We start from the raw sequence: 50,281 nt of genomic DNA on the forward strand, positions 1-50,281 counted from the left end.
TTTTAAATATTTTGGCGAAAATACTAAAAATCCCGATTTATTCATTCTGTTTGCAGACCTTTTTTATTCCGTCGAAATCATTTTTATCCGTTTCAACTTTTTTCCTTACTTTTGGAACGGCTATGACGGAGATAAAAGACATATTGAAACAGTATTGGGGGTACGACGGCTTCCGAAGTTTGCAGGAAGAGATTATACGCTCCGTACTGGAAGGACACGATACACTGGCACTGATGCCGACAGGAGGGGGAAAGTCGCTGACTTACCAGATAGCCACTCTTGCACGGGAAGGGTTGGGACTGGTTATCACTCCGCTGATAGCTTTGATGAAAGACCAGGTAGAAGACCTGAAAAAACGGAATATTTCGGCAGAAGCCATATACACAGGCATATCGCCTGAACAGACCGAATCCATTTTAAACAAATGTATCTACAATGGGGTAAAATTCCTTTATATCTCACCGGAGCGCTTGGTGTCGGAAAAATTCAGAATACGGTTGAAACAGATGCCCGTCGGATTGATAGCGGTGGATGAAGCCCACTGTATATCACAATGGGGGTACGATTTCCGGCCTTCTTATCTTCGGATAGCCGAAGTGAGGACATTTTTCCCGTTTGTGCCCATATTGGCTTTAACGGCGACTGCTACACCGCCTGTCGTGAAAGATATTCAACGCTGTTTGCATTTTCGGGAAGAAAGGGTATTATCCAAAAGCTTTCGGCGGGAAAACTTGGCTTATGTAGTACGGAAGGTAAATGATAAATTGAGCGAGTTGTTGCATATCTTGTCCCGGATAGAGGGCAGTGGCATTGTATATGTCCGGAAACGGGCGGGTGCGGAGGAATTGGCTCGCTTTCTGAATGAAAACGGTATTCGGGCGGATTTTTACCATGCAGGACTTTCTCCGTTACTGCGGGAAAAGAAACAGGAGGCATGGAAAAGCAATCATTTCCCGGTAATGGTTGCTACGAATGCTTTCGGTATGGGAATTGATAAATCCGATGTGCGGTCGGTTGTACACTTCGATATTCCGGATAGCCCCGAAGCCTATTTCCAGGAAGCGGGACGGGCAGGCAGGGACGGACAGAAAGCCTTTGCCGTACTGCTTTGCAACGAAGCCACCGTGGCTGCATTGAAGGAACGGGTAACCAAAGGCTATCCCGACAAAGAGTTTATACGGCAGGTGTACGACTGCTTGGGAAACTATTTTCAGATAGCGGAAGGAGCGGGCGACGGTTATGCGTTTGAATTCGACATGGCGGATTTCATCCGTAAGTTCAAATTGGAACAGATTCGGACATTGTCGGCATTGAGCATCTTACAGGTGGGGGGGTATCTCGAATGTACAACAGAGATAAACTCCAAATCCAGAATCTGTTTCATGGTTTCAAGAGAACAATTGGATGAATATAATTTCAGAAACCATTTGGCTGAAAAATTGCTTGTACTGCTGATGAGAAAATACGGGGGAATATTCGTGCAATACATGTACATAGGGGAACAGTACCTCGCGGATGAATTGGGATGCAAGCGGCAGGAAGTGTACGATACACTGCTCGAATTGTCACGGCAACGGATAATCAGCTACATTCCGGGTAACGACCGCCCCTATATAGTTTATCATCGTCCACGATTACCGTTGAGTTACCTGACAATCGGTAAAGAAGCCTATGAGGAACGTAAAAAATCCTATCAGGAGAAAGTAACCGAAATGGTCAGATACATCGAGGAACCGGACAAATGCCGGCAACTTTCCCTCATGCGTTATTTCGGGCAAAAAGAGACCGTACCCTGCGGTATCTGCGATGTCTGTCTTGCCAAGAGAAAAGCGTCCCGCTCGGACAGGCAGGCGATACGGGAAAGCATTCTGGCACAATTACGTCTTCATGAAATGGAAATAAAAGAACTGGTACGCATTCCGGAGGCATCCGAAGAGGAAGTTATCGTCCAAATACGGAGATTACTTGATGAAGCGTTGATTTATTATAAGACCCCAACCACCTTATCAATCAACGAGAAATAATCAAACACCGGATTTGTTACCAAACAGGGAAATGTGCAATCGGTCGCAATAACGCCAGCCGTTTTGAATACAATACTTTAGAACTTGTTGCGTATGTTTTTGCAATTCAGTTGAATTACATCCCAAAGGCATAAGAAGAACATCTTCATTTTTCCAGCCCTGTAAACGGGAAAGCAATTCTTTAATCTCCGCCACATCTTGGTCTCCGGAGCAAACGAATTTCAATTGAAAATCCTTCTTATACAACAAACTATGGTCGATGAACTGTTGTATTACTTCCGGTTGCATCCGGCGTTTCTCATGTAAATCAGCATAAGGAGTAGCAGGGACGGATGTAGAGAGTTTGGGCGACAGACTGAAAAAATCAATGTGCCGGGCCAGTTTTTCATCAAACAGTGTGGCATTTGTTTCAATGGTAATATGGAAGTGACGCTCTTGTTTTATTCTTATAAATAGCAAGTTAAGCGATTTTGCCTGTAGTAATGGTTCGCCACCCGTAATCACGAGGTGCTGCAGATGTTCCGTATTGTGTAGAATTGTTTGGCAGACCCTTTCAACAGACATGGAGACAGAATGCCGGACAGCATAAGAGGCGTATGCCGTATCGCAACCGGACAAATTTCCGTCCGGCGATTGCCAAGTACAATGCAGGTTACAACCAGCCAAGCGGACAAACAAGGACGGAATACCGTTTAATTTTCCTTCTCCCTGAATCGTACCCGAGAAATCCAGTCCGGAAGCAGGTAACTGTGGCAACAGATTGCCGTCAGCATCCCGCACGATGGGGAAAATACCGTCTTCTGCCAATATCAGCGCCTTTTCGTCCATTTAATCCACCATTACATCCCACCATGCCACAGAATCCCATTGTTCCGTAATTCCGGCGGTAAAGTGAATATCCTTGAAAGTAAAATCAATCCATCTCAAATCATTGCGCGAAGCCTCTGCATATCCGGTTGTCGTTTCATGCACACGGACGGCGTGCAATTGTACTCGTCCCTCGCCGTTTTGGAAATCCGTGTGTTTCAGAATCCGGTCGATGACATAAAAGAAAAGCAATGCATAGCCCTCGGCAGAGGGAGATACCGGAATTTCCGCCACCCTCCGGTTATATCGGTAAACAAATTGCTTAAAATCGGAGTCTTCACCTTGCCACAGGGAATAACTGTGGTCGAAACTCCCGATAAAGGTTTTCACCTTATCCAGCAAACCGAAATCCATTACCATAAATCCGTCGTCCAATCGGTCGGATGTAATGAAAACTTCCACAACGTAAGAGTGTCCGTGGATATTCTCACGACACGGAACAGAAGAACAATTCCGGACGATATGGGCTCCTTCAAATTTATATAATTTCCTGATAATCATTTGAGAGCTAGTATTTATTTTTCCAACAGAGGATCATGTACCTGGGCTTCCCGGAAAGCCTTTGCCCGGAGCAGGCAACTGTCGCACGTACCGCAGGGTTTTTCTGTACCCCGGTAACAACTCCACGTCAGACCGAAATCGACCCCCAATTCCATACCCAGCCTGATTTCTTCCGCTTTCGTTTTATGCAGGAAAGGAGCGTGCAGCGTTATTTTTTTCTTCTGTTCGGCACCCAGTACCGTACCCAGATTAATAGTCTGTTCCATCGAGCGGATAAACTCCTCCCGGCAATCCACATAGCCGGAATAATCGACTTCGCTGACACCGATAAAAATATCCGTAATACCCAACGCATCGGCATAAGAAGCTGCTACTGACAGAAATACCATATTGCGTGCGGGGACATACGTATCGGGAATAGTATTCCGGTTTACGTCTCCGTCGTGTATCGTCATCTCCGGGTCAGTTAAGGAACAACCTTTCCATTGGTTCAGTAAAAGCTCCACGATTTTATGTTCCTTCACGCCAATTTTTCGGGCAATAGCGGTAGCGCATTCAATCTCCTTATCGTGTTTCTGTCCGTATTTGAATGTGAGGGCATACAACTCATCAAATCCTTCACTTTTGGCGACATAAAGGGCTGTAGAAGAGTCCAGACCGCCGGACAACAAAACAATTGCTTTTTTCATAATTACATTTAATTAATCCTTGCCGGCGCTCGTTTTGCGTCAGCTGTCGGCGCAAGCGGTGCAAAGATATATAAATTTTCCCGAAACGGATATTCCCTTAAAATTCGTCAGGAATTCCCTGCCAATCTTCTAGGTATGGAAGTTTTTTCTTTATATTTGTGGCGTGTGGCAGAGTGAGCTATCGCCGTTACATATTACTTTTAAGGTGTTTAGCTTTATCTTTGTTCAGAAAATTGCCAATTTTCAGCAAGGTTGAAAATAGATTATGCCATATTGTTCAGTTGTAAAATAAAATGATGTCCATATGAAAAATTTGTATTTACTTGCATTATTGTTATGCACCAGCGTATTTGCACAAACTCAACAGCTTGTAGTAGGATTTTCCGGCAATGGCTATGTAACCCGGCAGCAGGACGGTGCGCAGATTACAGAAAATGGAATTGTACACTGGACGGATCCGAATTCGATCATTAGTATTTATTTTTATCTGCATCAACCGACGACGGCCGATCTGTCATTGGTTGCCAAAGGACATTCCGAAATCAAAGTCAGTTACGGAGAGAAGAGTTTCAAAGTCAAGCTGCAATCAGATGACTACACGCAAGTTCCTGTAGGAAGTATCGATGTACGACAGGCAGGGTATGTCCGTATCGACTTGCAAGGCATCTCCAGGCGTGGCGATAATTTCGGAGAAATCAAGCAATTGATTGCAGACCATGTTACGGGAAAAAGCAATTACGTGAAGGATTTCTCGGACTACTGGGGACGCCGCGGTCCTTCCGTTCATCTGGCATATACGCTGCCGGAAGGCGATACCGAATGGTTCTACAACGAAATCACGGTCCCCGAAGAAGGCGAAACGATGCATAGCTACTACATGGCAGCCGGCTTCGGAGAAGGCTATTTCGGAATGCAGTACAACTCCCCGACAGAACGCCGTATTCTTTTCTCTGTATGGAGTCCTTTTGATACGCAAGATCCCAAGGAGATTCCCGACGACCAGAAGATTAAATTGCTGCGGCGAGGCAAAAATGTACATATCGGAGAGTTCGGCAACGAAGGGGCAGGCGGACAAAGTTATTTGAAATATCCCTGGAAAGCCGGTCATACCTACAAATTTCTGATGCAGGTCAGACCGGACGGGAAGGGCAACACGGCCTACACGGCCTATTTCTATGCAACGGATGAGAAAGAATGGAAGTTAATTGCCAGCTTCTTGCGTCCCCAAACTAGCACATGGTATAGACGTCCTCACAGCTTCCTGGAGAATTTCAATCCGAAACAAGGGTATTTGTCACGTGAAGTTTTTTTCGGCAATCAATGGGCACGCAGCAAAGAAGGTCAATGGACCCGGCTCACTGACGCTACCTTCACGCACGATGCAACGGCGAAAGCCCAGGTCCGTCTCGATTATCAGGGAGGCAATACCGCAGATAACCGGTTTTATCTGAAAATGGGAGGCTTCTTTAACGAATCCGTACCCATGGGGACAAAGTTTCGTTGCAAGCCGACAGGCCAAGAACCGGGAATTGACTGGAAAGCATTGCAGCAATTGTAGCAGGCAATTTCACTCTTTCATCCTATAACCTACGACGGTTTTGGCGGCCAAAGATGCTTTTACGTCTATTATTCGTTGGTTGGAACTTCCGCGGAACAAAAGCTTGTCATCGTGTAGTTTTTGTTCAAAGCGGCCGTCTACGAGTACGTCTATGTGGGGAAGAAGCATAAACAATCGCGGAGATTGTACGACGGTTTCGTACCGATAGCCCGTGTAACACCAGATCGTTTTCCGGCTTTGTTTTTTGATTTGGCGCGCCAGGGCGGTGAATGCCTCGACCTGCAGCAGCGGATCTCCTCCGCTGAATGTGACATCGGCGAACGGATCATCCAACACCTGGCGGACGAGGGTGTCCACTTCCACAGGATGCCCGTTGCCCATATTCCAGGATTGCGGATTATGGCATCCCGGACAGGCATGTCTGCACCCTGCGGCATATATTACCGTCCGGAATCCCGGGCCGTCGACAACAGTGTCTTCCAACACATCCATTAATAGTATGGTGTTTTCTTTCATGCTTTTTCTCTAATCAGTTGTGGCACACCCGGTCATTCAACTCTGCCAGTTTTGCCCGATTCCATCGGTCAGTAGTCCCTACCAGATAACCGGTGATCCGTTGCAAGCGGTCGATGTGCGTACTGCCGCATTCCGGACAGACCTCTACATTCTCTTTGGCATCTTCATGTCCGCAATCCATACAGCGGTTACGGTTGTGATTAACAGAGCAATAGCCCATATTGTAATAATCCATCATATCTACTACCCGCATGATAGCTTCGGGATTGTGGGTGGCATCCCCGTCGATTTCCACATAGAAAATGTGTCCTCCTCGCGTGAGATCGTGATAGGGGGCTTCCACTTCCGCTTTGTGGCGGGCGCTACACTTATAGTACACGGGTACGTGATTCGAGTTGGTATAATATTCCCGGTCCGTAATGCCCGGAAGAATGCCGAACGTTTTTTTGTCTTTTTGAGTGAATTTACCGGACAATCCTTCGGCAGGAGTCGCTAGGATGCTGTAATTATGCTGATAGTGTTCGGAAAACTCGTTCGCTTTATCCCGCATGTGGGAAACAATCCGCACACCTAGTTCCTGTGCATGGGGGCTTTCGCCGTGGTGTTTCCCGGTTAGGGCGACCAGACATTCCGCCAGGCCGATAAAACCGATTCCCAGGGTTCCCTGATTTATGACGCTCTCTATTGTGTCATCTGGTTTTAGTTTATCCGCCCCGATCCACAGCGAGTTCATCAGTAACGGGAATTGCTTGGCATGTGCCGTCTTCTGGAATTCAAAACGGTTATGAAGTTGCAAAGCTGTCAGGTCGAGCAATTCATCCAGTTTCCGGAAAAACGTTTCTATCCGTTCGTCTTCTGTCGCCAGTCCCATGGTTTCAATGGCCAATCGTACGATGTTTATAGTGGAGAAGGAGAGGTTTCCCCGCCCGATCGACGTTTTTTCCCCGAACCGGTTTTCAAATACCCTCGTACGGCATCCCATCGTTGCTGTCTCGTACCGATAGCGGAAAGGGTCGTCCGGTTTCCATAGTTCGTGACGGTTGAACGTGGCATCCAGGTTGATGAAATTTGGGAAAAATCGTCTCGCCGACACTTTGCAGGCAAGAACATACAAATCGTAGTTCGGATCCTCAGGCAGATAATTCACCCCCTTTTTCTTTTTCCATATCTGAATCGGAAAGATCGCCGTTACGCCATTTCCCACACCCCGGTAAGTCGAACTCAGCATTTCCCGGATAATGCAGCGGCCTTCCGCTGAGATGTCCGTTCCGTAGTTTACAGAGCTGAATACGACCTGGTTTCCGCCCCGGCTGTGAATGGTGTTCATGTTATGGATAAAGGCTTCCATGGCTTGGTGAACCCGGCTAACCGTACGATTGACGGCATGCTGCACGACACGTTCGTCGTCCGACAGGCCGTTCAGTTCTTTTTTCAGATAATCTTTCAGCGGATAGTTGTACAAACGACTGAAGTTCTGTGCGTAGATTTCTTCCAATACCTTTATCTCTTCGATATAACTGGAGCGGACGTATGGAGCCAGGTAAAAATCGAACGCGGGAATCGCCTGTCCGCCGTGCATTTCATTCTGCGCAGTCTCCAGAGAGATACAACCTAAGATGCTGGCGGTCTCAATGCGTTTCGCAGGGCGAGATTCGCCGTGTCCGGCAAAGAATCCGTGCTGCAATATCTTGTCCAACGGGTGCTGGACGCACGTAAGGCTTTTGGTCGGATAATAGTCTTTGTCGTGGATATGCAAATACCCTTGTTTTACTGCTTCTTTGACCTCTTCTGTCAATAAATAATCGTCCACGAAAGGTTTGGTCGATTCACTGGAAAATTTCATCATCATTCCCGCAGGCGTATCGGCATTCATGTTTGCGTTCTCACGGGTAATGTCGTTTGATTTCGTCTCGATGATTTCCAAAAATATATCGCGGGTTTTCGCTTTCCGGGCTACGCTCCGTTGATTCCGATAGGCTATGTACAGCTGCGCCACGTCTTTCCGCCGGCTTTTCATCAATTCCATTTCGACATTGTCCTGAATGTCTTCGACACCCATTTGTGCTTCCCCCTTGCAGGCAATGCGGTCGGCGATGCTCAGCGCCAATTCCATGTCTTCCCCTTTTTCCGTGTGCAGCATCGCCTTGCGGATGGCTGCTACTATTTTTTCGCCGTTAAAGCCGACAATCCGGCCGTCTCTCTTTAATACCGTCTGAATCATAATTTTTCTATCGTTTTTGTGTATGACAAACTCTTAACGGGTATCGGGAAAGGCTCAGAATATCCTGATGACAGGAAAAAGAAAAGGAATACAGGCGTGGAACGCCGTTCCGGTCTTTTCCTCGAAAGTCCTCGAAACCCGAATACGGCAGGTCTTCTGACTTACTCCTCGTTTAAACAGCCTTCCCACCCCGAAAGGGCAGTGGCATCGTTCGTTTAAACGCGTTACGGAGATTACAGCAGCGGGACTGTCCGGGATTTTCACCCGATTCCCTTTTCATCTTGTTCGTTTTTGGAAACAAGAACCGTATTCGCAGCAAAAATATAAATTAAATAGAAAACCTGTATGTTTTTAGAAAAATATTTTTGAGTATTTTTTTATATTCTGATTTTAGAAAAATTATTGAAAAATATGCTGATTTCAATTTCAATACTTTGAATTGTAATAAATTAATGTATATAATCCTATGGGATTTTCAAATATAATTTCCTAAAATAAAAATTCTGTTTGTATGATTGTGAAATTATTTTTTCAAATATGTGATATTTTTGTTTGTAAGAATAATTCTTAGGTGATTTTATTTTGTATTCTGTAAATTTTGTCGGAAAGCTGTTGGATGTAAAAGTAAGCGTGCTTTCCTTGTTTTTATAAAAGTTTTATTACCTTGTGGCGCGTTTGCGTATGATACGAAATAATGGACATAGAAACCCCGTGATTTACTTTTCCCAGTGGAGCCGGAAAGGATATGCCGTTTTTGCGGCCTTGGGAAAGGAAGTGGCCGTTGCTGCCGTGCCGATCAATGTCTGCGAACAGGCATTGTTGAAATCGGCGAAAAAGGGTGTGGTGGTACAGGAGACGGATTACACGAAAGAATGTGTTTTGCGGGAGGAGGCGATGTGTCAGACGGTAAAGGCGGGATTCCGGATACAGGCAGGCGAGGTGTGTGCTGACGCAAACGGCGGGAATAAGAAAAATAAATGTATAACGATAAAGAGGTATGCCATAAGTCGGTGTACCTCTTTTTTATGCTGAAAAGTATGATAAAACAGTTGCAGGAAAAGGTTTTGGCAGGAGGAAAAATAGAGCGGGAGGAAGCAGTCGCTTTGAGTAAGGTATCTGACAAAGAGGCTTTGTACCAGGCTGCGGGAGAAATCAGGGATCGGAAATGTGGCAGGCATTTCGATACGTGTTCCATCGTAAACGCCCGCTCGGGAAGATGTTCGGAAAATTGCCACTGGTGTGCCCAGTCGGCGGTGTTTAAAACCCGCGTGGAGGAATACGAGCTCATCGACGAGCGGACGTGTGTGGAGCTGGCATTGAAGAATGCGGAATACGGCGTGAGCAAGTTTTCTTTCGTCACGAGCGGCAAGGCATTGTCCGACCGGAATATCGACAGGATTTGCGAATATGCCCGGAAAATTCATGCCCATGCTCCGATAAAGCTCTGTGCCTCTATGGGATTGTTGAAAAAAGAACAGTTGCAGCGATTGAAAGAAGCCGGTATACCTCGCTATCATTGTAATCTGGAGACGTCTCCGAAGTATTTTTCCCGTTTGTGTACCACACATTCGCCGGCGGATAAAATAGAGACAATCCGGGCGGCACAGTCTATCGGCATGGAGGTTTGTTCCGGCGGTATTATCGGTATGGGCGAAACGATGGAGGACAGAATCGATCTGGCTTTGACGCTGCGGGATTTGGGGATAAAATCCATTCCTATGAATATATTGAATCCCATTCCCGGTACGCCGCTGGAAGGAGCAAAAGCATTGGCGGACGACGAGATACTGACATCGGTGGCGATTTTCCGCTTTATCAATCCGGATGCCTATCTGCGTTTTGCCGGCGGTCGTCTGCTGATACAACATCTTGAATGCCGGGCAATCGAGGCGGGCATCAACGCCGCCATCGTCGGAGACATGCTGACGACGTTGGGTTCGAAAGTGCTGGAGGATATGCAGAAAATCAAGGATTTGGGATTTTATAACTGATGAAAGACTTTATGGATACGACGGAATTATTGAAATTCGACCGGGAGCATATATGGCATCCCTATACTTCGACGACGAACCCGTTGCCCGTGTACCCTGTAAAAAGGGCGGAGGGCGTGTATATCGAACTGGAAGACGGCCGGCGGCTGATAGACGGGATGTCTTCCTGGTGGTGCGAGATACACGGGTATAATCACCCCGTGCTGAATGCGGCGATAGAGAAACAATTGCGGGAAATGGCGCATGTCATGTTCGGCGGATTGACACACCGGCCTGCGGTGGAATTGGCGGAAAAGGTGCTTTCCCTGGCACCGCGGAGCATGGAGAAGATTTTTTTCAGCGATTCCGGTTCGGTAGCGGTGGAAGTAGCCATGAAAATGGCGCTGCAATATTGGTACGCGACCGGCAAGGAAGAGAAAAAGCATTTCATGACCCTGACGAAAGGGTATCACGGAGACACGTGGAACGCCATGTCTGTCTGCGACCCAGTGACGGGCATGCACGGCATCTTTCACGGCTGTCTGCCAGTACAGTATTTTGTAGAGCATCCCGCGTGCCGTTTCGGCACTCCCTGTACGGAGGAGGATATACGGCCTTTCCGGGAGTGTCTGGAGGCGCATCACGACACCATCGCGGCGGTGATTCTCGAACCAATCGTCCAAGGGGCGGGAGGTATGTGGTTTTATTCGGCGGATTATTTGAAGCGGGTGCGATTGCTGTGTGATAAATTTGACGTACTTTTGATTTGTGATGAGATTGCCACCGGTTTCGGAAGAACGGGGAAAATGTGGGCGGTAGAGCACGCCGGCATCGAGCCCGATATTATGTGTATCGGCAAGGCGCTGACAGGCGGATATATGAGTTTCGCCGCCACGATGACAAGCACCCGGGTGGCGGCCGGCATCTGTTCGAAAGACCCGTACGTATTTATGCACGGTCCGACGTTTATGGGCAACCCGCTTGCCTGTGCCGTAGCGAATGCTTCCATCGGCCTGATAAAGAGTTACGATATGGAGGGGAAAATCGGGGCGATAGAAAAGCAGTTGCGGGAGGAATTGGCGGAAGCGGCTACATGGCCGCAAGTGGCGGATGTACGGGTACTGGGAGCGATAGGGGTCATCGAGATGAAACAGCCGGTTAATATGGCTGAAATCCAGGCGATGTTCGTACGGGAAGGCGTGTGGGTGAGACCGTTCGGCCGACTGGTGTACATCATGCCTCCGTTTGTTATCACTCCGGAACAGTTGCACAAGCTAACGTCCGCGCTGAAAAAGGTAGTAAGTGAAATATAATATAATTCGTTATTCGCTATGTTGGAGCGGTATAAAAACAAATTGGAAACAATAAGGGAGGCGGGAAATTACAGGCGTCTCCGGGATATTCAGCACAACGGTTTCCTGATTCATGACGAGGGCCGGGAAATGCTGAATCTTTCCTCAAACGATTACCTGGGATTGTCCACGTATCCGAAACTTCTGGATGAATTTCACAAGCAGACGGATGTAAATGCGCTGCCGTACAGTGCGGCATCTTCGCGGCTGCTGTCCGGCAATCACGAGTATTACAGGCTGCTGGAGGAGGATCTGGCGGATTTGTACAACAAGGAGGCGGCGCTGGTGTTTACGTCCGGGTATCATGCCAATATAGGGATATTGCCCGCACTGACCACCAAACGGGACCTGATTGTGGCGGACAAGCTGGTGCATGCCAGCATTATCGACGGCTTGCGTCTGAGCGAGGCGGAAATGCTGCGTTACCGGCATCTGGATACGGAGCACCTGCGGAATATCCTTGTACAGAATCGGGAGAAATACGAAAATGTCTTTATCGTCACGGAATCCGTTTTCAGTATGGACGGCGATGTCGTCAATCTGCAGGAGCTTTGCGAGATGAAGAAGGAGTTCGATGCATTTCTGTACGTGGACGAGGCTCATGCGGTGGGCGTGAGGGGTACGAACGGGCTGGGATGCTGCGAGGAGCAGGCTTGTACGGAGGACATTGATTTCATTGTCGGAACGTTCGGCAAGGCGTTTGCCTCGATGGGAGCATTTGTCGTGTGCAGCGATCTGTTCCGCGAGTTCCTGATCAATACGCAGCGTAGTCTGATATTCACGACGGCATTGCCGCCGGTCAATGTGGCCTGGACACGCTTCGTCCTGAACCGTATGCCCGATTTTTACGAATTGAGACTGAAATTGAGCCGTGTCGCCGAGCGGCTGCGGGAAGTTCTGCGGCAGAAAGGTTGGGAGACGCGGGGAGAGTCGCACATCGTGCCTTTCCTGTGCGGTTCCAATGAAAGCAGCATCGAGATTGCCGATTTGTTGCGGGACAATGGCTTCTTCGCTTTGCCCGTGAGGTATCCGACCGTTCCCAAGAATGAAGCCCGTATCCGCTTTTCGTTGAATGCGGCGATTCCCGATGAAGACTACGAATGTCTGTTCGATTTCCTGTTGAACGGTATGGAATAACGGAGGGAACCTATGCGAACGGACTGGATTCAACGGAAAGGCGAGGGGGTGGTGCTGATTTTCTTCAACGGCTGGGGAATGGACTGCCGGGCGGTGGCTCATCTGCAAACGGATGCCGATTTGCTGATTTGTTCCGATTACCGTTCTCTGGAAGCGGAGGGTGGCATACCGGATTTTTCTTCTTATCATACGGTATATGTCGTGGCCTGGTCCATGGGTGTCTGGGCGGCTGCCAATGTCCTGCCGGAGTGGGGTGTGAAGCCGGACAGGCTTGTCGCTTTGAATGGAACGGAGCGGCCGGTGGATGATTTGTACGGTATTCCGGTACGCGTTTATGAGCTGACAGAAAAGGGCATGACGGAACAGGGACGGGAAAAATTCTTTGCCCGCATGTTGGCGGAGAGGGACGAAGCGGCGTTATTTTCTGTCAATAAACCCCGACGAATCTTAACGGAACAGATCGAAGAGCTGTACCTTATTCATAAGCTTAGCTCTGAGCATAAAAAGTGTATAAAATGGGATAAAATATACATCTCCGAAAAGGACCTTATCTTCCCGCCGGAAAACCAGCGGCGCTGGTGGGAAGGTAAAGCGCTGGTCACTTCCCTGAGCGGAGGGCATTATCCGTTTTATCGCTTTACGGAGTGGAAAGAGATACTGTAAAATCGTATGATAGACAAGGCGGAAATAAAGCACCGTTTCAGACGGAGTATCGAGAGTTATGAGGAGAACGCCTCTGTACAGCGGAAGATTGCGGACTATCTGTTCGGGCTGTTGGTGCGTTTTCTGGATTATCCGCCGCAACGGGTGCTTGAAATCGGCTGCGGAACGGGATTGTTTACCAGCTGCCTGCGGGAACGGATACAGCCCTCCGTCCTATATGTGAACGACTTGGTGGAGGAGATGTGCCTGAAGACCGCCGGACGATGCGGAATACCGCTTACGCATTGCCTGGCGGGGGATATTGAAGAACGGGAGATACCGGGAAGTTTCGATTTAATGGTTTCTTCGTCTACTTTCCAATGGTTTTCACGTCCGGACGAGACTTTAAAAAAATTGGCTGCTCATTTGTCTCCGGGCGGACTGCTGGCATTCAGTACGTTCGGTCCCCGGAATATGGCGGAATTGCGCCCGTTTGCCTTTAATGGCTTGCAATACCATTCCGGTCGGGAACTGACAGCCTGTCTGGCTTCCCGGTTTGAGATTCTCTGTTTTGAAGAACAATGCGAGCAGCTCTATTTTGCGGAGGCGGTGGATGTCCTGCGTCATTTAAAGAAGACAGGAGTAAATGCTACCGGTTCGTCTGTTTTCTGGACAAAGGCTACATTGCAACAGTTTGCCTGCCGCTATGAGAAAGACGGGTCGGGCGACCGCTTTCCGCTTACGTACCATCCTATGTATTTCGTTTGCAGAAAACCGGTCTGAGCTTGCGTACGGCTTCTCCGCACCACAGGACAAGGGAGGTCGAGCCGATGATATACGCCCAGTCGCACCCGCTTAGCGGTACGGTACGGAATACCTCGCCTCCGAATTTCACTATCAGGAATTGTCCCACCGGAATAACAACCATGATTATCAGAAAACCTGTACTGCGGCGTATGTTCCGGAAAGCGGAACCGGACAGGAATGCCTTGGCGTTGAACATATTCCAGAATTGCAGAAAAACGAAAGTCGTGAAGAATACGGACAGGTTGTATGGAGAGATGCTTCCCGTTGCATCCGTAAAGTAGTATTTCAGTCCCAGCAGGAACAGGGCAAAGGTGAGCCCGATACCGATAATCCGGGTGCGCATGCCTGCGGAAATGATGAAATCGCCTGCTTTGCGGGGCCGTTCGTTCATTACCCCCGGATCGGGAGGGAGAGAAGCGAGCGCGGCAGCGGCGAATGTGTCGATAATCATGTTCACCCACAGCATTTGCGTGACCGTCAGCGGCATTTCGTGCCCGAAAACGGATCCTAACAGCACAATCAGCAAGGCCGAAAGGTTTATCGTAAGCTGAAAGAGGATAAAACGCTGGATATTGCGGTACAGGGAACGCCCCCACATAACGGCAGTGGCGATGCTGTGGAAGGAATCGTCCAGCAGGGTGATGTCGCTGGCTTCCTTTGCCACGGAAGTACCGGAACCCATCGACAGTCCCACATCGGCATAATTGAGGGCGGGGGCATCGTTGGTTCCGTCTCCGGTTACCGCCACAACGGCTCCGTTTTGCTTGAGGAGCTGAACCAGCCGCTGCTTGTCCGTCGGTCGGGCACGGCACATGATTTTCAATTTCCCGATTCGCTTCCGGGCTTCGTCGTCCGACAGGCGTTCAAAGTCGCTTCCCGTAATGAGTTGCCCGTCGCCGTCCTGTTCCTGCCATATTCCGATTTGCCGTGCTATTTCACGGGCAGTGGCAGGAGTGTCACCTGTCACTATTTTGACATCGATTCCGGCGTGCAGGCATTGGGCAATGGCGGCAGGCACTTCCGGTCGGATAGGGTCGGAAATGGCAACTACCCCCAGAAATACCATGTTGTCCGTGTCCGCTTCCCCATAAGCGAATCCCAGGGTGCGCATTGCTTGGTTTTGGTATTGCAACAAACGGTTTTCTATGGCCGGGCGATAGTCTTCCAATGCTTTGATGCCTGCTTGCGTCAATATCCGCCTGCATCGGCCGAGAACGATTTCCGGCGCACCTTTCATATAGAGCCGTTTCGCACCCGATGTAGTGCGTATGAGGGTCGTCATGTATTTGCGTTCCGTGGAAAAAGGAAGCTGCTCGATGATTTCCGCGTTCTCCCGCAGCTCCATGTAGTTTACACCCTGTTTCTGCAACCATAGCAGCAAGGCCGCTTCGGTGGGATTGCCCAATGGTTTGACGTTGTGCGGGTCGGAAAAGTCGAGGTAAGCGGTGGAGTTTACACAGATACCCTCTTTTACCAGTAGGGATGCCTCGTCCGTTCCCAGCTTTCCGTCGGGCAATGTATCGAAATCGGCACGGCAGACCTGCATCCGGTTTTGGGTCAGCGTGCCCGTTTTGTCCGTACAGATGACGGTCGTAGCACCCATCGTTTCGCAGGCGTGCATCTTGCGTACCAGGTTGTTCGTCTTGAGCATTTTGCGCATGCTTAGCGCCAGACTTAGCGTCACACTCATGGGCAGTCCTTCGGGAACGGCAACGACAATCACGGTGACGGCTACCATGAAGTAGCGCAGGATACGTCCCGCCGTGTCCAGCGTAAAGAGATTATCGCTCTGAATAACTCCCGAAAGGATGTCTTTGCACAGTAAGATTGCGAATGTAGCAATAGCAACAATAAAGCCGGCAATGCTGATAAGCCGGGCCAGTTTCTCCAGTTGCTGACTAAGAGGGGTTTTGTCGTCGGTGATTTCCGTGGATTTGCGCGCCACTTTCCCGAATTCCGTGCGGTCGCCTACGCTTTGTATTTTATAGATGCAATGTCCGTTTACAAGAGTCGTGCCCCGGTATATCCGGTTGGAGGGATATGTTGCATCATGGTCGAAAGCCGCCGGATCCGTTGTCTTGTCCGTCACCGGTTCGCCGGTCAGCGTCGATTCATTGACCTGCAACGACACAGCTTCCAGCAGTTCCCCGTCGGCGGGTATCTCTTCTCCCGTTTCGAGAATCACGATATCGCCTACCACCAGGTCTTTTTTTAAAGCTTCCTGCACCTGACCGTTGCGGATGACTTTGTAAAGTACGTCTTCATTAATTTGGTTGAGCAATTCAAATTTCCGGTTGGCATCCAGCTCAAACCAGAAACCGACACCTGTCGCCAGAAAAATAGCGCTGAAAATACCGATGGTCTCCGCATATTCATGGTGAACGATGGAAATCACCAGCGAAAGCGTCGCCGCCACCAACAGAATCCGGATAATGGGGTCCCGGAACTTTTCCAGAAACAATTTCCAAAGGGGCGTTCGGGCAGGAGGGGTAAGTACATTGGCACCTTCCTTTTCCCGGCTTTGCCGTACTTCCGAATCATTTAAACCGGAGTAGTGTTTCGTTTCCATATCTTGGTTTAACTTGAAGCGTAGATAAGAGTTGTTTATTATCGCTTAAAGAGTCATACTATATACTATAATACCTCTTGCAAAGATACGAAAAACCGAAAAATTCATAGATTATTTAGTGTCAATTATTTCCCAATGCCCTTGTTTGCGGCCTCCGATGCGTTTCAGAATACCAAGTTTTTGCAACCGGGCAAGATTATACTTTACACCGTTTTCTGTGATTTGGGGGATAGAATCACTTATTTCTTTTCTTGTTACAGATGGATTTTGTTTGACATACGCTAAAATAGCTTGTTGCTGATCTGTCAGACGTTTAGTAGTCTTTTGGGTAGTCTTTTGAGTAGTCTTTTGGGTAGTCTTTTGGGTAGTCTTTTGGGTAGTCTTTTGAGTAGTCTTTTGGATAGTTTTTTGGATAGTTTTTTGGATAGTTTTTTGGGTGGTTGTGGTAACCAGAAATAATTAGCCCGGTTTTGCCCAAAAAAAGGCTGTTTTTTTATAGTAAAAAACCTGATGGAAGAAATTGGGAATCAATACGATACATGACCAAAAAAAGGGTACGTTTTTTTAAGCTGACTTTCGCCTGAAGACCAAAAAATGTAACGTATTGATTTACTTTAAGAAATATTTTTTACTTTTGCCGCCAAATCACGAAAATCGTGGCCATTTTAAACGTACGTTTTTTTATGGTAAGATTCAGGTAACATCCGCTTAACCACCGGATATAAACAACTATAAATCATGGCAGAAAATACCATTTTATCAGTGGATTTGTATGACAATATTTTGACATCCGATCCAAACGACTACAGCGGTCGAGTAAACATTACAGGTACGGTGCGCAATGCGGATATTGCCGCGCGGATTGTGGCGGAACGTACGGAGTACCGAAAAGAGACGATTGAACATATTCTGAATCTGGCTGACCAGAAAAAGATTGAGGCGATAGCCCAAGGCAAGAGCCTTGTAGACGGGGTGGGACAATATCTGTTGAATGTCAGCGGTTCTTTCATCGGCACCCAGCCGGTGTTTGACCCCAAAGTACACAAGTTTGGTGTTACCTATACACCGGGTAAGTTATTGCAGGAGGCCATGAAGAAATTGAGCGCGCGCCTGCAGATTGCCCAGGTGGGACCGGCTATCAATGATATTACCGATTCCACGACCGGCAAAGTGAGTGAAATGCTGACACCCGGCGGACCTGCAATTATCACGGGCAGCGGCATCCTGCTCAAAGGGGACGACCCTGCCGTAGGCGTTTATTTCAAACCGGACGGAGAGGGTGAAGCCAAGAAAGTAGACCTCGTTATAGCCAACACGAAATCACAGATTATTATTTCCATACCCACATTGGCTCCGGGACAATACCGTTTGAGCGTCACTACACAGGCAGGTGCCAACTATCAGATATTGAAAACGCCCCGCACGTATGAATTTCCCATTTTACTGACTGTAGGTGCTTAATCTTATAGGTAAATGTATGTGTGACGATTTATAAAAACAAATTCTTATGAACAATTCAGATGAAGTAATTACTTGTCCGTATTGCAGTGAGGAGATTTTCGCTACGGCAAAAAAGTGCAAACATTGCGGGGAATGGTTAACGGAGGATGCACAAAGGTCTCCTAAAAGTGCAAATGTTTCAACAGAAACTGTCGGAATAAAAAGAGAAGGACTATTGCGCATTCCCCGAGGCAGTAAGTTTTGGGGATGGTTTGCCGGAATTACAGTATTGTCAACAGTTAGGGTAATTTTACAAGGGAAAGAAGTAGATAGTGCTTTATTTACATGGGATTTGCTGTTGTTTTGGGGATTTCTGTTGTTCGTGCAATATATGAAGAACTTCAAACAGGAGATTCCGTTGTTGAAGTTTTTGCCGTGGTGTTTTTTAGCGAATGCTATTATGGATATTGTTCTGAAGGCTAAAATGAGTGATGAAGACTACTGGCTTTTAAGTACTGTATTGTTCTTGGGGCTGCTTGTTTTCATATTATGTATTGCCAGGCAGTTGATGAAATTTTCTGAGGAGCCGACAGGGGGAGTGAAAAATTTAGGCAGTTTTATGTTTGTCGCTTATTTGACTATTATTATTACTTGGCCGTTTTTTGTGTTTTATTATGAGGTTTATGAGGTGTCGGAAGAAAAGTCAATGATTGATTGGATTAACGAAGGGTGGGACATAGTAGCAGTGTCGATTGTTATTTATATTTTGTTGGCACGAGTGTTTTATAAGGCTCGGCGATATAATGAGTTGCATCTGAGAGAAAAAACTGTCGAAGTGGAGAAAAGGGTGGAAGACAGAAGGGAAGAGGTACTGTCTGTTCAGTCTCCAGTGGTATTAGAGCAAGAGAATGCAGAAAAAGTCAAAGTACAGAAGGGGGGAAAAAAGAGACTATCTAAGCATAAAATTGGCATATTCGTTGTGATGTTGCTACTGGTTGCAGCTGGGATTGGGGCGTGGCGTATTTTTGAAAGTAAGACTCCACACTATTATTTACGTGCAGGAGTAGATTGGATACCCAATAATAACCACACTTGTCATATTGGAATTGTTTCCAATGCAGAGTCGGATGCTTACTTTATGGAAACGGAGTGGCAAGGAGATTTGATGCTTGCCATTTCAGATGGACCAGGTAGCAAAATAATACCAGTTTTATCTTCCTACGAACTTTCTCATTCACGGGAGTTTCGTGCTATCACGAATAAATCCTCGGTGGAAGCATATGGTTTTATTCGTTCTGTTTATCCCAGTTCCCGATTGGCGGATGTCGTCTATTTTGATTTCCATCAGGATGTTGCCAGTGAAGATTTCAGCGTGTATGGAAAAGTAGATATCCGCACGAAAGAATTCACCTTGTACATAGGGACTTTGTGGGGAATTATCACTAAAGGAAACTATGCGGATTGTTATTTGTGTGAGCGGGAGGGTTTGATGCATATTTTTCGACAATCCGGTATAGGGGAGTCTGCGAATCCTGTTGTAAAGTTTAAACTTTCGGATTATATCAAGCATGATAAGAGGGATTGGTATGATTCGAAATTCAGGGAAAGGATTATAAAATGGTTGGAGAATCAATAATATTTTTATTCGATTAAAGCTATTACGGTGCATTGGAAACGATGCACCGTTTTTATTTATAATCGCAGTATATTGCCACCGCCTCATTTCGGTGGTATGGTAGAGCCGGCTTTCGGCAGGTAGATAGCCGAGGGTGAGTGTGGGGTAATCGCCCCTCGTTTCGGTAGATTGTACCAACCGGCAGGAAGTATTTACTGAAGTTTTACTTCAAAATCACAAAACAGGTTCCTAAAATGTGGGATTTTGCACAAAACAGGTTCCTAAAATGTGAGAAATATAGAAAACCCCTCGTTTCATATACCGAAACGAGGGGTTTTATTATGAAGAAAGGATTAAATCTTGCTGTTTACGATTTGGAGTATCTCGGCTTCCAGGCGGTTGGCTTTTTCAACGATTTCTTCGCCCTGACGGATGATGTCGGCGGCAAAGGCTTTGTCGTCGAGACCGGCGGCGTTGATTTTGACGTTGAGGAAAGCACCCATCACACCGGCACGGGCTGCGAGTGCACCGACTCCGGCATCGGTGACGGAATTCGGATTACCGGTTTCCGCCATGGCTTTGGCTACGGACATGCATTCGTAGCAGAGACGTAACGTCTTAAAAGGTACTTCGGTAGCATAGCGCGTGGCTTCCTGTACGGCCTGCTGGCGGGCTGCTTTTTCCGCTTCCGTCTTCTTCGGCAGGCCGAAAGCATCCATGATGCGGTTGAAAGCGTTTGTATCCTCGTCAACCAATTTGATGAGCTCCGTCTGATAGGCTTTGCCTTTTTCCGCCCAGTCGCTGAATTCTTCCCAGCGTTCATCCCAGCCGCGTTTGTGGGAAGAGAGGTTGGCCACCATGCTGCCGAGGGCTGCACCGAGGGCTCCCATGTAAGCAGAAATGGAGCCGCCGCCGGGAGCGGGGGATTCGGAGGCCGTTTCGTCGGCAAAGTCGGTGAGCGCCATGTCCACCAGCTTCTTTTTATCTTTGGCGCCTTCGTCCTCCAAAATGTATTCGATGATTTTCTTGTGCGGGTCGAAAGGATAGAGCTCGTCGAGACCGAGGGATTTAACGGCGATTTTTATCAGTTCTTTGTCCGAGACGCCGGTGGAGCGCTGTTGCTTGCGCAGGAAATAGCGTCCTGCATCCAGCATCGCCTGCAAGGGGAGAACACCTACCAGTTCCGAGCCTGTCACACGGATACCGCGGTTGGCGGCCTTGCGGCACACTTCGTCGAATGCTTCGTGCATGGATGTTACGGAAATATCAGTGAGGTTCATGGAGATTTGGGCGATGCCGTATTCTTCGATAAACCAGCCGATGGCTTTCACCGACTTCAGCGTGCCGGGAATCATCACCGGCTGTCCGTTTTCGTCCAATACTTTTTTGCCCGTAACGGGATTGCCTTCCCGTTTCACCCGCCCGCGTTCGCGTACGTCGAAGGCAATGGCATTCGCACGACGGGTAGAAGTGGTGTTCAGATTCACATTGTAGGCCACCAGGAAATTGCGGGCACCGACGGCCGTGGCTCCGGTTTTTGCCGTCCATTCGTTCAGTTCGCGGGGGCCGAAATCGGGATGCCATTGTTCGCTGCCGAGACGCTCGCCCAAGGCTTCGTATTCTCCGGCACGACAATTTGCCAGATTCTTGCGTTCGGGTGCGAATGCCGCACTTTCATAGCAATATACGGGGATGTGCAGCTCTTCTCCGATGCGTTGCGCCAGTTTCCGGGCATATACCACCGTTTCTTCCATCGTGATACCGGACACCGGTACCAGCGGGCAGACGTCCGTAGCGCCGAAACGGGGATGGGCTCCTTTGTGCTTTGTCATATCAATCAGTTCGGCGGCTTTCTTCACCGCCCGGAATGCTGCTTCACAAACGGGCTCCGGTTCGCCGACCATCGTGACGACCGTACGGTTGGTAGCTTTTCCCGGATCGACGTCAATTACGCTGACGCCTTCTACCGTTTTCATGGCATCCGTTATCTGATTGATGATGTGCATATCGTTTCCTTCACTGAAATTAGGAACGCATTCGATGAGTTGTTTTTTCATATCGTATTTTTTATTGAATAATCCGTTACAATCGCTTTCCCCGCAAGAAAACCTGCTCTACGAGGTTGCTGCCGTAAGCGTAGGGCAGGAATTCTATGCCCGGAATCGGTTTGGTGATATAGAAGTTGGCAAGTTTACCGACTGCAATGCTTCCGGCTTCTTCCTCCACGCCCATGGCATAGGCGGAATTGAGAGTGGTGGCATTGATTACCTCTTCGGGTAGCATCTTGTAATTGACACAACCCAGCGACATCACCAGTTTCATGTTTCCGGCAGGAGAGGAGCCCGGATTGTAGTCGGAAGCCAGTGCCACCGGCAGTCCGGCACGAATCATTTCGCGGACGGGCGAGTAGGGCATATTCAAAAAGAAGGCTGCTCCAGGCAGGACGGTGGGCATGGTGTCGCTTCCCAGCAGACACTGTATTTCTTCTTCTTTGACATACTCCAGGTGATCCACCGAAATAGCGTTGTATTTTACTCCGACCTGCACGCCGCCAGAGAAATCCAGTTCATTGGCATGTATCTTGGGACGTAGGCCGTATTTCATTCCGGCATTCAGCATACGGTCGGTGTCCTCTACGGTAAAGAATCCTTTATCACAGAATACATCGATATAATCTGCCAGTTCCTCTGCCGCTACGGCGGGAATCATTTCGTTGATAATCAGATTGACGTATTCGGTTTGTCTCCCTTTGTATTCTTCCGGTACGGCGTGTGCGCCCAGGAAGGTCGCTTTTATCAGCAGGGGCGTGGTTTCCTTGAGCCGTCGGATAACCCGTAGCATTTTTAGCTCGCTCGCCGTATCCAACCCGTAACCGCTTTTTATCTCTACGGCTCCGGTACCGAAAGAGGCGATTTCCTCTATCCGGGCATAAGCATCTTCATATAGTTCTTCCTCGGAAGCTTGGCGCATCCGCAGGGCGGAATTCAGTATGCCGCCGCCTCTCCGGGCAATCTCTTCATAAGAAAGACCGCGGATTTTATCGATGTACTCTATTTCGCGGCTTCCGGCATAAACCAAGTGGGTATGCGAATCGCAAAACGAGGGAAGAACGAGGCGTCCGCTGGCGTCTATCTCCTGTAAAAAATCCGTTTCTTCCAGTTTGCTCCGGTCCAATCGGCTCATTTCCCCGAATCCGGCTATCCGGTCGTCTTCTATCAACAGATAGGCATCCGAGAGATAGGGCAGAAGCGCCATTTCTTTTCCGGCCACCCACCTGCGGGGGGATGTTTCGACTTGTACCAGTTGTTTTATATTCTTTATCAGTGTTTTCATGTCAGTTCCTTTGATGTTATTAACTGAATACCTGTAACCGGTTTGCATCCAGACGGAGGAAAATGAATATCAAAATGGTGAATGCCCATAGGGAAGAACCGCCGTAACTGAAAAAGGGGAGCGGTATACCGATAACGGGAGCAAGACCGATGGTCATGCCGATATTGATAATGACATGAAAGAAAAGGATGCAGGCTACACTGTATCCGTATATCCTTGAAAAATCGGAGCGTTGGCGTTCTGCCAGCGTGATAAGCCTCAGAATAAAAGCCAGGAACAGCAGGATAACCACCGTACTTCCCACGAATCCCCATTCTTCGCCGACGGTACAGAATATAAAATCCGTACTCTGCTCCGGCACGAAGTTGAATTTGGTTTGCGTGCCCTGTAAAAAGCCTTTGCCGGAAAAGCCTCCGGAGCCGATGGCGATTTTAGATTGGTTTACGTTGTAGCCAGCACCGGTAGGGTCGTTTTTAATACCCAACAGGTTATTGATACGGTCTTTTTGGTGGGGTTGCAGTTTATCGAAAGCGTAATCCACGGTGATGGAGGCTCCGATACACAACCAAGAGGCTAAGATGACGAGCAGGATGTGTTGCATCTTGCGTTTGTAGATGTAATATATCCCGACCAGATTTGTTGCCAGATAGGAGTAGAGCACTATACGTTCGTTGAGAATATTCCAGACAAAGAGCCAACGAATAAATAAAAGGAAGAGGATACAGCATCCCAAAAAGCCGACGACTTGGTAGAGTTCCTGTTTGTTTTGCCTATAATATAAAAAGGCTATCAAGGTACTGAAAATGATAATAATCAGTACGGTGAGCGAACTGTACAGCAGTGTGAAAATAAACAGGGCTACAATAATGAAAACAAGTAATAGGATAGAGCCGTGCAGCCCTTCGCGATACATTACCAACAAAAAGGAACTGTATACCAGAGCGGAGCCGGTGTCATTCTGCAATATAATCAAAGACATGGGGATAAGCAGGATAATCCCAACCTGGAACAGACTGGTGAAACGCATCATTTTGAATCCGTGCCTGCTCATAATGTTGGCGATAGCCAATGCCGTGGCAAATTTTGCGAACTCGGCAGGTTGTATCCGTATTCCACCCAATTCAAACCACGACCGGGCTCCATGTACTTCTTTTCCGAATACAAGGACGGAGACTAATAATCCAATGGTCAAGCCGTAAAGGATAAAGGAGAAAGCTGTAAAGAATTTACTGTCCGTAAGTAGAATAAAAAAGCACAGTATCCCTGAAGCCCCTATCCATATCAATTGTTTTCCGTATTTTTGGGTGATGTCCAAAATGCTGCTGTGATTGTCATTGTATACGGCAGCGTATATATTCAACCATCCCATAAATACCAGAACTAAATACAGGAATATGGAAAGCCAGTCTATATTTTTTATCAGTTCGTTTTGTCTGCGCATAGCTGTTGTATTAAATTTCAGACTCTTGGGGTTGTTGCTTTTCGGGTGGCTGCGGAGTAATCAAATTAGACTCCAGCATCCTTTTCTCCAATCCTTTCTTGCGAGGAGAAATTTTCCCTTTCAAATATTTTTCAATTAACAATCCCGCAATAGGAGCCCCGTAACTTGCTCCCCATTTCCCGTTTTCAACATATACCAGAATGGCAATCCGGGGATTTTCTTTAGGAGCAAAGGCAAAGAAGGCTGAATGGTCTAATCCGGAAGGATTTTGTATTGTACCGGTTTTTCCGCATACGGAGATGGAATCACAGGCAGCAATCCGGGCTGTTCCTTTTTTTACAGCTTCTTCCATAGCGTCGGCTATTATATCAAAATGTGCCTTGGAAATGCTCAGATTATGACGTTGTATTTGTTCTTTATGTTTTTCATCTGTCGGACGGACGATGTGAGGGGTAATGTAATAGCCTCGGTTGGCGATGCACGTGACGATATTGGCCATTTGCAGGGGAGTAATCAATAATTCGCCTTGTCCAATAGAAAGAGACATAATATAGGTATAAAACCAATTTTGCGTCCGGAGGACTTTGTCGTAATATTCTTGTGTTGGAATAGAACCGGAAGATTCATTCATAAAATCAGGACAAATACATTGTCCCAAACCAAACTCCAGGACGTAATCACGCCATTTTCCATACGCCTCCCTGACATTTGAGTATTTATTATTTTCCAATACCTTGCGGAAAACATTGACGAAATAAGGATTACAGGAATTTTGGATTCCACCTTTCAAGTCCAAAGGGGAGTCATGCCCGTGGCATTTCATAAATTGCCCGTTAAATGAATTACCGTAATGGCATTCATACATAGTTGCCGGGGTTATTACCTTTTCTTGTAAACCTATTAGTCCTTGTATGGTTTTGAAAATGGAACCTGGAGGATAAGTTGCCGTGACGGTTCTGTCAAAAAGCGGTAAATGAGGATTTTGTTGCAGTGTCCGATAGTTTTCACCTCTTTCCAAGCCTACAAGTAGTTGAGGGTCGTAACCGGGACTGGAAACCTTCAGTAAGATTTCTCCCGTAGCCGGTTCAATGGCAATGATACCCCCTTTCTTGTTTTGCATCAACTGGTAGGCGTATTCTTGCAATTCAATATCCAATGTTGTCGTTAAATTTCCTCCAACTACTGCCGGAATATCATGCTCACCGTTCTTATATGAACCCATGACACGATTGTGATTGTCTACCAGTAGAATTTTCTCACCTTTTTTACCTCGTAATATGTTTTCATAGCTTTTTTCCAGTCCGTTGATGCCGATGTAATCGCCAGCCGTATAAGTGCTATCCTTATCTATTTGGCTTTGGCTGACTTCCCCTACATATCCGAACACATCGGCGGAATGGGCTACATTGTATTTTCGTAAAGTTCTCGTCTGAATAAAGAATCCAGAGTACTTATATAGTTTCTCCTGCAACCGAGCATATTTGGAGTCTGTAATTTGGGAAACCAATACGGAAGCTTTATAACGGGAATACTTTTTGCATTTGTCTAAATTTCTCTTTAGGAATTCTGGAGTAATACCTAAAATAGAAGTCAGTTCCGTTGTATCAAAAGCTTTTATTTGGCGGGGGATGACCATCAAATCATAAGCCGCTTGATTGTATACCAATAGTTTATTGTGACGATCGTATATTAAACCCCGAGCAGGAAATTGAGTTTCTATGCGTTGTGAATTGTTGATTGCTAAAAGCTTGTATGATCCATCCAATACCTGCAAATTGAATAATTGCAAAATATAAATGACGAATACGAATATCATTAAACCGGAAACAACAGCTTTCCTGTGGGTAAATTTATTCATTTTACTACGTGCTAATAATAAATCAATCCTGTTTCTTCTTCAGTGCGATAAAATAATATAGCACCATGAAAAAACAAGAGGCCACTGTACTGCAAACAATGCGTAACAAAGTGATAGCTATATTATCAAAGGTAAAAGCCTCTGCCATAATCAGTACAATATTAAAGGCAAAAGTTAGAAACAATATGTATTTAAAGAACCAATTGAAACTATTGACTTTTTTAGCACCTTGAATATTGTCTATCTGGTCGCGATTGTAAATCATAAGCAGCAGACGGGGGCGGAGATAAGCGATGAAGGTGGTTGCTGCCGCATGTATTCCCATCGTGTTATTGGCAAGATCTATGATTAGTCCAAATAAGAACCCTAATAATAGTATAGGAGTTTTTTTATAATGATAAGGGAGTAGCAGAATAGCTAAAATATAGATGTTAATACATATATAAGAATGGAATTGCATATTATCCAAAATCATTAATTGGATAATATACAAAACAAACAAATGCATCCAATATTTTATATTATTCATAGCATCCTCTTTTATTCGTCCTCACTTTCACGTTCTAATACTCTTTTCTCTTCTCTTTTTAAGGACTCTATTACATATACATCGGATTGTTTTTTAAAATCAGTTGCCAATCTTACTTTTATCGATAAAAAGTTCGCTGTCTGCCTGTCAACTGATTCTACAAATCCAATTAATTCTCCTTCTGGAAAGACGTCGGAATAGCTAGTCGTAACAATAGAATCCCCTTGCACCACATCGACATGAAAAGGAATATCGTTGAGGTAAGTGTAACGATAATCGTTTCCATCCCATTGCAAAGAACCGTAATAACTGTTTTTTTTGATTTTTGCAGAGACTTTGAGATTGACGTTTATTAAAGGAATAATACTGGCGAAGTGATTGCTTGTATTTTTCACAATACCGATGACGCCTTCTTTTGAACACACACCCATTTCATTGACAATACCGTCATGCCGCCCTTTATTTATGGTCAAATAATTTTTGGTCTTATTAAATGAACTGTTAACGGTTTTTGCCTTATGATATATGTAGTCTGTCTGTACTCCAATAGAATCTGGATGAAAATGTTCCTGTAGAGCACTGAATTGTATTAGTTTGTTCTTGAGATTTATATTCTCTTCAACTAATTTCTCGTTTTCAGATTTCAACGAAAAATATCCTCTAATATCAGAAGTATAAGAGGAGATGGTGTTAAAAACTGAAGCCGTATGCCTGAAAAATACTGTTCTCTGATAGTTATTATGCTCCACAATCAGAAAAAAGGAGGCAGCCTCCAATAATATAAAAATTATAGTAAAATGATACTTTAGTATAAGTTTTATAATATCCTTCACGATTTCAATAATTGCAACACCACAAACAACACAAAAATTATCTAATCAGGAATGAGAATTTATCTACATTCTTCAATGCAATTCCCGTACCTCTTGCAACAGCACGCAACGGATCTTCTGCAATATGGAACGGAATGTTCAGTTTATCGGATAAGCGTTTGTCCAAACCTCTTAATAAAGCACCACCACCGGCTAAATATATACCTTTATTGACTATATCAGCATATAATTCCGGAGGAGTTTGTTCCAATGCACCTAAAATAGCTATTTCTATCTTAGAAATGGATTTTTCCAGACAATGTGCAATTTCTTGATAGGAGACAGGCACCTCAACAGGAAGTGAGGTCATTTGGTTCGGCCCCTGTACAATGAAATCAGCAGGCGGTTCATCCAATTCGGATAAGGCAGAGCCTACATGAATTTTTATCTCTTCTGCTGTTCTTTCTCCAATTTTTATATTGTGTTGATGACGCATATATTCTTGTATGTCATCAGTCAAATCATCACCTGCAATTCGGATAGATTTATTTGTCACAATACCACCTAAAGAGATAACGGCAATTTCAGTCGTACCACCACCAATATCTACAATCATATTTCCTTCGGGAGCTTCTACATCCAAGCCGATACCCAATGCTGCCGCCATCGGTTCATAAATCATATAAACATCACGTCCTCCGGCATGTTCAGATGAATCACGAACGGCTCGAATTTCAACTTCAGTACTACCGGATGGAATGCAAACGACAATACGTAAAGAAGGAGAGAAGAATTTATTATTGATATTCGCCATTTTAATCATTCCGCGAATCATTTGCTCGGCAGCGTTAAAATCCGCAATAACACCATCTCTTAAAGGGCGAATGGTCTTTATGTTATCGTGGGTTTTCCCTTGCATTTGCCGAGCTTTTTCTCCGATAGCAATTACTTTTTCTGTTCTCCGATCAATGGCAACAATGGAAGGTTCATTCACAACCATCTTGTCATTATTTATGATAATGGTGTTGGCCGTACCTAAATCGACCGCAATATCTTGTGATAAAAATGAAAATAATCCCATATATTTTTAATGTTTAAAATGTCTCATACCTGTAAATATCATAGCAATACCATAGCGGTCTGCAGCATCTATAGATTCTTGATCTCTGACAGAACCTCCCGGTTGAATAATAGCAGTAATACCAGCTTTATGGGCAGCTTCAACACAGTCGGCAAATGGGAAAAATGCGTCAGAAGCCATTGCGCTACCGGCAATATTCTTTCCCCCTTGACGAATGGCGTTTTCAAGAGCCCAAATGCGACTAACTTGTCCTGGACCAACACCTGTTGTGCATTTATTTTTTGCAATAGCAATACCATTTGATTTTGTATGCTTTACAACTTTCCATGCAAACATCATGTCCTCAAGTTCTTGATTTGTTGGTTGGCGCTTGGTTATTACTTGCATTTCTTCTTTGGGAAATAGTTCTGTATCTAAATCCTGAATTAATAATCCACCTAATACAGATTTGACTTTTAATCCCGATTGTTTCTGTTGATCGATATGCTCTAATTGCAATAAACGGATATTCTTCTTTTTGGAAAGAATCTGGAGCGCTTCTGGAGAAAAAGAAGGAGCAATAATGACCTCTAAGAAAATTTTAGACATCTCTTCAGCTATATTTTTATCAATTTCTCGATTGGCAGCGACTATTCCTCCAAAAATAGATACCGGATCTGCCTGATAAGCTTTTTTATAAGCTTCTAAAATAGTTCCAGCACTGCCTACTCCACAGGGATTTGCGTGTTTGGTCGCAACAATTGTCGGTTCATTAAATTCTTTTAATGTTTCCAACGCTCCGTCCGTATCACTTATATTATTATAAGACAACTCCTTCCCGTGAAGTTGTATGGCAGCAGGCAATGTACCTTCAATCCCTTGTATGGATGTATAAAATGTTGCTGATTGATGTGGATTTTCTCCGTATCTCAAATCTTGTTTTTTCTCATAAGTGAGAGTAAGGGTATTAGGAGAAGTAATGTCTAACCTTTTTGAAAAGTAGTCAGCTATTAACGCATCATAATGAGCAGTATGAATAAATACTTTTGCAGCCAACATTTCTTTTGTTGCTGCGGAAGTATCTCCTGTTGCTTGTATTTCTGTAATGATTTTATTATAATCGGCAGGATCTGTGATAACTGTGACATATTTATAATTTTTCGCAGCAGCACGAATCATTGTTGGACCGCCAATATCAATGTTTTCAATGACCTCTTCATGGCTAACACCCGGCTTCAAAACTGTTTGTTTGAAAGGATAGAGGTTGCACACAACCATATCAATCGGTTCTATCCCTAATTGGGTCATTTGATTTTGATGCTTTTCATTATCTCTGATGGCCAATATTCCACCTTCAACATTAGGGTGTAGTGTTTTTACTCTACCATCAAAACACTCTGGAAATTCCGTTAGATCTGAGATATCTTGAACATGAATGCCTTTTTCCTTTAAAATTTTTGAAGTACCCCCTGTGGAAATGATTTGCCACCCCATTGAATCCAAAGATTGGGCGAACTCAATAATACCAGTCTTATCAAAAACACTTATCAACGCTTTTTTCATCCGGACTTCGCTTTGTTTTGAGTTTATATTGAATTTCTGACAAAGGTAAAAAAAAGAAGATTATTTCTCATATAATTTTCTTAAACCTATAATATTTTTATTGCAAAATATCTGTATTTGTTATTAGTATCTTATAATCAGTAAGTTTCCGGCAACTTCAACAGGGTATTCTTGAAGAGGTGCAACTTCCATTTTGTCATTTTCCTCTTCTCTTTTCAATGGAATTCCATAAGGTAGAAAAAATTGGATATTACATGTAGGACATCGTGCTATTTGTTCGCCCTGAATAATTTCAATATGAGTATCTGCATCGATACAGTTTGTACATGTCGCATCATAACATTTATATTTATCTAAATCTGTTTTTATAACAATAATTCCATTTCCATTATATCCTAATATTTTAGCAGCAGGAGTTGAATAAAGTATATAAATGGGACGTCCTGTAAAATTTAAATCCTGATAATCCGTCCAACCTAAGTTAATACGTGTATCAATGGGAGTATATGGAACAGTTGTATTTCTCTTTAAATCATCATGACATCCGAGAAATATATATGAAAATACAACGGATAAAGAAAAAAGTACTATTTTTGATTTCGCCATACAAAGAATTAAATTCATACAAATATAAGAATTATGAGCAAAAGTGATTCTATCCCGGACTGGATATATATTCTTTTAACACTATTGGTGGTTGGGGCACGCCTGATAAAATCGGTTTTTGCACAAGAAAAAACAACTCGACCTCAATCTCAATCTCAACAAGTAGAAACAACAAGTCAGTCTATTTTTCATACACAAAACTCTTTTGGTGAGGATACAGTAGACAATGCAACTGAATCTTTCGACAAACCAACCATAGAAAGAATAGAATTGGTATCTGCCATTGAAAATGATGTTTTAGATAATAGGGAAGAAGAGACAGAACTTGATTTAAGAAAAGCAGTTGTTTATAAAGAGATACTAAGTCGAAAATATAAATAAAAGAGGAGGAGGTTATATTCCTCCTCTTGTTTAAATTTCTTTTACTTTATATTTTAACCATTCAGCTTCTTCTTTTGTAAGATAAGGTGACAATTGTTTGTATACCTTTGCATGGTAAGTATTTAGCCATTTTTTCTCGTCTTCGTTTAATAATTCTATTACCAAGCCTGATGTATCAAAGTAGCAAAGAGTTAATGTGTCAAATTCGCACCATTCTCCAAATTCATTTGTTTCAAGCTCTTTGCAAATAATGAGATTTTCATGTCGAATACCATGCATTCCTTCTCGATATATGCCTGGTTCATTGGAAGTAATCATCCCCGGAAGGATAGGTTGTGCCCGCCATGCTTGACGTATATCTTGGGGACCTTCATGTACACACAAGAAATGTCCCACGCCATGCCCAGTTCCATGTCCAAAATTTGTTTTATTATTCCACAAAGGCTGTCGTGCAACTATATCCATATTCGCCCCAGTAGTACCTTTGGGGAATATGCATCGGCTTAAAGCGATCATTCCTTTTAATACTAAAGTATAATCCTCTTTTTCTTGCCTTGTTAATTCTCCTAAAGGTATTGTTCGGGTAATGTCGGTTGTGCCATATAAATATTGGCCGCCAGAATCGACCAGGTACAAACCTTTAGGTTGCAATATTGCATCTTTGCCGTGAATAGCAGAGTAGTGTGGCAATGCGGCGTTTGGGCCATAAGCGGAAATAGTGTGAAAACTATCGGAAACATAATCAGGGCATTGGGCTCGAAAAGCGGTGAGTTCCTCTGCGGCTTCAAATTCCGATACTGTTCCTGAATGCATAACTTGTTCCAGCCAAAAGAAAAAACGGGTCATGGCAATACCATCCTTAATACATGCTTTTTTGAATCCGTCTATTTCGATTGGATTTTTGATAGCTTTTTTCTGTATAATGGGGGATGGAATATCTGTAACAGAGAATTTTGCCTGGAGCTTGTTGTATATCGCATAGTTTAAAGTGTGCAGATCTGCAAGAAATTGACATCCTTTTTCCAATTCTTCCAAAAATAAAGAAACATGGTGATAATCTCTTATTTCAATGCCGTTTCTTTGGAGTTCTGCTGTGGCTTTAGAAGAGAGTTTGGTTTGTTTTACAAACAACCATGATTTTTCCTTGCCAACAATGGCATAACAAATGACCAAAGGATTATATTCAATATCTTGTCCCCGAATATTAAACAACCAAGCTATTTCATCCAATGCACTGAATAGGAAATAATCTGCATGATATGAATGCAATTCTTTTTTTATAAAATCGATTTTATTCTTAACCGATTCTCCGGCATATTTTTCGCTTAACAAACAAACAGGTGTTTCTGGTAGGGCAGGACGATCTAGCCATATTTCGCCTAACAAATCTGTTTTTTCAACCACTTTAATATTATTTGTTGACAATTTGTCTCTTAGATTTGCTATATCTTGTACGCTCATACAAAAACCATCAACTCCAACATGGTTACCAGGTTTTAATGTTGTAGACAGCCATTCTGGGTAATCAATAGCATGAGGAACTCTTAGTTTGTGTAATTCAATACTAGAATCTGCCAACTGTTTTTTTGCTTGAATAAAATAACGAGTATCTGTCCATAAGCCGGCGCTCTCCAATGTTACAACTACAGTTCCGAATGAACCTGTAAAACCAGAAATCCACTCTCGTTGTTTCCAGGCAGAAGGCAGGTATTCATTATTGTGAGGATCTGAGCCCGAAATAATGTAGGCTTCCAAACCTTCTCGTTTCATTATGCCTTTTAAAAGAGTTAATTTTTCTTGAATTGTCATAGGATTAAATTTTCAATATTTCAAAGATACAAAAGAAGTTTTACAAACAACATCAGAAACGAAAGTAATTATTGCTAGGGTGTATATATTACATTTGTAAATAGATCAGATAAATGAACAATGGTAAAAAATATGGTGTATTGTATATATGTAAGTAAATGCGAAGTTATAGCGACTCATCACAAGATGTTTGCTAATTCGTAATACGTTTGTATAACCAAATATATTATTATCCATATACTTATACAGTATTACCGTAATTATATGTTCAATATAACATGGTGATATCATATAATATTTCTTGGTTTTTCGGCAAAAACAGGGATTAATTTTATATAAATTGTTTCTATATCAATACGATATGTAGGTAAATTAAAGTGATTGTTTTATTAAAACAACAACATAAACGCGATATATGTATATTGAAAATCAGTTTGTTGTAAAATATTTTGATGATAAATTCTGTATGTAACTGATTTTACGGCACATCAAAAATATCACTTAAGATTATAATTTTCTACATTACATATGTAATTACATATATATTACATGTGTAATTTTGATATGTGATAAAATTGTATTACATTTGTAATATATTTACTTACAGATAGCAAAATATCTTTATGAAAGATAGATTAAATCAACTCATCGAAGAAAAAGGATTAACAGCAACAAAGTTTGCAACTTTAATCGATGCAAACCCGTCTGCAATATCTCATTTGTTAAAAGGAAGAAATAAACCGGGGTATGATTTATTGGTAAATATTGCCAAAGCATTTCCTGATATCAGCATGGATTGGTTGTTGACAGGTAATGGTGAAATGTATCAAACCAAGAAAAAGGATAAAGATAGTACAATAAAAAAAGAGTATAATGAACCCCAGCAACCTTATAAACAGATAGTATCACCGCCGATAATTCAGCAGCAGTCTCATGCTTCTATAAACTCTGGAAAAGAATTGAAACGTATTGTTTTATTCTTTTCCGACGGAAGTTTTGAAGATTATCTTAAATGATTCGATTCCGTGATTTATTTAAACCAATCCGATAATATCTTTAATGGATTTAAATCCATTTTGATCTAAATACTCATTAATGCCATTTATGACCTTTATTGTTACGGTCGGATCTATAAAATTAGCCGTACCTATTTGAATAGCAGAAGCACCTGCCAATAAGAATTCAATCGCATCTGATGCATTCATAATTCCTCCTAGTCCAATGATAGGAATTTTTACAACTTTAGCAACCTGCCAAACCATCCTAAGGGCAATTGGCTTTACACATGCACCACTTAATCCTCCTGTTGTTGTGCTAAGTATGGGGGAACGTTTGCGAATATCAATAGCCATTCCCATTAAAGTATTGATTAAGGACACAGAATCTGCTCCCTCAGACTCTGCTGTTAAAGCTATTTCCTGTATGTCTGTGACATTGGGGGATAGTTTTACCATTAAATGTTTTTTATATACATGTCTTACGGCCTTCACCACTTCTGCGACAGAAGAACAGCGGGTACCGAAAGCCATTCCTCCCTCTTTTACATTGGGACATGATATATTCAATTCAATACCGGGAATTTTATCCAATTCATTTATTTTCTCTGCTGTTGCAATATAATCTCCAATAGTAGCCCCAGAAACATTTACCAGCACATTTGTTTCGAGATCTTTAATTTCTGGATATATATGATTTATAAAATAATCGACTCCTTTATTCTGCAATCCGACAGCATTTAACATTCCAGATGGTGTTTCTGCCATTCGAGGATAAGGATTTCCCTCTCGAGGTTTTAAGGTTGTTCCTTTCACAATAAAACCTCCTAAATCTGCTAAATTTATAAAATCTGAAAATTCACGTCCATATCCAAACGTTCCGGATGCCGTTAGTACCGGATTTTTCAATTTTAATCCGTTTAATTCTATTTTTAATTCTGCCATTTTAAATCTTTTATATTAAATACCGGACCTTCGGTACATACACATTTATGTCCTTGTTGAGTTTCTGTGACACAACACAAACAAGCACCAATGCCGCAAGCCATCATGTTTTCTAAAGACACTTCACAAGATATATCATTTTTGTATGCGTAATTTGCTATTGCTTTCATCATTACTTCCGGGCCGCAACTATAAACATAATCGAATTTTTGCTGTAATATGGAGTGTTGAGTAGGATATCCTTTTTCTCCATACGAGCCATCTTCTGTTGTATAGTATAATTCAGCATATTGGCTTAAAATCTCCTGTTGGACAATTTCCTTTTTTGAACGAGTTCCAATTAAAAGAGTCGGATTCAATCCTAAAGAAGTCATTTTCTTTGCTAAATGAAACATCGGAGCGATACCAACTCCGCCACCTATCAACAAACAATGTCCATTTGATGGAATAAAGAATGAATTTCCCAAAGGAAGTATAATATTCAACTTTTCTCCTTGTTTTAGTTTTGATAATCTTAAGGTCCCTGCACCGGCTATTTTAATCAATAAGTACAATAAGCCATTAGTTTCATCTACATCATAAACTGAAATTGGACGTCGCAAGAAAGTGGTGGGTGAGTCTTCTATTTTTACATTAACAAACTGGCCGGGTAGAATAGTTGGAAGTTCATTCGATTGTAATGTCAATAAAAACATGTTGTCGGTGAGTAGTTTGTTCTCCTTGACAACGAAATCAACTATCTTTTTCATTATTTAATCAGTTTTTCTTTTAAATATTTACCCGTATAAGAATTTTTGCAGGCAATTAATTCTTCCGGAGTTCCCTGAAATACAATATTTCCTCCTTTACTACCACCTTCCGGTCCGAGATCTATAATATAATCAGCACACTTAATAACATCCATGTTATGCTCAATAATTAAAACTGTATGTCCTCTGTCGATTAAGGCATTAATGGAATCCATCAATTTGTGAATATCGTGAAAGTGAAGTCCTGTCGTTGGTTCATCAAATACAAATAGGGTAGGGTCTGCATTTTCTCTGCTTAAGTGGTAAGCCAATTTTACACGTTGACTTTCTCCGCCGCTCAAAGTGCTCGAGGGCTGTCCTAATTTAATATATCCCAAGCCGACATCCACCAATTTTTGCAATTTATCTAGAATACTGCGTTCACAATAGCTATTTCCAAGTGAAAAGAATTCCACTGCCTGATTAACAGTCATTTCCAATATATCATAGATGTTTTTATCCTTGAATTTTATTTCTAAAACATCTTCTTTGAAGCGTTTCCCTTTACAGTGTTCACATTCAAGGTACACGTCAGCCATAAACTGCATCTCAATTTTTATTATACCTTCTCCTTGGCACTCTTCACAACGTCCTCCGGGTACATTGAATGAAAAATGAGAGGGTTTAAAACCTTGTAACTGAGCCATGCGCTCGTCTGCAAATATTTTGCGTATATCATCCCAGGCCCTAATGTAGGTAACAGGATTGGAACGCGTTGATTTACCAATGGGATTTTGGTCTATAAATTCAACACCGGAAATAGATTTCAGATTGCCGGCAAGTTTTTCAAAACTACCGGCAGGACTGGAATAATCTCCGTAATGTTTCTTTAATGCGGGAACTAATATTGATTTAATCAATGTACTCTTTCCGGAACCACTAACACCTGTTATTGCAGTTAAAACTCCCAGTGGAATATCTACCGTTAAGTTTTTCAAATTATTTTCCGTAGCTCCGACTAACGTAATCTTTTTCTTTGTTTTTCGTCTTTCCTTGGGGTAAGTTATCTCTTTTTTTCCGTAAAGATAATCCGCAGTTAAAGTATTGGCATCTTTCAAAGCTTCATGGTTTCCCTGAAAAACGACCTCACCGCCTAAGCGTCCGGCATAAGGTCCTATATCTATGATTTCATCGGCTTGTTTGATTATATCTTCATCATGCTCTACTACAATCACGGTATTCCCCATGTCTCGTAGTTTCTTTAAAACCTGGATAAGCTGATCGGTATCTCTTGAATGTAATCCGATACTCGGTTCATCTAAGATATAGAGAGAGCCGACCAAAGCGGACCCCAAAGAGGTTGCCAGATTGATACGTTGAGATTCACCACCAGAGAGAGTCGAAGAAAGTCTGTTTAAGGTTAGGTACCCTAAACCAACATCCAACAAGAAATGAAGTCTGTTTTTAATATCAGGAAGAATTCGGGCAGCAACCTTTTGTTGATAATCATTTAATTGTAGTTCATTGAAAAATATGCTTAATTCGCTTATCGGCATTTCAACTAATTCTGGAATTGTTTTCCCGCCGACTTTTACATAAAAGGCATCTTTTTTCAAACGAGAACCATTACATTCCGGGCATAATGTCTTCCCTGTATACCTGGCAATTAATACGCGGTTTTGTATTTTATATTTTTGAGATTCTAAGTGGGTAAAAAAACGATTTATACCATCAAAATATTTACAACCTTTCCAAAGAATATCTTTTTCTTCTTTCGTTAATTCAAAATAAGGTGTATGTATTGGGAAATTTACATGATGTGCATTTTTTATCAATTGACGTTTCCATTCACTTACAATTTCTCCTCGCCAACATACAACGGCATCTTCATAGACACTCAATGTTTTATTGGGGACAACCAGATTTTCGTCAATACCTAATATACGTCCGTAACCTTCGCATTTAGGGCAAGCACCAACAGGGGAGTTGAAACTGAACATGTTTACCGTGGGCACTTGAAATGTCATGTTATCAGCCTCGAATCGATTGGAAAATGAATGAATTTTCCCTTCTAACTCAATAAAACAGACTCCTTTTCCTTCATACAAAGCGGTTTCTATCGATTCTGCGACCCTTGAAACGATATCTTGTTCTTCGCTGATAGTAATTCGATCGATAACTAAATAAATATTTTCGGACTCTGCTAATTTTCCTTCTCCAGCAAGAACATCATCAATTCGTAGAAACTCGTCCCCGTATTTAATACGAACAAATCCCTGACTCAGTAATAAAGACAGAGTTTGTTTTTCATGTAAGCGCTCTTTTTTGCAAAGGATGGTTACATTCTTGCCGTTATTACCCTTCAAAACAAAACGGCATATATCATCTACTTGTTCTCTTTTCACTTCTTGTCCGGAAATAGGAGAGAAGGTTTGTCCGGCACGGGCATACAATAACTTAATGTAATCGTAAATCTCTGTCGATGTCCCTACCGTAGAACGGGGATTGGATGTATTAACTTTCTGTTCTATCGCGACAGCAGGAGGGATTCCTTTTATATAATCGCATTCCGGTTTATTCAGCCTTCCCAAAAATTGGCGGGCATACGAAGACAGGCTTTCAACATATCTTCGCTGTCCTTCTGCATACAAAGTATCAAAAGCCAATGACGACTTCCCGCTTCCGGAGACTCCGGTAACGACAATTAATTTGTTTAACCCGATAGTTAAATCGATGTTTTTTAGATTATGGACACGAACTCCCTTTAACTCTATATTTTGCATTCCCATTCTTCCAATCTTGTAAGTCTATGCAAAGATAAAAAATTGCAATAATAAAAAAGCACCCGATTAAGGTGCTTTTTGTTTGGAAATACGTTTAAGTCATTTTAAATTATTCGGAAACAACTTCAAACTCAACATTAACTTTTACTTCTCTGTGAAGCTTAATAAGAGCGGTATAGGTTCCGATTTCTTTAATCTCTTTCAACATAATCTTCTTCCGATCAATATTGAAACCTTGAGCTTGTAGACTTTCTGCAATCATGATGCTGTTAACAGAACCGAAGATTTTTCCAGTGCTACTGGTTTTTGTCTGAATTGTAAGTTTAACTGCCTCCAATTTGCTTGCCAATTCTTCTGCTTCGGCTTTCAATTTAGCTTCTTTATGAGCTCTTTGCTTTATATTTTCAGCTACAATTTTTTTGGCCGATTCTGTCGCAAGGATAGCATATCCTTGAGGGATAAGGTAATTACGCCCATAACCGGGTTTTACATTGATTATGTCGTCCTTATGGCCTAAGTTTGCTATATCTGTCAATAATATAATCTGCATTTTATCCTCCTTCCTTTATTATTTCATTAAATCAGTTACATAAGGCAGTAATGCAAGATGTCTTGCCCGTTTTACTGCGGTAGCCACTTTTCTTTGATATTTTAAAGAAGTACCTGTTATTCTTCTCGGAAGGATTTTTCCCTGTTCGTTTAAGAATTTCTTCAAAAATTCTGGATCCTTATAATCAATATATTTGATTCTGCTTTTTAGGAATCTACAATATTTTTTCTTCTTGATTTCAACAGAAGGCGGGGTCAAATATCTTATTTCACTTTCATTCTGTGCCATGGCTTATTTCTCCTCTTTTTTTTCAATTTTACTTCTTCTCTTTAAAGCATACTCATAAGCATACTTGTCTAATTTAAACGTCAAGAAGCGGATTACTCGCTCGTCACGTCTGTAAGCTGTTTCCAACTGATCGATTAACGAACCTTCTGCCTCAAACTGAAGCAAATGGTAAAATCCGGTTGTCTTCTTTTGAATAGGATAGGCCAGTTTGCGAAGTCCCCAAGCCTCCTCATGTTCAATTGTACCACCATTTTCCGTAATGGTATTCTTGAATTTTTCTACCGCTTCCTTTATCTGGGCTTCAGATAAAACGGGAGTTGTAATGAAAACGGTCTCGTAATGGTTTAACATAATTAATTGATTATTAGTATGTAATTAAAATATCGCCGCAAAGATAGAACAAAAATTAAAAAAATAAAAAATAATAACATCTTTTTAGTAGATTTTTTTCTTGTTTAATGCTTTATGATACTCGTTGGCATATTCATTATGCTGGCGCAATGTTCTTGAAAAATAATGTCCGCCTGAGAAGTCGCTTTTAGCACAAAAGTACAGATAATCATGCTGTTGGTAATTTAGAACGGCATCGATAACACGGATAGAAGGCATCCGTACCGGTCCCGGAGGAAGTCCTCTGTGCTTATAAGTATTATAAGGAGATTCTACTTCCGTGTGTTTTTTCAAGATTCTTTTTAATGAAAAATCGTTTAAGGCAAATTTCAATGTAGGACAGGCTGCCAAAGCAATGCCCCGTTTTAAACGATTGACGTATACCCCCGCGATGATCGGGTATTCTGTCGGCAAGACCGTCTCTTCTTCTACGATAGAGGCAATAATGGTAATATCCATAGGAGAGAGGCCCGCTTTCTTTGCCGCTTGCTCGCGGGTCGGATTCCAGAATTTATGGTATTCATGGTGCATACGGTCAAGGAATTTACGGGCGGGAATATCCCAATAAATTTGGTATGTGTTCGGTATAAACATTCCGATTAGATTTTCCGGGGTAAAGCCTAATTGTGAAATATACTGTTTATCACTAAACACGGACACCAGTTCTGCCGAATCAATTTCCAGTTGTTTACTGACCACTCCGGCAAATTGATTCAAGGTTCGGATATTATTAAATGTAAAAAGGATAGGTTCCTGCTTCCCGGAACGTAATAAATTAATCAATTCATTATTATTCATTCCAGGTCTCAACTTATAGCGGCCGCTTTTGATTAATTTCGGATAGCTTTTCAATTGGGCCACTTTTTGGAAAGAATAAAGATTCCGGAGATAACCTTTCTCCTGTAAATGTTTGGTTACCGTTTCAAAAGTATCATTTTTGTCAATAATAAGAATACCGTCATCCTTAACTTGGGTGTTAGAGCGAAAAATGAAAAAATATATGCCACAACCTGCGAACAGCAGGATGGCAAGTAAACACAGTGATAATCTCTTGATAATAGTCGGCATACTACTCTTCATCTCTGAAATAAAGTTTATAATAATTCATATCACGGGCGGTATCATACCCTTTTTCGATATACCTTCGCTGTCCGTGAATGTAAACATGAAAATTCTTGTCTAACTTCAATACATGTCTGAAATATTTCTTTTCATCTTTTACCGCAAAATCCGAGACGGGGAAAGTATCACTAAAAGGAGTTTCATTCTCTTCTTCGTATTGTTTCTTGAAGTTTTCAAAAGCTGAAATGACTTCGGGTTCCCGTACAACTTCTTCCTTAAAGCGATTTTCGGAAAAAACGTCCGCTTCTTTAAAGAAATTCAATGAACGGTTCAACATATCGATTTGGTCGGCTTTGGATACATCATTCTCCTCATTATAAATATCTCTTACAAAGTCTTTGCATAGGTTCAGATAGTTGGCTGTCTGAAAATAACTGTCATTCGTCGGTTGCAAACCCAGAAAATCGCTAATCCAATAAACCGCCTCTTTACTGTTTGTCTTATCCAACACCAGGGTTTTATAACCTTCTTCCGGATGGACATTGAAGACCAGACAAGCCTTGTCAAGCTTCTTGATGTTAATGCCCGATTCGCTTTCCAGCTGATACGTATTCTTATTCATCACAATCTTAAAGAACGTATCTTTGGTTTCGGATTTGAAAATACCGATAGCATCGCAGACTCCTTCTTCTATATTGCAATTCCGGAAATGAACGACATACAATTCCCCGGCTTTGATATTCGGATTATTGGATTGTTCAAAAAGCTGGCGGGCTATATTCAACGACTGTTCGTAAAATTGGCTGTTATCCCGGAAAATGGAAGTACTGGAAGCGTACACAGGATTATTCATCAAGTCTCCTTCATAAGCAAGAAAATTATAAAAAGCATCTTTTTTAAAAGATGCCAAAAAATAATTTTTCAGTAACCCCAACACATCTGTGTCCTCCGGTAAAAAACAGGCTTCTGATAAAACCAATTCTCCACCTTCATATTTATTACCGATATTATGGATAACAATATTGACTATTTCGCAGTTGTCAAAACTAATCATACTCCTAAAATCTAAAATTTACCCCCAGGTTTAATGTCTCCTTAAACTGAAGTTTGTCCGAATAATTCTCATCATATATTAAATTCGCATAAACCGAAGCCCGCATAAAATAATTAATCTTAAAATCAATCTGTACTTTCCAGTCTGCGGTAAAACTCTGTTTCGGCTCATAATAACTGCTGAACAAGGTCAACTCGTTCCGCACATCCATAATTTTCAGCAGCGGAAATTTATTAATCAGTTTGACTTGTGCACCGGCATCACCTTTGGATTTCTTGCCTTCCTCCACACCGTAACGGGTAGGGTCAATACCATTGGTATCACGTACCCAGGTCCATTTGCCTGCCAAAGGAGACAAATACAGAGAGAAGTCCCCACTCGGCTTATAATCAATACCGATAGACAATGTATAATAACCGGGAGACATGAAATTAGCGACTAAATTCCTTTCATTCTCATTCGGATATTCATACGAATTAAACAACTGGGTGACAATATTCAGTTGAATGGTATAATACCAGTGCTTGAAAGCATTTTGTCCCAATTTGGAATTTAACTCCAAACGGTCTTCGTTCTTACGTATGTCCTCGCTTCCGGAACGTAAAAATCCCAAACGATAGTGTACCAGATTTTCCCAACTGGTTTTATTCTTGTTATAATTAATGAAATAGCGGATATTCGTCAGGAATGACAACGAATTTTCACCACCGCTGGCCCAATTCGATAAATACCCTTGTCCGATGGCGGCTTCAATCTCTGCATACTGGCTCCAATGCCGGCGCCATAATTCTCCCCGGTGAAGATCATTGATTTTGTAATAATCATCTCCCGGCTGGTTTTTAATCAAGGCTTCCGGCGCTTTCTTATAATCTACGCCGTGCGATTGATATACATCATCGTCCACATAAAGCCGAACGTTATTTGTTTCGGGTAAAACCTGTATCCACGTACCGATAGAATCGCCGCTTCGGTTGATAAGCCAAAAGCGGTGATAATCCGGTCTTCCGGTATTCATCCACAAATCCAGCTGTTGGGCGGCGCTGTTGGAAAAATGAAACTCAACGGAATCCTTGCTGATTTCTCGTAACCAGATATAATTTGAATCGTTACGGATATGGGAGACCAACGTTTTCAACGGACTGTTATAATAGCGGGGAATAGTGGTATCATGCTGATAATAGGGATTACAATTATAATAATCCATACTGTCCGTTTCCATTTGTTTAATCGCTTTCCGCAAAGCAATTTCTTTTTCTCCGGCTTCCGCCATGTATTTCTTTACGGCTTCCACAACGGGCTGCACGTGTTCATCTTCTGCATGACGTATTAAAATATTCAACGCTTCCTGCAACTCCTTGTTATAGCTATCATCCTGTTTTACACTTTCTAGGGCGTAACGTACGGCAGGATTTTCGATAAAAGTATTCTTCAATGTTTTTTTCAATGCGGATAAATCATGAGGAAACACAATATCGGGAACCTTCAACGGGCTGACGATAATCTGTTGTTTCTCCATCACTTCCGGATACAATATCTGTGAATAAACGATACTTATTCGTCCGCAAATACAAAGCAAAAACCAAAGTAAATACTTCATATCAAACACATTTTTACTTAAAAGGGGAGTCCGGTTCCTTTGCCATGTGTGAATAACTCAATTTATCTACCAGACGAGGGAGCCATTTACTTAAAAATACGGCTAATTTTCCCTCTACAAAGGTCATGATAATCTCCCTTTTACGCTTTCTGATTCCTTTTATGATAATCGAGGCACAACGCTCTGCCGACATCATTTTTCCCTCATTGCGAGGACTTTCTCCTTGTGGGCGTCCTTCACTGTTTAATGCTGATTTCCGTATGTTAGATGCCGTAAAACCGGGAGCAGCGACCAATACATGCAATCCTTTTTTGCGGTTTTCAATCCGGACGGTATTCAAAAAGCCCCTTACGGCAAATTTACTGGCAGCATAGCCTGTTCTGCCCGGAAGACCGATATAGCCGGCAATCGAGATAACCCCGGCCAACGTCCCGCGGGATTGCTGCAAATAGGGAAGGGCATACTTGGAACAATAGACCGTTCCCCAGAAATTGACATCCATGACCTTGCGAATCACATTCAGGTCCACGTCATCCAGCAAGGCACGCATCGAAATTCCCGCGCAATTAATCAGTACATCAATACGGCCGAAATAATCAAATGTTTGTTCGATTAATTCCTTACAGGCTAATTCTTTCGTAACATCCGTACGAATTGATAGCACATCCGTATGTTGGGCTTTCAATTCTTTTTCAATGATCAGTAGCTCATCAATATTCCGTGCTGCGATGGCTAATTTTGCTCCCTGACGGGCGGCCTCATACGCCAATGCTTTGCCGATGCCCGAAGAAGCACCTGTGATAATGATAACTTTATCAGATAACTTTTTCATACGTTCTACAGAATTTCTTCACAAAGATAATAATTTTCGTAAGATACCACCCTTTTTTAAACTTTTTACAAAAGTCCTATAATTTATATTATGTAAATTTTATAGATATAAAAAAAGGGGAGTTCAATTCCCCTTTTTATTTTTAATACCGTGATCTATTCTGCTGCATCCAACTGTGCTTTAATTGCATCGTATTTCTGCTGGTATTCCGGTTTGTTGTTTCTTAGCCTAAAATAAAGCTGTTTCAACATTTCCATCGTATTCCGCTCTGTCGGATTTACCTCGTGTGCTTTTTCAAAATACGGGATAACTGATTCATAACCGTCATATACCTGTAATATACTCTTGTTATATTCGTCTGCATCCGTAATATTATTTACCTGCTCGTGGAATTTAATCACAGCATTCAATTTCACTGTACCTAAATTATATTGAGACAGAAAATCCTGCGGATCAATGCTCAAAGCCTTTTCATACATTTCTGCGGCTTTCTCCGGCTCATCCATTTTCTCAAACAAAGAACCTTTTGCCCGGTAAAATGACGGATTCGTCGGATCTTGCTGTATAGCTGCATCCAAATACTTCTCTGCTTTTTCCGGTTCTCCGCCCAACAGATAATAGTTAATCAATTCTACGAGCATCACAGGATCATTCGGATATAATTCATATCCTTTGTGCAGAAACTTTACAGCCTCTTCTTCTTTGCCCTGTTCTTTCAATACGTTAGCCAACATAGCATACGTTCTGGCTGATTCATAATCGTATTTCAATACTTCACGGTAATACTTTTCAGCCTGTGCGAATTCCTGGGCTCTCTGTGCGGAAATTCCGGCGTTGAAAATCACGACGGTATCCACTCCTTTATATTCGGTAATCGGTGAAGCTTCTATTTCCAAAACCCGCTTGAAAGCCTCCAAAGCACCTTTATAATCCTCTGAATTATAACAGTCTACTGCCTTATTCGTAAAATCTATGATTAAATTATTGTACGGAGTCTTCAATTTCTTGCCGATTTTCCCTTTGTCATCCAGTTCAATCGCTTTCTGGTAAGACTCATAAGCAATATCCAACGCGTTCGGATCGAGCTTTTTGTAATCTGGAAGCGGACTTTCAAATATACCTTGATATATCTGGCCTTTCGTCAAATGAGATTTCGAATCATTCACGCAAGCCTCATGCGTAATTGCATCATCAATAAGTTTTTTGGCTTCATCCAATTTACCGGAACTTAAATAACTGATTGCCTGTGCAACTTTTCCTTTCTGCGCATACATGCAAGTAGCACAGAATACCATGATTACGATAAAAGTTAATTTTCTCATATCTACAATTTGTTATTATTAATTTGAGTTACTCTATTTCTGTGTTTTGTTCCTCACCACTCCCCTCCTCGGTTTCCTGATTCTCTTCCTCTTTGGATGCTGACACTTTGGCCACGGCCGCAATGGCATCGTCATTCCGTAGATTAATCAATCTCACGCCTTGGGTATTTCGTCCCATCACCCGCAAAGATGCAATTTCTAAACGAATTGTCAAACCGGAACGGGTAATAATCATCAAATGTTCTTCATCCGTCACGTCCAGCAAAGCAATCAAGCTACCGGTTTTTTCCGTCAGGTTAATGGTTTTCACACCTTTACCGCCCCGGTTCGTTATACGGTAATCTTCTATATCCGAACGCTTTCCGTAGCCGTTTTCAGACACAACCAATACATTGGCTTTATCCGGCTGAACGCAAATCATGCCGACCACTTCATCCTGTTCGCTGCCCAAAGTAATAGCGCGTACACCGGACGCCGTTCTACCCATCGGACGCACTTTCTCTTCCGGGAAGCGGATGGCCTTACCCGATTTCACCGCCAACATAATGTCGCTCTCACCATCTGTCAGTTTGGCCTCCAGCAACTGGTCGCCCTCCTTGATTGTAATCGCATTCACACCGTTTTGGCGCGGACGGGAATAAGCCTCCAGCGTCGTTTTCTTGATAATACCTTTCTTGGTACACAATACGATATAGTTGCTATTTATATAATCTACATCCTTCAAGTCTAACAGGTTGATATAAGCCTTCACCTTGTCATCCGGGTCAATATTCAGCAGGTTCTGGATAGCACGTCCTTTGGCCTGTTTCGTCCCTTCCGGAATCTCATACACTTTCAGCCAGAAACACTTTCCTTTCTCGGTAAAGAACAGCATCGTATTGTGCATCGTTGCCATAATCATGTGTTCCAGGAAATCCTCGTCTCTGGTGGCAGAGCCTTTCGAGCCGACTCCTCCCCGGTTCTGCACCTTATATTCCGTCAATGGCGTACGCTTGATATATCCCATGTGGGAAATCGTAATCACCATCTCTTCGTCCGCATAGAAATCTTCCGGATTAAACTCTTCGGAAGCATAGACAATATCCGTACGGCGCTCGTCACCATATGCGGCCTTCATTTCCAGCAATTCATTCTTGATAATCTCCATCCTCAACTCCACGCTTGCCAATATCTCTTTCAAATGGGCAATCAACTTCTCAATCTCTTCATATTCCGCACGCAATTTATCCTGTTCCAGTCCCGTCAATTGCCGCAAACGCATATCCACGATAGCGGCAGCCTGAACCTCACTCAAACTGAAACGTTCGATTAACGTATTCTTGGCCTCTTCCGGCGTCTGGGAACCGCGGATAATCTTTATCACTTCATCGATATGGTCGCAGGCGATAATCAATCCCTCCAAAATATGGGCTCTCTTCTCTGCCTGGTTTAATTCAAACTGTGTCCGCCGGGTCACCACATCGTGCCGGTGCTCAACGAAACAAGCTATCAAATCTTTCAAATTCAACAGCTTGGGACGTCCGTGTACCAAAACTACATTGTTCACACCGAACGAAGACTGCAATGCCGTATGTTTCAACAACGTATTCAACACGACATTGGAAATCGCATCCTTCTTAATATCGATAACGATGCGCATACCCTCTCTGTCAGACTCGTCATTGACATTGGATATACCCTCAATCTTCTTCTCATTGACAAGCTCGGCGATACGCTGTATCAACTCCAGCTTATTTACCTGATAAGGGATTTCATGAACAATAATCTTTTCCTTACCGCCGGGAGTCACTTCAATGGACGTCTTGGCACGCACGATAATGCGTCCCCGTCCCGTGCGGTACGACTCTTTTACGCCGTTGTAACCGTATATCGTACCTCCGGTCGGAAAATCCGGCGCTTTGATAATCTGTATCAGTTCCTCAATGTCTATATCGTTATTGTCGATATAAGCACAAACCGCATCCACGGTATCTTTCAGGTTGTGAGGCGCCATATTGGTTGCCATACCTACGGCAATACCCGATGCACCGTTTACCAAAAGATTCGGAAATTTGGAAGGCAATACGGTCGGCTCTTTCAGTGACTCATCGAAGTTGGGAGTCATGTCTACCGTATCTTTATCCAAATCCGCCAGCATCTCCTCGGCAATCTTCTTCATGCGCGCCTCGGTATAACGCATGGCAGCGGGACTGTCCCCGTCCACGGAACCGAAGTTCCCCTGCCCGTCCACCAACGGGTAACGCAAAGACCACGACTGGGCCATGCGGACCATCGTCATGTATACGGAACTGTCACCATGCGGGTGGTATTTTCCCATCACCTCTCCCACAATTCTGGCAGACTTTTTATAAGGTTTATTGGAAGTAACGCCTAACTCGCTCATCCCATACAACACCCGTCGGTGCACCGGTTTCATTCCGTCCCTGACATCCGGCAGCGCCCGCGAAACAATCACCGACATGGAGTAGTCGATGTAGGACGACTTCATCTCTTCCTCAATATTAATCTTAATTATTTTTTCTCCCTCGTTTTCCATTTATATTTAAATAATTGTTTGTAAATACAATAATAGCACGCATTGGTTCGCCTTTTATGCGAAAATCCTACAAATGTAATAAATTTGATGGAATTTCCACCAAAACAGTTCCAAACTTTTCTCTAAATTTCAACTTGCAATCCGTCGTACGCCAGCGACACATTCGGGGGCAATTCCCCGGAAACTTCCGCCGCCAGCCCCATCTGGTGCCCGATATGGGTCAGCCACGCATGTTTTACATGCAGGCGGTCGATGACCTCCAGTGCCTGGGACAGCGTAAAGTGCGACAGATGCTCCTCTTTCCGCAAAGCGTTTATCACCAGATACTCCACGCCCGCCAACCTGTTCATGGACTTTTCCGGAATAAAATTAGCGTCCGTCACATAAGCGAAATTTCCCGTCCGATAGCCCAACACGGGCAATTTATAGTGCATAACCGGTATCGGTATAAACTCCACGCCATCGATATGGAAAGCACGGTCATCCACCACCTGCAAATGAATGTCCGGCACACCCGGATACTTGTTTTCACAAAAAGCATAGGCATAATCCTGGTATACCGCCTCTTTTGTCCTCACATCGGCATATACGTCTACGGCAGCCTGTTTCACCCAGTTGAAAGCCCGAATATCGTCCAGGCCTCCGATATGGTCTTTGTGCCCGTGTGTCAGCAAGACGGCACGCAAATCCTTCACGCCTGCCCGAAGCATCTGCCAGCGGAAATCCGGGCCCGCATCTATCAGGATATTCTTCCCCCCGATTTCCAGCATGGCCGAACACCGCAGCCGCTTATCGTGCCGGTCCGTCGAACGACATACCGCACATTCACAGGCAATAACGGGTACTCCTTGTGACGTACCGCTTCCCAAAATCGTCAGTTTCATAAAAACATTACCATTATTCCGAACAAATTTAAAACATTTTCCCGGATTCCCGGCCTATTTTTTATTCCGATTAAATCCACTAATTTCGGCCCCGAAACCTAAAAACACGGTCATGGGCAGGCTTTATCTCATCCCCAACACGTTGGGTGAAACAAGTATCCGCAGGGTCATCCCTTCTGAAGTCACGGACATTATCCGGCAACTACGGGTATTCGCCTCCGAAAACCCCAAGGATACCCGGAGATACCTGAAAAAAATAGACAAATCCATCGTCCTCGACGAACTGGTCTTTTTAGACCTGAACGAACACTCGGACCGGCGGCAAATCGAACACTGTTTATCCTGGCTTGAACAAGGCGACGTCGGAATCATCTCCGAAGCAGGTTGTCCGGGCATCGCGGACCCCGGTGCCGAACTGGTCGCCTTGGCTCACCGTCACCACTATCCGGTTGTCCCGCTGGTCGGCCCCTCCTCGATTTTGCTGGCGTTAATCGCTTCCGGCTGCAACGGACAAAACTTCTCCTTCAACGGCTATCTTCCCGTCAAGGAAAACGAACGCGCCAAGGCGTTGCGCCATTTTGAAAAGCAATCGGCAGCGGAAAACCGTACCCAGATTTTCATCGAGACCCCCTACCGGAATATGAAACTCTTTCAACAGATGCTGTCCGTACTCGCCCCGCAAACTCTCCTCTCCATAGCCTGCGATATCAGTACCGACAACGAATACATCCGGACGATGCCCGTACAGGAATGGAAGAAACAGACGCCCGACCTCCACAAACGTCCCGCCATTTTCATCCTGTACGCCCGTAGATAAGACAAAAAACAAGGAGGAGGAAATATTCCTCCTCCTTCATCATTCTCCGTCCCCTCTTTACGACACTTCCACGTACTTCGTATCCGAAGCCTTGTCGCCGTTCTCCGAAAGCACAAAGACATACACGCACAGATTCTCTTTTTTCCATGCTTCGTCCAGTTCCGCCGTCACCGCTTCCGCCTCCGAGCGTTTATTCAG

42 protein-coding genes and 1 riboswitch are annotated in these 50,281 nt (G+C 43.4%); of the genes, 13 read left to right on the forward strand and 29 right to left on the reverse strand.

What is annotated here, in order from left to right; all coding sequences use genetic code 11:
• Window positions 1–122: 122 nt before the first annotated feature.
• A complete protein-coding gene (locus NFR61_RS01295; RefSeq protein ID WP_251619935.1) occupies window positions 123–2,024 on the forward strand; it encodes a RecQ family ATP-dependent DNA helicase in 1,902 nt (633 codons plus the stop codon).
• Here the strand turns inward: NFR61_RS01295 and NFR61_RS01300 are convergent, their stop codons facing one another.
• The 3 genes from NFR61_RS01300 to queC are packed head-to-tail and all read right to left on the reverse strand — an operon-like array spanning window position 2,025 to window position 4,081.
• A complete protein-coding gene (locus NFR61_RS01300) occupies window positions 2,025–2,852 on the reverse strand; it encodes a 7-carboxy-7-deazaguanine synthase QueE (RefSeq protein WP_251619936.1) in 828 nt (275 codons plus the stop codon).
• The gene (locus NFR61_RS01305) at window positions 2,853–3,392 is read right to left on the reverse strand and encodes a 6-pyruvoyl trahydropterin synthase family protein (RefSeq protein ID WP_251619937.1); all 540 of its coding nucleotides are present in this window, start codon (window positions 3,390–3,392) and stop codon (window positions 2,853–2,855) included.
• 14 nt (window positions 3,393–3,406) lie between these two features.
• Window positions 3,407–4,081 carry a 7-cyano-7-deazaguanine synthase QueC gene (gene queC / locus NFR61_RS01310; protein WP_251619938.1) on the reverse strand — a complete coding sequence of 225 codons (675 nt, stop codon included), beginning with the start codon at window positions 4,079–4,081 and terminating at the stop codon, window positions 3,407–3,409.
• A gap of 304 nt (window positions 4,082–4,385) precedes the next feature.
• On the opposite strand from queC, the gene NFR61_RS01315 reads away from it, so the two are divergent.
• A complete protein-coding gene (locus NFR61_RS01315; protein ID WP_251619939.1) occupies window positions 4,386–5,639 on the forward strand; it encodes a DUF3472 domain-containing protein in 1,254 nt (417 codons plus the stop codon).
• Between the two features lie 9 nt (window positions 5,640–5,648).
• On the opposite strand, the gene nrdG is transcribed toward NFR61_RS01315, so the two are convergent.
• Window positions 5,649–6,155 carry an anaerobic ribonucleoside-triphosphate reductase activating protein gene (gene nrdG, locus NFR61_RS01320; protein WP_251619940.1) on the reverse strand — a complete coding sequence of 169 codons (507 nt, stop codon included), beginning with the start codon at window positions 6,153–6,155 and terminating at the stop codon, window positions 5,649–5,651.
• Window positions 6,156–6,168: 13 nt separating this feature from the next.
• Window positions 6,169–8,376, reverse strand: coding sequence for an anaerobic ribonucleoside triphosphate reductase (locus tag NFR61_RS01325; protein WP_251619941.1), 2,208 nt, complete (start codon window positions 8,374–8,376; stop codon window positions 6,169–6,171).
• 129 nt (window positions 8,377–8,505) lie between these two features.
• Window positions 8,506–8,700: riboswitch (cobalamin riboswitch) on the reverse strand.
• Window positions 8,701–9,057: 357 nt separating this feature from the next.
• On the opposite strand from NFR61_RS01325, the gene NFR61_RS01330 reads away from it, so the two are divergent.
• The 6 genes from NFR61_RS01330 to bioC are packed head-to-tail and all read left to right on the forward strand — an operon-like array spanning window position 9,058 to window position 14,260.
• Window positions 9,058–9,408 carry a hypothetical protein gene (locus tag NFR61_RS01330; RefSeq protein ID WP_251619942.1) on the forward strand — a complete coding sequence of 117 codons (351 nt, stop codon included), beginning with the start codon at window positions 9,058–9,060 and terminating at the stop codon, window positions 9,406–9,408.
• A 5-nt stretch (window positions 9,409–9,413) separates the two neighbouring features.
• A complete protein-coding gene (gene bioB / locus NFR61_RS01335; RefSeq protein WP_251619943.1) occupies window positions 9,414–10,367 on the forward strand; it encodes a biotin synthase BioB in 954 nt (317 codons plus the stop codon).
• An 11-nt stretch (window positions 10,368–10,378) separates the two neighbouring features.
• Complete coding sequence (gene bioA / locus NFR61_RS01340) at window positions 10,379–11,659, forward strand: adenosylmethionine--8-amino-7-oxononanoate transaminase (protein WP_251619982.1); 1,281 nt, start codon at window positions 10,379–10,381, stop codon at window positions 11,657–11,659.
• 18 nt (window positions 11,660–11,677) lie between these two features.
• A complete protein-coding gene (locus NFR61_RS01345) occupies window positions 11,678–12,835 on the forward strand; it encodes an aminotransferase class I/II-fold pyridoxal phosphate-dependent enzyme (protein ID WP_251619944.1) in 1,158 nt (385 codons plus the stop codon).
• Between the two features lie 12 nt (window positions 12,836–12,847).
• Window positions 12,848–13,498 carry a DUF452 family protein gene (locus NFR61_RS01350; RefSeq protein ID WP_251619945.1) on the forward strand — a complete coding sequence of 217 codons (651 nt, stop codon included), beginning with the start codon at window positions 12,848–12,850 and terminating at the stop codon, window positions 13,496–13,498.
• Between the two features lie 6 nt (window positions 13,499–13,504).
• A complete protein-coding gene (bioC, locus tag NFR61_RS01355; RefSeq protein WP_251619946.1) occupies window positions 13,505–14,260 on the forward strand; it encodes a malonyl-ACP O-methyltransferase BioC in 756 nt (251 codons plus the stop codon).
• Here bioC and NFR61_RS01360 read toward each other — a convergent pair.
• A complete protein-coding gene (locus NFR61_RS01360) occupies window positions 14,229–16,853 on the reverse strand; it encodes a calcium-translocating P-type ATPase, PMCA-type (RefSeq protein ID WP_251619947.1) in 2,625 nt (874 codons plus the stop codon). The two genes, bioC and NFR61_RS01360, sit on opposite strands and share 32 nt — an antisense overlap.
• Window positions 16,854–17,591: 738 nt before the next feature.
• Here NFR61_RS01360 and NFR61_RS01365 point away from each other — a divergent pair.
• The gene (locus tag NFR61_RS01365) at window positions 17,592–18,314 is read left to right on the forward strand and encodes a DNA-binding domain-containing protein (protein ID WP_251619948.1); all 723 of its coding nucleotides are present in this window, start codon (window positions 17,592–17,594) and stop codon (window positions 18,312–18,314) included.
• A 46-nt stretch (window positions 18,315–18,360) separates the two neighbouring features.
• Window positions 18,361–19,929 carry a hypothetical protein gene (locus tag NFR61_RS01370; RefSeq protein WP_251619949.1) on the forward strand — a complete coding sequence of 523 codons (1,569 nt, stop codon included), beginning with the start codon at window positions 18,361–18,363 and terminating at the stop codon, window positions 19,927–19,929.
• 332 nt (window positions 19,930–20,261) lie between these two features.
• Here the strand turns inward: NFR61_RS01370 and ftcD are convergent, their stop codons facing one another.
• From ftcD to NFR61_RS01415, 9 genes are all read right to left on the reverse strand, one after another.
• Window positions 20,262–21,965, reverse strand: coding sequence for a glutamate formimidoyltransferase (gene ftcD / locus NFR61_RS01375; RefSeq protein ID WP_251619950.1), 1,704 nt, complete (start codon window positions 21,963–21,965; stop codon window positions 20,262–20,264).
• A 25-nt stretch (window positions 21,966–21,990) separates the two neighbouring features.
• The gene (hutI, locus tag NFR61_RS01380; RefSeq protein ID WP_251619951.1) at window positions 21,991–23,241 is read right to left on the reverse strand and encodes an imidazolonepropionase; all 1,251 of its coding nucleotides are present in this window, start codon (window positions 23,239–23,241) and stop codon (window positions 21,991–21,993) included.
• Between the two features lie 19 nt (window positions 23,242–23,260).
• On the reverse strand, window positions 23,261–24,682 hold the full coding sequence (gene rodA, locus NFR61_RS01385) for a rod shape-determining protein RodA (RefSeq protein WP_251619952.1): 1,422 nt from the start codon (window positions 24,680–24,682) through the stop codon (window positions 23,261–23,263).
• A gap of 10 nt (window positions 24,683–24,692) precedes the next feature.
• Window positions 24,693–26,540, reverse strand: coding sequence for a penicillin-binding protein 2 (mrdA, locus tag NFR61_RS01390; RefSeq protein WP_251619953.1), 1,848 nt, complete (start codon window positions 26,538–26,540; stop codon window positions 24,693–24,695).
• A gap of 22 nt (window positions 26,541–26,562) precedes the next feature.
• Window positions 26,563–26,865, reverse strand: a complete 303-nt coding sequence (locus tag NFR61_RS01395; protein WP_251619954.1) for a hypothetical protein — start codon at window positions 26,863–26,865, stop codon at window positions 26,563–26,565.
• Window positions 26,866–27,080: 215 nt separating this feature from the next.
• Window positions 27,081–27,902, reverse strand: a complete 822-nt coding sequence (gene mreC / locus NFR61_RS01400) for a rod shape-determining protein MreC (RefSeq protein ID WP_251619955.1) — start codon at window positions 27,900–27,902, stop codon at window positions 27,081–27,083.
• Between the two features lie 37 nt (window positions 27,903–27,939).
• On the reverse strand, window positions 27,940–28,962 hold the full coding sequence (locus NFR61_RS01405) for a rod shape-determining protein (RefSeq protein ID WP_251619956.1): 1,023 nt from the start codon (window positions 28,960–28,962) through the stop codon (window positions 27,940–27,942).
• 6 nt (window positions 28,963–28,968) lie between these two features.
• Window positions 28,969–30,504, reverse strand: a complete 1,536-nt coding sequence (purH, locus tag NFR61_RS01410) for a bifunctional phosphoribosylaminoimidazolecarboxamide formyltransferase/IMP cyclohydrolase (protein ID WP_251619957.1) — start codon at window positions 30,502–30,504, stop codon at window positions 28,969–28,971.
• Window positions 30,505–30,627: 123 nt separating this feature from the next.
• A complete protein-coding gene (locus NFR61_RS01415; protein WP_251619958.1) occupies window positions 30,628–31,110 on the reverse strand; it encodes a hypothetical protein in 483 nt (160 codons plus the stop codon).
• Between the two features lie 33 nt (window positions 31,111–31,143).
• Between NFR61_RS01415 and NFR61_RS01420 the strand changes: the two genes are divergently transcribed.
• Window positions 31,144–31,491 (forward strand): hypothetical protein, encoded by a 348-nt coding sequence (locus NFR61_RS01420; protein ID WP_251619959.1) that lies wholly within the window; start codon window positions 31,144–31,146, stop codon window positions 31,489–31,491.
• 30 nt (window positions 31,492–31,521) lie between these two features.
• On the opposite strand, the gene NFR61_RS01425 is transcribed toward NFR61_RS01420, so the two are convergent.
• Window positions 31,522–33,300, reverse strand: coding sequence for an aminopeptidase P family protein (locus NFR61_RS01425; protein ID WP_251619960.1), 1,779 nt, complete (start codon window positions 33,298–33,300; stop codon window positions 31,522–31,524).
• 623 nt (window positions 33,301–33,923) lie between these two features.
• On the opposite strand from NFR61_RS01425, the gene NFR61_RS01430 reads away from it, so the two are divergent.
• Complete coding sequence (locus tag NFR61_RS01430) at window positions 33,924–34,316, forward strand: helix-turn-helix domain-containing protein (RefSeq protein WP_251619961.1); 393 nt, start codon at window positions 33,924–33,926, stop codon at window positions 34,314–34,316.
• An 18-nt stretch (window positions 34,317–34,334) separates the two neighbouring features.
• Here NFR61_RS01430 and NFR61_RS01435 read toward each other — a convergent pair whose 3' ends face one another.
• The 13 genes from NFR61_RS01435 to NFR61_RS01495 form a co-directional block, all read right to left on the reverse strand.
• Window positions 34,335–35,240: a dihydroorotate dehydrogenase gene (locus NFR61_RS01435; RefSeq protein WP_251619962.1), complete on the reverse strand. Its 906-nt coding sequence runs from the start codon at window positions 35,238–35,240 to the stop codon at window positions 34,335–34,337.
• Complete coding sequence (locus tag NFR61_RS01440) at window positions 35,228–35,989, reverse strand: dihydroorotate dehydrogenase electron transfer subunit (protein ID WP_251619963.1); 762 nt, start codon at window positions 35,987–35,989, stop codon at window positions 35,228–35,230. Before NFR61_RS01440 ends, NFR61_RS01435 begins: the two co-directional genes overlap by 13 nt.
• Complete coding sequence (uvrA, locus tag NFR61_RS01445; RefSeq protein WP_251619964.1) at window positions 35,989–38,757, reverse strand: excinuclease ABC subunit UvrA; 2,769 nt, start codon at window positions 38,755–38,757, stop codon at window positions 35,989–35,991. Before uvrA ends, NFR61_RS01440 begins: the two co-directional genes overlap by 1 nt.
• A gap of 103 nt (window positions 38,758–38,860) precedes the next feature.
• Window positions 38,861–39,301 carry a 50S ribosomal protein L9 gene (gene rplI / locus NFR61_RS01450; RefSeq protein WP_251619965.1) on the reverse strand — a complete coding sequence of 147 codons (441 nt, stop codon included), beginning with the start codon at window positions 39,299–39,301 and terminating at the stop codon, window positions 38,861–38,863.
• An 18-nt stretch (window positions 39,302–39,319) separates the two neighbouring features.
• Window positions 39,320–39,589 (reverse strand): 30S ribosomal protein S18, encoded by a 270-nt coding sequence (rpsR, locus tag NFR61_RS01455; protein ID WP_251619966.1) that lies wholly within the window; start codon window positions 39,587–39,589, stop codon window positions 39,320–39,322.
• A gap of 3 nt (window positions 39,590–39,592) precedes the next feature.
• Window positions 39,593–39,940: a 30S ribosomal protein S6 gene (gene rpsF, locus NFR61_RS01460; protein WP_251619967.1), complete on the reverse strand. Its 348-nt coding sequence runs from the start codon at window positions 39,938–39,940 to the stop codon at window positions 39,593–39,595.
• Window positions 39,941–40,024: 84 nt separating this feature from the next.
• Window positions 40,025–41,059 carry an endolytic transglycosylase MltG gene (gene mltG, locus NFR61_RS01465; protein ID WP_251619968.1) on the reverse strand — a complete coding sequence of 345 codons (1,035 nt, stop codon included), beginning with the start codon at window positions 41,057–41,059 and terminating at the stop codon, window positions 40,025–40,027.
• On the reverse strand, window positions 41,049–42,095 hold the full coding sequence (locus NFR61_RS01470; RefSeq protein ID WP_251619969.1) for a nucleoid-associated protein: 1,047 nt from the start codon (window positions 42,093–42,095) through the stop codon (window positions 41,049–41,051). The genes mltG and NFR61_RS01470 overlap by 11 nt, the downstream gene beginning before the upstream one ends.
• Before the next feature lie 4 nt (window positions 42,096–42,099).
• Entirely contained in the window at window positions 42,100–43,692 is a 1,593-nt protein-coding gene (locus NFR61_RS01475; protein ID WP_251619970.1) for a DUF3078 domain-containing protein, read from the reverse strand.
• A 13-nt stretch (window positions 43,693–43,705) separates the two neighbouring features.
• Window positions 43,706–44,524, reverse strand: a complete 819-nt coding sequence (locus tag NFR61_RS01480; protein WP_251619971.1) for an SDR family oxidoreductase — start codon at window positions 44,522–44,524, stop codon at window positions 43,706–43,708.
• A gap of 155 nt (window positions 44,525–44,679) precedes the next feature.
• Window positions 44,680–45,846: a tetratricopeptide repeat protein gene (locus NFR61_RS01485; protein ID WP_251619972.1), complete on the reverse strand. Its 1,167-nt coding sequence runs from the start codon at window positions 45,844–45,846 to the stop codon at window positions 44,680–44,682.
• Window positions 45,847–45,874: 28 nt separating this feature from the next.
• A complete protein-coding gene (gene gyrA / locus NFR61_RS01490) occupies window positions 45,875–48,382 on the reverse strand; it encodes a DNA gyrase subunit A (protein ID WP_251619973.1) in 2,508 nt (835 codons plus the stop codon).
• A gap of 122 nt (window positions 48,383–48,504) precedes the next feature.
• Complete coding sequence (locus NFR61_RS01495) at window positions 48,505–49,266, reverse strand: MBL fold metallo-hydrolase (RefSeq protein ID WP_251619974.1); 762 nt, start codon at window positions 49,264–49,266, stop codon at window positions 48,505–48,507.
• Between the two features lie 112 nt (window positions 49,267–49,378).
• On the opposite strand from NFR61_RS01495, the gene NFR61_RS01500 reads away from it, so the two are divergent.
• Complete coding sequence (locus NFR61_RS01500; protein ID WP_251619975.1) at window positions 49,379–50,083, forward strand: SAM-dependent methyltransferase; 705 nt, start codon at window positions 49,379–49,381, stop codon at window positions 50,081–50,083.
• Window positions 50,084–50,281: the final 198 nt, after the last annotated feature.

The organism is Odoribacter lunatus (assembly GCF_943193135.1).
GTDB lineage: Bacteria > Bacteroidota > Bacteroidia > Bacteroidales > Marinifilaceae > Culturomica > Culturomica lunata.

Coding starts and splice junctions, on each gene's coding strand:
- NFR61_RS01295 (WP_251619935.1), top strand. CDS start 123: ATGACGGAGATAAAAGACATATTGAAACAGTATTGGGGGTACGACGGC.
- NFR61_RS01300 (WP_251619936.1), bottom strand. CDS start 2,852: ATGGACGAAAAGGCGCTGATATTGGCAGAAGACGGTATTTTCCCCATC.
- NFR61_RS01305 (WP_251619937.1), bottom strand. CDS start 3,392: ATGATTATCAGGAAATTATATAAATTTGAAGGAGCCCATATCGTCCGG.
- queC (WP_251619938.1), bottom strand. CDS start 4,081: ATGAAAAAAGCAATTGTTTTGTTGTCCGGCGGTCTGGACTCTTCTACA.
- NFR61_RS01315 (WP_251619939.1), top strand. CDS start 4,386: ATGAAAAATTTGTATTTACTTGCATTATTGTTATGCACCAGCGTATTT.
- nrdG (WP_251619940.1), bottom strand. CDS start 6,155: ATGAAAGAAAACACCATACTATTAATGGATGTGTTGGAAGACACTGTT.
- NFR61_RS01325 (WP_251619941.1), bottom strand. CDS start 8,376: ATGATTCAGACGGTATTAAAGAGAGACGGCCGGATTGTCGGCTTTAAC.
- NFR61_RS01330 (WP_251619942.1), top strand. CDS start 9,058: ATGATACGAAATAATGGACATAGAAACCCCGTGATTTACTTTTCCCAG.
- bioB (WP_251619943.1), top strand. CDS start 9,414: ATGATAAAACAGTTGCAGGAAAAGGTTTTGGCAGGAGGAAAAATAGAG.
- bioA (WP_251619982.1), top strand. CDS start 10,379: ATGGATACGACGGAATTATTGAAATTCGACCGGGAGCATATATGGCAT.
- NFR61_RS01345 (WP_251619944.1), top strand. CDS start 11,678: ATGTTGGAGCGGTATAAAAACAAATTGGAAACAATAAGGGAGGCGGGA.
- NFR61_RS01350 (WP_251619945.1), top strand. CDS start 12,848: ATGCGAACGGACTGGATTCAACGGAAAGGCGAGGGGGTGGTGCTGATT.
- bioC (WP_251619946.1), top strand. CDS start 13,505: ATGATAGACAAGGCGGAAATAAAGCACCGTTTCAGACGGAGTATCGAG.
- NFR61_RS01360 (WP_251619947.1), bottom strand. CDS start 16,853: ATGGAAACGAAACACTACTCCGGTTTAAATGATTCGGAAGTACGGCAA.
- NFR61_RS01365 (WP_251619948.1), top strand. CDS start 17,592: ATGGCAGAAAATACCATTTTATCAGTGGATTTGTATGACAATATTTTG.
- NFR61_RS01370 (WP_251619949.1), top strand. CDS start 18,361: ATGAACAATTCAGATGAAGTAATTACTTGTCCGTATTGCAGTGAGGAG.
- ftcD (WP_251619950.1), bottom strand. CDS start 21,965: ATGAAAAAACAACTCATCGAATGCGTTCCTAATTTCAGTGAAGGAAAC.
- hutI (WP_251619951.1), bottom strand. CDS start 23,241: ATGAAAACACTGATAAAGAATATAAAACAACTGGTACAAGTCGAAACA.
- rodA (WP_251619952.1), bottom strand. CDS start 24,682: ATGCGCAGACAAAACGAACTGATAAAAAATATAGACTGGCTTTCCATA.
- mrdA (WP_251619953.1), bottom strand. CDS start 26,540: ATGAATAAATTTACCCACAGGAAAGCTGTTGTTTCCGGTTTAATGATA.
- NFR61_RS01395 (WP_251619954.1), bottom strand. CDS start 26,865: ATGGGAATACATGCGGCAGCAACCACCTTCATCGCTTATCTCCGCCCC.
- NFR61_RS01405 (WP_251619956.1), bottom strand. CDS start 28,962: ATGGGATTATTTTCATTTTTATCACAAGATATTGCGGTCGATTTAGGT.
- purH (WP_251619957.1), bottom strand. CDS start 30,504: ATGAAAAAAGCGTTGATAAGTGTTTTTGATAAGACTGGTATTATTGAG.
- NFR61_RS01415 (WP_251619958.1), bottom strand. CDS start 31,110: ATGGCGAAATCAAAAATAGTACTTTTTTCTTTATCCGTTGTATTTTCA.
- NFR61_RS01420 (WP_251619959.1), top strand. CDS start 31,144: ATGAGCAAAAGTGATTCTATCCCGGACTGGATATATATTCTTTTAACA.
- NFR61_RS01425 (WP_251619960.1), bottom strand. CDS start 33,300: ATGACAATTCAAGAAAAATTAACTCTTTTAAAAGGCATAATGAAACGA.
- NFR61_RS01430 (WP_251619961.1), top strand. CDS start 33,924: ATGAAAGATAGATTAAATCAACTCATCGAAGAAAAAGGATTAACAGCA.
- NFR61_RS01435 (WP_251619962.1), bottom strand. CDS start 35,240: ATGGCAGAATTAAAAATAGAATTAAACGGATTAAAATTGAAAAATCCG.
- NFR61_RS01440 (WP_251619963.1), bottom strand. CDS start 35,989: ATGAAAAAGATAGTTGATTTCGTTGTCAAGGAGAACAAACTACTCACC.
- uvrA (WP_251619964.1), bottom strand. CDS start 38,757: ATGGGAATGCAAAATATAGAGTTAAAGGGAGTTCGTGTCCATAATCTA.
- rplI (WP_251619965.1), bottom strand. CDS start 39,301: ATGCAGATTATATTATTGACAGATATAGCAAACTTAGGCCATAAGGAC.
- rpsR (WP_251619966.1), bottom strand. CDS start 39,589: ATGGCACAGAATGAAAGTGAAATAAGATATTTGACCCCGCCTTCTGTT.
- rpsF (WP_251619967.1), bottom strand. CDS start 39,940: ATGTTAAACCATTACGAGACCGTTTTCATTACAACTCCCGTTTTATCT.
- mltG (WP_251619968.1), bottom strand. CDS start 41,059: ATGAAGAGTAGTATGCCGACTATTATCAAGAGATTATCACTGTGTTTA.
- NFR61_RS01470 (WP_251619969.1), bottom strand. CDS start 42,095: ATGATTAGTTTTGACAACTGCGAAATAGTCAATATTGTTATCCATAAT.
- NFR61_RS01475 (WP_251619970.1), bottom strand. CDS start 43,692: ATGAAGTATTTACTTTGGTTTTTGCTTTGTATTTGCGGACGAATAAGT.
- NFR61_RS01480 (WP_251619971.1), bottom strand. CDS start 44,524: ATGAAAAAGTTATCTGATAAAGTTATCATTATCACAGGTGCTTCTTCG.
- NFR61_RS01485 (WP_251619972.1), bottom strand. CDS start 45,846: ATGAGAAAATTAACTTTTATCGTAATCATGGTATTCTGTGCTACTTGC.
- gyrA (WP_251619973.1), bottom strand. CDS start 48,382: ATGGAAAACGAGGGAGAAAAAATAATTAAGATTAATATTGAGGAAGAG.
- NFR61_RS01495 (WP_251619974.1), bottom strand. CDS start 49,266: ATGAAACTGACGATTTTGGGAAGCGGTACGTCACAAGGAGTACCCGTT.
- NFR61_RS01500 (WP_251619975.1), top strand. CDS start 49,379: ATGGGCAGGCTTTATCTCATCCCCAACACGTTGGGTGAAACAAGTATC.